The organism is Streptomyces sp. NPDC007095, from assembly GCF_040634475.1.
In the GTDB taxonomy this organism is placed as follows: domain Bacteria; phylum Actinomycetota; class Actinomycetes; order Streptomycetales; family Streptomycetaceae; genus Streptomyces.
This window is the reverse complement of sequence record NZ_JBEYFS010000012.1, coordinates 1-57,421: the sequence shown is the minus strand read 5'-3', so window position 1 is coordinate 57,421 and position 57,421 is coordinate 1. Positions and strand designations below refer to the sequence as shown.

The following is a 57,421-nucleotide window of genomic DNA, read 5'->3' as shown; positions in this document are numbered from 1 at the left end:
CTGCTGCGCCTGGACGAGATACTCACCGAGCGGGTGATCGGCCAGGACGAGGCGGTCAAGCTGGTCACCGACGCGATCATCCGGGCCCGCTCCGGGATCCGGGACCCGCGCCGGCCGATCGGCTCGTTCATCTTCCTCGGCCCCACCGGTGTCGGGAAGACCGAGCTGGCCAAGGCGCTCGCCGCGGCGCTCTTCGACTCCGAGGAGAGCATCGTCCGCCTGGACATGAGCGAGTACCAGGAACGGCACACCGTCAGCAGGCTGGTGGGAGCGCCTCCCGGATACGTCGGCTACGAGGAGGGCGGCCAGCTCACCGAGGCGGTGCGCCGCAAGCCGTACTCCGTGGTCCTGTTCGACGAGATCGAGAAGGCCCACCCCGACGTCTTCAACATCCTGCTGCAGGTGCTCGACGACGGCCGCATCACCGACTCCCAGGGCCACACCGTCGACTTCCGCAACACCGTGATCATCATGACCTCCAACATCGGCTCGGCCCACCTGCTGGACGGGGTGACCGCCAACGGCGAGATCAAGCCCGACGCACGGGTGCTGGTGATGAGCGATCTGCAGAGCCACTTCCGGCCCGAGTTCCTCAACCGCGTCGACGACATCGTGCTGTTCAAGCCGCTCGGCATGGCCCAGATCGAGCGGATCGTGGAGCTGCAGTTCGACGACCTGCGCCGCCGGCTGGCCGAACGGCAGATCACCGTCGAGCTCACCGACGCCGCCCGCGAACTCATCGCCGAACAGGGCTTCGACCCCGTGTACGGAGCCCGGCCGCTGCGCCGGTACATTTCGCACGAGGTCGAGACGATGGTCGGCCGAGCGCTGATCCGCGGTGACGTGCAGGACGGTGCGACGATCCGCGTCGACGCCCAGAACGGCGAACTCGTCGTCACCTATGGCGGGCAGGCCACACCGGACGTGCGGAAAGCCGCGTGAGTGCGGTGACCACGAGCACGAGCACGACGGTCGTCTGCGACCACTGCGGCCGCAAGAACCGGTTGCCGGCGGCGGCCCGGGGCACGCCGCGCTGCGGGAACTGCGCGTCCCCGCTCGCGTGGATCGCCGACGCCGGCGACGCGGACTTCGCGGAGGTCGCCGAACAGGCGAAGCCGTACGTCGTCGTCGACCTGTGGGCCACCTGGTGCGGGCCCTGCCGGATGGTCAGCCCGGCTCTGGAGCGGGTCGCCCACGAACTCGCCGGGCGGGTCAAGTTGGTCAAGGTCGACATCGACCAGAATCCGCGGCTCGCCCAGCGGTTCCAGGTGCAGGCCGTGCCGACGCTGCTGCTGCTCGACAAGGGGGAGGTGATCGCGCGCAAGACGGGAGCAGCGCCCGCGCCGGCGCTGAAGCAGTGGGTGGAGGACACCCTGGCCGCCCCTCGTTGAACCTGGCCGCGCGTCGTTGAACGGGGCCGTCGGCGCTCAACCCGTCAACGCCAGTCGGGAGCACCCGAGGCCGGCGACAGCAGAGATTCGATCTTCATCCGCATCTCCCGCATGACGGCGACGATACGGGCCTCATGCTGCTCGGTGAGCCGGGCCACCGGAACCGAGCAGCTGATCGCGTCGACGGCCGGCGTGTCGTAGCGCAGGGCGAAGCCGAAGCCCGCGATGCCGGGCACCGTCTCCTCGCGGTCGATGGAGTAGCCGCGTTCCCTTACCTCCGCGAGGTCCGCGAGCAGGGTGGCCGACTCGGTGTGGGTGTTCTCCGTGAGAGCGGGCAACGGCTGTGCCGGAAGCGACAGTCCGCTGTCCGGACGCTCGGCGAGCAGGGCCTTACCGAGGGCGCCGGCATGGGCAGGGACCCGGCGGCCGACCCGGCTGAGGGTGCGCGCGTACTCGTGGGACTCGCGGGTCGCGAGATAGACGACGTCGGCGCCGTCGAGGCGCGCCAGGTGAATGGTCTCCCCGAGCGCGTCCGAGGCTTCGTCGAGGTAGGGGCGGACCACCCGTACGTGCCGGTCGCTGTCCAGATAGCTGGTGCCCGTGAGCAGGGCACGGATCCCAATGCCGTACAGCGAACCGGTGGTGTCGGTACGCACCCAGCCGTGCTCGACGAGGGTCTGCAGCAACTGGTACATGCTGCTGCGCGGCACCCCCAGTTGCGCGGCGAGTTCGTCCAGCCGGGCCGGCCGGTCGCCCCGCCCGGCGAGCAGTTCCAGCAGCGCGACCGTGCGGGCCGCCGACTTCACTTCTCGGACACCACTGCTCTCCGGCATGGGGCCCATCGTAAATCCGCCTTGCCGCACCCATTGACCCCGCGCGTTCACGAACCTAGCCTCCATCTTCATACATAGATGCCATCTGCATATGAGGACAAAGTTCATGACACGGTTCAGTGCGGCGGCCGAGGACGTGGCCAAGCGACTGCGGGACGGCATGGCGGGCGGGGTGCTGTCCTTCCCGCTCACGAGCCTCCGGGAGGACGGCGGTCTGGATCTGGCGGCGTACCGGGCTTACCTGACCGCCCAGTTGGCCAGCGCGCCGGGCGCGGTGTTCCCCGCCTGCGGTACCGGAGAGTTCTTCTCGCTGGACGAGGACGAGTACCGCGCGGTCGTCGGGGCCACGGTCGAGATCGCCGACGGACGGCTGCCCGTGGTCGCGGGTATCGGCTACGGCTGGGCGCAGGCGCTGCGTTTCGCCCGGATCGCGGAGGAGGCGGGCGCGGACGCCGCGCTGGTACTCCCCCACTACCTGGTCACGGCCCCGCAGGACGGGCTGGTGGAACAACTGCGGCGGATCGCCTCCGGCACCTCTCTGCCGCTGATCGCCTACCAGCGCGGTCAGGTCGCCTTCACCGCCGACAGCCTGCGCCGGATCGCGGAGATCCCCACGGTCATCGGCCTCAAGGACGGACACAGCGACCTCGACCGCCTCCAGCGCCTCACGCTCGCGGCGCCCGACGGCTTCCTCTTCTTCAACGGCGCCTCCACCGCCGAGATCCAGGCCCGCGCCTACGCCACCGTGGGCGTCCCCGCCTACTCCTCGGCGGTCCACGCCTTCGCGCCCGAGATCGCGAACGCCTTCTTCGCCGCCCTGCGGGACGGCGACGACGCGAGCGTGACCGAACTCCTGCGCGACTTCTACGTCCCGCTCGTCGAGCTGCGCGACCGGGTCCCCGGCTATGCGGTGTCACTGGTCAAGGCCGCCGCCCGGCTGCGCGGCCTGCCGGTCGGCCCGGTCCGGGCGCCGCTCACGGACCCGGGCCCGGACGACCTCGGCGCGCTGGCGAAGGTGCTCGACGACGGTCTGAAGGTGGTCGGAGCCGTACGGCGATCCGACTGACAGATAACGACATCTGTCATCCGTCGCCTGTCATCTGTCACCTGTCACCTGTCACCTGTCATTCGCAAACCGTCATCGGCCCTCTGCCATCTGCCATCCGTCACCCGGTCCAACCAGTTCAAAGGGGAACTGAGACGTGCCGCTCCTCGTAGTCGGGATCAGCGTGCTGGTCCTGCTGCTGCTCATGACCAAACTCAAACTGAACGGCTTCGCCGCCCTGCTGCTGGTGGCGGTGGGCGTCGGCCTGGTCCGCGGGATTCCGTTGGAGAAGATCCCGGACGTCCTCTCGGAAGGCATCGGCGGCCAGGTCGGCGACACGATGCTCACCATCGGGCTGGGCGCCATGGTCGGCCGTGTCATGGGGGATTCGGGCGCCGCCCAGCGCATCGCCGGCAAGCTCCTCGACGCCTTCGGCCCGCGCGGCGTCCAGGTCGCCATGGTGGTGACGTCGATGCTCATCGGCGTGACGATGTTCTACGAGGTCGCGTTCATCATCATCGTGCCCATCGCGTTCACGCTGGTAAGGGTGACCGGCGCGAAGCTGCTGTGGGTCGGGCTGCCGATGTCGATCGCCCTGTCGACCATGCACAGCTTCCTGCCGCCCCACCCCGGTCCCACCGCGGTGGCCGCGACCTTCCACGCGTCCGTCGGTGTGACACTGTTCTACGGCCTGTTCATCGCCGTCCCGGTCGGCGCGCTCATCGCCCTGGTGTGGCCACGGCTGCCGTTCATCAGGGCGATGAATCCCTCGATCCCCCAGGGCCTGGTCAGCGAGCGGGTCTTCCAGGACGAGGAGATGCCCGGGCTCGGCTGGTCCCTGGGCGTAGCCCTGTTCCCCGTGGTGCTGATCGCCGGTGCCGCCGTGACCGACATGGCCACGTCCGGTTCGAGTCCGTTCCTGCACTTCGTCGCCTTCATCGGATCCGCGCCGATCGCACTGCTGCTGACCCTGCTGCTGGCGGTCTGGGCGTTCGGCCCGCGCATCGGCCGGAGCCTCGCGGAGGTCAGCGCCTCCTGCAACTCCGCCGCCCAGGCGATGGCCATGATCCTGCTGGTGATCGGCGCCGGCGGCGCCTTCAAGAACGTCCTCGTCGAGGGCGGGATATCCGACTACATCAAGGACCAGACGCAGGGCTGGTCCATCTCGGCGATCGTCCTCGCGTGGCTCATCGCGGTCATCCTCCGGGTGGCACTGGGCTCGGCGACGGTCGCCGTCGTCACGGCCTCCGGCGTGGTGCTGCCGCTCCTGGCGGGCAGCGGGGTACACCCCGAGATGATGGTGCTCGCCGTCTGCTGCGGTTCGATCGCCTTCTCCCACGTCAACGACCCCGGATTCTGGCTGTTCAAGGAGTACTTCGACCTCTCGGTCGTCGAGGCGATCAAGGTCCGCACCACGTACACCACCGTGTTGGCCGTCCTCGGTCTGGGCGGTGTCCTGGCGGTCGAGTGGGCTCTCGACGTCCTCAGCCTCTGACCGCAGCCCCCCATCACCCCCGTACCCAAGGACTTTGAGAAGCATGAGCAAGAGCCAGCCGACCGTCACGGCCTTCTCCGTCTATCCGGTCGCCGGCCGGGACTCCATGGAGCTGAACCTCTCCGGCGCGCACGGCCCCTACTTCACCCGCAATGTCGTCGTCCTGACGGACTCCGAGGGACGTACGGGTCTCGGTGAGGTCCCTGGCGGGGAGAAGATCACGCGGACACTGCGGGATGCCGAGTCCCTGGTCGTCGGAGCGAAGGTCGGTGACTACAAGCGTGTCCTGCGCGAGATCGGCGACCGCTTCGCCGACCGCGACGCCGGTGGGCGCGGCGCCCAGACCTTCGATCTGCGGACCACCGTCCACGCCGTGACCGCGGTCGAGTCGGCGCTGCTCGACCTGCTGGGACAGCACCTCGACGTACCCGTCGCGGCGCTCCTGGGCGACGGACAGCAGCGCGACGCCGTACGGGTCCTCGGCTATCTGTTCTACGTCGGTGACCCAGGCCGCACGGACCTGGAGTACGTCCGTGAGCCCGACGCGGCCGAGGACTGGTACCGGATCCGGCACGAGGAGGCCCTGTCGCCGGAGGCGATCGTCCGGCAGGCCGAGGCGACCCACGACCTGTACGGCTTCCGGGACTTCAAGCTCAAGGGCGGTGTCCTCGCGGGCGCGGAGGAGGTCAAGGCCGTACGCGCGCTCAAGGACCGGTTCCCCGAGGCGCGGATCACCCTCGACCCGAACGGCGCGTGGTCGCTGCGAGAGGCGGTCGAGCTGTGTACGCCGCTGGTGGGCACGCTCGCCTACGCCGAGGACCCCTGCGGAGCCGAGGGCGGCTACTCGGGGCGGGAGATCCTGGCCGAGTTCCGCCGGGCGACGGGCCTGCCGACCGCGACCAACATGATCGCCACCGACTGGCGGCAGCTGACCCACGCGCTGGCCCTGCAGTCGGTGTCCATCCCGCTGGCAGACCCACACTTCTGGACCATGCAGGGCTCGGTGCGCGTGGCGCAGTTGTGCAACGCGATGGGGCTGACCTGGGGTTGCCACTCGAACAACCACTTCGACATCTCGCTGGCGATGGTGACGCACTGCGGGGCCGCGGCTCCGGGCGCGTACAACGCCCTGGACACGCACTGGATCTGGCAGGAGGGTCTGGAGCGCCTCACCGTCGAGCCGCCGCGCATCGTCGACGGGGAGATCGCCGTGCCGGACGCGCCCGGTCTCGGTGTCCGGCTCGACAGGGAGCGGCTGCTCGCGGCCCACGAGCTCTATCAGGAGAAGGCGTTGGGGGCGCGTGACGACGCCGTCGGGATGCGCTACCTGGTCCCCGGCTGGGAGTTCGACAGCAAGCGTCCGTGTCTGGTGCGTTGAGTCACCCTCATTTCCGTCATGGGGGAACGACTGTTGTCCATTCACCCTTCCGGGTGAGGACTTCGGCCTGACAGACTCCGGAGGGTGCGCGACTTCGACATGCTTGTCATCGGATCCGGCCCGGGTGGTCAGAAGGCCGCCATCGCCGCGGCCAAGCTCGGCCGCCGGGTCGCCGTCCTCGACCGCCCCGACATGGTCGGCGGGGTCTCCATCCATACCGGGACCATCCCCTCCAAGACCTTGCGCGAGGCGGTCCTCTATCTCACCGGCCTCACCCAGCGCGATATGTACGGCCAGAGTTACCGCCTCAAGGAGGACATCACCGTCGCCGACCTCACCGCGCGCACCCAGCACGTGGTCAGCCGCGAGGTCGACGTAATCCGCAGCCAGCTGTCCCGCAACCACGTCTCCCTCTTCGCCGGCACCGGCCGCTTCGTGGACGACCACACGGTCGCCCTGGTCGAAGCGAACGGCAACGAAAAGCTGCTGACCGCAGAGCACCTCGTCATCGCCACCGGCACCCGGCCTGCACGGCCCGCGAGCGTCGCGTTCGACGGGCGCACGATCATGGACTCGGACAACGTTCTCAACCTGGAGCGGGTGCCGCGCTCCATGGTCATCGTCGGGGCCGGGGTGATCGGCATGGAGTACGCCTCCATGTTCGCGGCGCTCGGCAGCAAGATCACGGTGGTCGAGAAGCGGGCCGGGATGCTCGACTTCTGCGATGTCGAGGTGATCGAGTCCCTCAAGTACCACCTGCGGGACCTCGCCGTCACCTTCCGCTTCGGGGAGACGGTCGCCGCGGTCGAACATCATCCCCGGGGCACTCTCACCGTCCTGGAGAGCGGCAAGAAGATCCCCGCGGACACCGTGATGTACTCCGCGGGCCGGCAGGGCCTCACCGACGAACTCGACCTGGACAAGGCCGGGTTGTCGGCCGACTCGCGCGGCCGCATCAAGGTCGACGAGAACTACCGCACCGAGGTGCCGCACATCTACGCGGTGGGCGACGTCATCGGTTTCCCGGCGCTGGCGGCCACCTCGATGGAGCAGGGCCGTACGGCCGCGTACCACGCCTTCGGCGAGCCGGTGCACCCGATGCACGACCTCCAGCCGATCGGCATCTACACCATCCCGGAGATCAGCTTCATCGGGCGCACCGAGGACCAGCTCACCGAGGAGTGCGTGCCCTTCGAGGTCGGCATCTCCCGCTACCGCGAACTGGCCCGGGGCCAGATCATCGGTGACTCGCACGGCATGCTCAAGCTCCTGGTCTCCCCGGACGACCGCAAGCTGCTCGGCGTGCACTGCTTCGGCACCGGGGCCACCGAGCTGATCCACATCGGGCAGTCCGTGATGGGCTGTGGCGGCACGGTCGACTATCTCGTCGACGCGGTGTTCAACTACCCTACGCTGGCCGAGTCCTACAAGGTCGCCGCCCTGGACGCCACCAACAAGATCCGCCAGATAGACCGCCTCAGGGACTGACCACCGCCAGGGCCCGCCGGGGCCCGCCGAGGCCCGTATCGAGGTCCGGCGGGGCCCGTATCGAGGTCCGGCACGGGCGAGGCCCGGGGTGCCTTGTGAGGCACCCCGAGCCTGCTCACGCCGAGGTCATTCCTTCGCACCGATCGCCTCGACCGGCCGGATCCTCAGCAGCATCCGCGTCGGCAGCATCGTGCCCGCGGCCGCGAGGGCCGCCGTCGCGCCGGCGATCGCCAGGTAGCCGATGCCGGGTACGGCAGGGATCGGGGTGCCGCTCACCGCCATCGACACGAGGACGAGCGGGAACGCGGAGAGCAGGGTCCCGATGCCCACCCCGGCCGCGATGACGATGACGCTCTCCCGCCGCATCATGCCCACGACCTGCCCGCGGGCCGTGCCGGACAGCCGCAGCAGGGCGAACTCGCGTCGGCGCGCGGCCGTGCTCATCGCCAGCGTGTTGACGACGGTGATCGCCGTGTAGGCGATGATCACGCCGACGACGAGGTAGTTGACCCAGGCGTTCGCCCGTTGTTCCGCGAGCTGGTCGTCGACGGCGAGGCCGTCCCGGAGCACCGTGCCGGGGTAGGCCGCGGCCAGGCGCGACAGGGCCTGGGCCAGGTCCGGTGCCGAGGGGTCGGAGCGTACGAGGACGGACTCGTCGACCTTGCCGGTGGTGTGGGCGAGCAGCAGATCGTGATCCATGGTCACGTCGGTGAACCCGAAGCCGCGTTCGTAGACGGCGACGACCTTGGCGCGCAACGGAGTGCCGTCGCCCAGGTGGAGCCGGGCGGTATCCCCGACAGCGAGCCCCAGCCAGGAGGCCGTGGTGGTGCTGATCGCCACGGTGTCCCGCGACAGCGCCTTCATGTTCCCTTCCCGCGGCCGCAGATCGAGGGCGCTGCCGAGCGCCCGGGGATCCACCCCCTGCACGCTGAGCGAGACGGACTCCTGGGCGCCCAGCATCCTGCCCATGGCGACGACCTTGGACCTGACCAGTCCGGTGGCCGCCGCCACCTGCTTCATGCCCCGTACCTTCTCGGCGAGTTCGGGTGACACTCCGGACGGGGCGGTGAGGACGTGGTCGGCGACGAGCCCGGCCCGCAGCTGGTCGGCCGACTCCCTGAGCCCGGTGGTCTGCCCGAAGACGACGGTCGACGAGAAGGAGACCGCGAGCACGAGCGGGGTGATCGCGCCGGCCAGCCGGGCCACGTTGGCCCGGGTGTTGGCCGCCGCGAGGTAGCCGGTGACACCGGTCCGGTTCAGCAGCGGGGCGAGCAGCCGTACGGCGGTACGGGAGACCAGCGGACCCAGTACCGCGACGGCGACGACGAGGACGAGGACGAGGGAGTTGGCGAGCCCGACGAGGGTGAAGAAGTCGGCGTCCTGCGCCAGTCCGCTGACGAAGATCCCCGCGGACAGGACGAGCAGCACACCGCCGGTGATCCGGCGTCCACGCCCGAGCCCCGGGGTCTCCACGGCGGCCTCGCCGAGGGCCTCGGTGGGCCGGATCCGGGTCGCGCGGTGCGCGGCGGACAGCACCGCGACCAGCGCGGTCAGAACGGTGACGAGCACCGCCGCGAGGAAGGGCAGAGGGCTGAGGGCGAGCCCGAAGTCCGGCGGCACGATGCCGTGTCCGGCGAACCGGTCGCGCAGCCAGTACACGAGGAGCAGACCCGCCGGGCAGCCGACCACTCCGGCGAGCAGGCCGGTGGCAGCGGCCTCGGCGGCGACCATGCGCCGGATCTGGCCGGGGGTGGTGCCGATCGCGCGCAGCAGGGCGATCTCCCGGCGGCGGTGCCGGATCGACAGGGACGTGGTGGCGTACAGGACGAAGACGGCGACGAGCAGGACGTTGCCGCCGATCGCGGCGGCCAGGAGGACGAGGTTGGAGCCGCTGACGGTGACGTCGAGGAACTCGGCCCGTCCGCGCCCCGCTCCGGTGTGCACGGCGAGGGTGTCGTCGTGGAGCGTGGACTTGATGGCGTCGGCGAGTCGGTGTGGTGATGTGCCGGGCGCGGCGAGGACGCCGAAGGCCTGGACGGAGGCTTCGGGAACCGACCGGCGCAGAGTCGCGTCGGCCAGGAACGCCACGGACCGGCGGGGGGCGTCGCCGTCCTTCAGGACGACCAGTCCCGCGACCCGGAAGCTACGGGGCACCGAGGTGGACATCAGGCGGATCTCGTCGCCGGGGCGGACGCCCGCCTGTGCGGCGAGTTCGGTGTCCAGGACGATCTCGTCGGCGGTGCGGGGCGCGTGACCGGTGGTCAGCCGGAAGTCGCCGAGACCGAGGCTCGACCAGTTGTGCGCCGCCACCCCCGCGCCGTGGTGTCCCGGCACCGGCTGCCCGGCACCGGTCACCAGCCGCACCGGGGCGCCCACGTCCGTGATCACCGACTTCGCTCCGTCCACGCCGGTGATCCGGTCGGACAGCGAAGCCCGCAGCGCTACGCGTTCCGGCAGCGGCTGGTACTCCTTCACGGTCGATCCGTCGAGGTCCTTGAAGGTCAGTTCGACCTCCTGGCGGCCCGTGACGACGACGTCGGCCGCCGCGTACCGCTCGGGGGAGGATCCGGCCCGTATGCCCGACTCCAGCAGGATCCCGCAGGCGCTCAGGACCGCCGCGCCCAGCAGCAGGGCGACGAAGGTGCCGGCGAAACCGCCCTTGCGGGCCTTGAGCGTCAACAGGGCGAGACTCAGCATCAGGCGGCCCTCCGCAGGCCGGCCATGACGTCCGCGACGCGGTCGGCGCTCGGCTCGGCCAGGGCGTCGACGAGGTGCCCCGCGCTGAGGAACAGGGCGTGGTCGGTGTGTGCGGCGGCCACCGGATCGTGGGTGACCATGACCACCGTCTGATGCAGATCGGTGACGGCCTGCCGCAGCAGCCCCAGGATGTCCCGGGCGGTCTCCGGGTCGAGCGCCCCGGTCGGTTCGTCGGCGAAGATCACCTCGGGCCGGGTGACCAGGGCGCGCGCGATCGCCACCCGCTGCTGCTGGCCGCCGGACAGCTGGGCGGGGAAGCGCGCGAGCCGGTCGCCGAGGTCGACGGCCTTCACGATGTGGTCGAACCAGCCCTCGTCGGCCTGCCGTCCGGCCAGCCTCAGGGGCAGCGTGATGTTCTGCTCGACGGTCAGCGAGGGCAGCAGGTTGAACGCCTGGAACACGAAGCCGATGCGGGTGCGCCGCAGCTCCGTGAGCCGTCGCTCCTTCAGCGTCGACAGGTCCTGTGCGCCCAGTCGGACCACGCCCGAGGTGGGCCGGTCGAGGCCCGCCGCGCAGTGCAGGAAGGTGCTCTTGCCGGACCCCGAGGGGCCCATCACGGCCGTGAACGTGCCGGGTGCGATGCCCGCGCCGACCTTGTCGAGCGCCAGGACGGCCGAGGGGCCGTCGCCGTAGCGCTTGGTCACGTCCGTCAGCTGCACCGCGTACCGGCCGTCGGCCGGCCCGTCCGGTTGTTGGCCCCAAGACCGCACTGTGACTCCTCGACTTCTCAAGTTCCGGGTTTTCGCGTTCCGATTTCTCGCACGGCGTTCCGTGCGTGGTGCTCCCAGTCCATCGGCGGCAACGGGGCGCGGCCTCGGCCGCACCGCCGAACCGTGGTCTCCGCCGGTCGGGCGAGACCCCCGATGCCCTCCGCCGTACGGAGGAGGACGGGGCCTCCTCGCGCCGCCGCTCGCGTGGGGCGTCTCCTCCTTGCGGAGGATGCCGCCGCGGAGGAGACCGGCCGTGCGCTCTCACCCCCTGGGCAGATCAGGGCGCCGGGTGAGCCGTCTAACGTGGGGCGCATGGACCTGATGGACTCGTTCGCCGGGCGCCGTGTGCCCCCGGCCGTCACCGACGCGGGTCTGGCCCTGCTGCTCATCGCCGGATGCGCGGCCACGCCGCTGGCGATCCCGCCCGGCGGGCCCGAACTGCGGTGGCCGGACGCCTGGTTCGTGGTGCTCGTGCTGGTGTCCGCGCTGCCGCTCGCCGTCCACCGACGGTTTCCGCTGCCCGCGCTGCTGGTGATGTCGGCGGCGGCCGCCTCGCTCCAGGGCCTCCACTACATCCCGCAGCTCTCCGGGCCCCAGGGCACCTCCGTCGGACCGACCTACGTGGGCGTGGCCACGGGCGTGTTCCTCACCGCCGTACGGTCCACTCCCCGTACGGCGACCCTGGTCGTGGCGGTGCTCATCCCGGCCGCGGCCGTCACCGAGTCGCTGCTGGCGCCGGCCGGGCACCGTGTCACGACCCTCCTGACCGAGACGGTGCTGCTGGTCGCCGCGTGGGCGCTGGGCCGGCTCTCCAGGGCGCGCGCCGCCATCCAGAACCAGGCGCTGGAACGGGCCGCGGCGATCGAACGCGAACAGGTCGCCACCGCACGCGCCGCCGTGATGGAGGAACGGGCCAGGATCGCCCGCGAGTTGCACGACATCGTCGCCCACAACGTCAGTCTCATGGTCGTGCAGACCATCGCCGCCGACCGGGTCCAGGACCGCGACAGCGCCAAGGCCCACGAACTGCACGGCACCGTCGAGGAGACGGGACGGGCCACGGTCACCGAGCTGCGCAGGCTCCTTGACGTGCTGCGGACCGACGAGGAGGCGGAGAGCGACCCGAACAAGGAACCGCCCCAGCCCACCATCGACGCCCTGCCGGCGCTCGTGGAGTCGGTGCGCGCCGCCGGTCTCCAGGTCGAGTTCGATACCAGGGGAACCCCCGCCGAGCTCCCGGCCGGTTCACAACTCGCCGTCTACCGCGTCGTACAGGAAGCCCTCACCAACACCCTCAAGCACGCCGGTCACACGCACACAGCGCTGACCGTCGCCTGGGAGCCGGAGCGGCACCGGCTCACGCTGCGGCTCTGCGACGACGGGCCGCGGCAGGGCGGTGAGACATTGCGGCCGCCCACCCCGGTGAGGGGTTCCGGTCACGGTCTGGTCGGTATGCGGGAGCGCATCGGCGCCGTGGGCGGCTCCCTGCACACCGGCAACCGACCGGGCGGCGGTTACTGCGTCCACGCGGTCGTCCCGCTCCCCTCCCCCCATCCCGACCCCCAGCACGAAGGGCACTCCCCGCATGCGATCCATCCGCGTCCTGCTGGTCGATGACCAGCCCATGATCCGGACGGGATTCCGGCTCATCCTCGAGGCCGAGCCGGACATCGTCGTCGTCGGCGAGGCGTCGGACGGCGCGGCCGCCGTCGAGAGCGCCCAGGCCCTCGCCCCGGACGTCGTCCTGATGGACATCCGGATGCCGCACATGGACGGTGTGGAGGCCACCCGCCGGATCGTGCAGGCGGGTTCGCCCAGCCGGATCGTCATCCTCACCACCTTCGACCTGGACGCGCACGTCGTGGACGCCCTGCGCGCCGGGGCCAGCGGCTTCCTGGTCAAGGACGGTCCCGCCGACTCCCTGGTGGGCGCCATCCGTACGGTGGCCGACGGTGAGGCCGTGCTCTCCCCGCGCGTCACCCACCGGCTGCTGGACCGCTTCGCCCACCTCGCTTCGCCCACGACGCCGACCGTGCCGACGAAGCTCGACGCCCTGACCGGGCGCGAACTCGACGTGCTGCGCGCCCTCACCCGCGGTCTGTCCAACGCGGAGATCGCGCTCGAACTCGGCGTGGGCGAGACCACGGTCAAGACGCACGTCGCCCACATCCTGGAGAAGTACCAGCTGCGCGACCGCGTCCAGGCCGTGATCCTGGCGTACGACTGCGGCCTGGTCGTCCCGCGCGGAACGTCCTGACGGGGTCCACGTGGGGCGGGCGCCTGGCTGTCACAAGGCACGCCTGTGATCACCGATCGCGGGCACGGGGAGCGCCACGGTCAGCGTGTGCTGTCCCGGTCCGCCGTCACGCGCAGGTACTCGATACCGGTGTCGAGCGCGGCCTTCAGATGGGTCGACTCGCCCGTGGACATCATCACCGACACACCTCCCTGGACTCCGGCCAGCAGTGCGGCGGCGGTCGTGTCGACGTCGAGGGTGGGCGACACCAGGCCACGCGCCCGGAGCGCACGCATGCCCTGGGCGAGTTGCTCCTGCCACTGACGCATCAGCTCGGACACGATGGCCCGTGCGCCCGGCCGGGCCCGCCCGACCTGGAGGAACAGGGACCCCAACGGGCACTGATCACCCTGACGTTCATAGCGCTCCACGACAGCGTCCCGCCACTGGTACCAGGACTCCCAGGAGTCCAGTCTTCCCAGATGCGGCTGCTGGTCCTCCAGCACACGGTCCGCCTCGAACTGCGCCACCGCCAGCAGTAGCTCGTCCTTGCCTTCGGGGAAATAGTGAAAGAGCTGGCTCTTGCTCGTGCCGGTCCGGGCGCGGATGTCGTCGAGCGTGGTGAAGGCGACACCTCTTTCGCGGAGCACCTCGGCGGCACCCTCGATGATGCGGGCCCGCGTGGCCCGGCCTTTCGCGGTCGGCGCGTGCGACATGGCGCGCTCCCTCCATCCCTGGACCGGCGTGCTGGACCGACGCACCGGACTGACTTACTGGACCGACTTACTGGACTGAAGGGTCCATTTTACGCGTTCCAGGAGCCCGGACTGGACTTGATGGTCCATTTTTGCCGATGCACAGTGGATCGCGCGGTTCAGCCCACTGGTGGACCGCACGTACTGAGCCGGTCGGGCTTCCCGGCCGCGGAGAGCGGGACGAGGGACCACATCATGGGTGAACGACTGCACGACAAGACCGCGCTCGTCACGGGATCGACGAGCAACATCGGGCGGGCGATCGCCGAGGCGTTCGCCGCCGAGGGGGCCCATGTCATCGTGTCGGGCCGCGATCGGAAGCGGGCGGCCCGGGTCGTCGAGGGCATCCGCGCCGCCGGCGGGCGGGCCGATTTCCTCGTGGCGGATCTCGACGGCAGCGCCGCGGCCTCCCAGGACCTGGCCGAGCGGGCACGTAGGTCCCTGGACGGACGTATAGACATCCTGGTCAACAACGCCGGCATCTACCCGGGCGCCGCGACCACCGCCACGGACGAGGAGACCTTCGACCGGGTCTACGCGGTGAACGTCAAGGCACCGTTCTTCCTGACCGCCGCCGTCGTACCGGACATGGCGAAGGCCGGCGGCGGCAGCATCATCAATCTCGGGTCATGGGTCGCGCGCCTGGGTATTCCGGTCGGCGCGCTCTACAGCTCCACCAAGGGGGCCATGGAAACCCTCACCCGGGCATGGGCCGCGGAGTTCGGACCGCTGGGAGTGCGGGTGAACGCCATCTCACCGGGCGTGATCCTCCCCCGCACCACGGAAGGGAGCGAACCGCACCCCGGCGAGATCATGATGAAGGGGACCCCGGCCGGCGAGGTCGGCAGCCCGGACGCCATCGCGCGCGCCGCTGTCTGGCTGGCCGGTGACGAGGCCTCCTTCGTCCACGGATCGGTGGTGGACGTCGACGGTGGCCGCGTGGGTGCCGCCGTCATCGCCGCGTGAGTCACCGCACGCCGCTTCCCCTCACCCCACGGCAAGGAGGCGGTCCATTCGAAGAGGGTCCTCGCGAAGTCCTGGCCGAGGACGGTCCCGACGTACGTCCACGGCTGAGACGCACGAGGCTGAACACGCGCTTCAGCTCAGGGCATCGGTCAATGGCGCACTACCGCCCACGGTGGGCAGACGCGCGCTTGGTCGGGCACGTCCCAGGCCCGGTCGGGCCCGGCACGCACGGCGGACAAATGTTCGGCGTCGTGCACAGCTGGGCTCCGGAGGCGTGCTTCGACGACCCTGAAACACCGCGCGGAACAGAACGATCCCGGGACACCCGGCGGTCCCCTGCTCGGACCGGACCATCGCCATCAGCTTCAACGGCGACGGCAAGACCGCGGCCCTGGCGGCATCGCCCGCAGCCTGCTGGTCGCTCAGGACCCGAAGGACGGCGGCGGCTCCGACGAGATCGCCGTCTGGCGCCAGGACTCCGTCGTGCCCGACGACGCGGCGCTGCTCAGCGTCGCCGAGATGGTACGGCCCACGATCCCGGGCTGGATCAGCGGCTGACCCGGCACGCACCGAACGTCAACCGACCACGATGCCGAGGAGTTGGAGAAGCGGGCCGCGTGGGCGAACGACGTACACCTTCGTGTGGACGGCGGGGGCCGGCACGGGCAAGGTCACCCGTCAGACCTACCTGTCAGTGCGGACAAGATCGGCTGACGGCGATGCGGAACGAGCATCCGGCCCGGTCCCGCTCGCCGATCGTGCGCGCGGTGCGCGACCGGTGTGTCGTCGACGTACTGGTGCACGCGCATCCGCTCCGCCGCACCGCGTCACCGGCCGCGGCGACGACCTCGGTGGAGGGCCCGTCGGGGACTCGGACTCGCGACCCCGTGCCGGGTGTTCACCGGTATTCATCTCAGGGTGAGCGGGGTCTCGGCTGCGACGCGGGTCAGTTTCTCGGGATTGCGGACGTAGTAGAGGCCGGTGATGCGGGCGTCTTCGACACGGATCGCCATGATGCCGTCGACCTCGCCGTCCAGGCGTAGGACGAGTGCCGGGCTGCCATTGACCACGGCAGGGTCACTGGTGAGCGTGCCTTCGGTCTTGCCGGTCCCGCCGACGATGAAGCGGACCACCTTCTCGGCGCCGCTGATCGGCCGCAGCGCGGCCTGCTTGACGCCGCCGCCGTCGCTCACCAGGACGACCTCGGGGGCGAGCACGTCCAGGAGGCCTTGCAGGTCCCTGGATTCGAACGCACGCTGGAACGACTCCAGAGCCGCCCGGATCCTGCCCGGGGAGACCACCTCGCGGGGACGGCGGGCATCGACGTGCCGGCGTGCACGATGCGCGATCTGGCGGACGGCCGCGGGGGTCTTGTCGAGGGCGGCCGCGATCTCGTCGTAGCTGACGTCGAAGGCCTCGCGCAGCACGAAGACCGCGCGCTCGGTCGGCGACAGTGTCTCGAGGACGAGCATCATCGCCATCGACACACTCTCGGCGAGTTCGATGTCCTCGGCCACGTCCGGCGTGGTGAGCAGCGGTTCTGGCAGCCAGGGGCCGACATACACCTCCTTGCGGCGACTCATTGTGCGCAGCCGGTTGAGCGACTGCCGGGTCGTGATCCGGACCAGGTAGGCGCGCGGGTCGCGTACCGGCCCCAAGTCCACCTTGACCCAACGCAGCCAGGTTTCCTGGAGGACGTCTTCGGCGTCGGCGGCCGATCCGAGCATCTCGTACGCCACGGTGAAGAGCAGGTTGCGGTGGGCGACGAAAGTCTCGGTCGCCGTGTCGGTGACGTGGTCGCTCACATCTCGGCCCTTCTCCTTCGCGGCCGGCCCCGGTCGCCGAAGTCCTTCAAGCGCGCATCCACAGCAAGATCCTTCTCTTGATCAATTGTCCATACCCCTGGATCTGTTGAGTTGTGATCAGGCGGCTTGGGGCCGGGGGCGTTCGACGGGCGCGTCGTCGCACGACACGCGGGCCGGATCCGTCGACGCTCGACCGGGCCGGCCACGAGTGGCCCGCCGGGCTGCCCGGTCGGCGGTGGCCCGCGCCTCGCCACGCCTGGTCTGCAGCAGTTGCCGGCGCTTGGCGTCCTTGGTCCACCAGGTGCGCGAGCCGGGCTTGCGTGCCTCGTACGCCAGCTGCCAGGGGATGCCCTTGCAAATGAGCTCCTTGATCTTCGCGCCCGGACGGCCGCCGAAGTAGAACCTCTTCGCGGTGTCATCCCTGCCGGTGAGCTGAACGACGCCGGCGCGACGGCCCAGACTGATGCACTGGCTGACGAACCCCACGTCGATGGGCGCGGGCTGCTCACCCGCGAGTCGGCTGAGCACTGTCTCGGCGGCCTGCGGGCCCAGCTGAACCGCGGCCTGGCAGCTCATCCGGTACGGCAGGTCCGACGGTGCCGCCGAGTCCCCGGCCGCGACGATGCGCACGTCGTCCACGCTCGTCAAGGTCTCGTCCGTGAGCAGGCGGCCCAAGGCATCGGTGCTCAGTCCGCTGCGCGCGGCCAGGTCCGGAACACCGAATCCGGCGGCCCAGATGGTCACCTCGCTCGGCAGCTCGCGGCCGCCACCGAGCCGTACGGCATCGCGAGTCACCGCTGTCACCTTCGCGTCGGGGCCTTCGAGCACGGTCACACCGAGTCCGACCAGCCGCTTGGCGACCGAGCGTCGGCCCCGAGGGTGCAGGGAGGGGCCGAGCACCCCGCCGCAGACCAGGGTCACGGTGTGGCCCTCCTCCGCCAGCTCGGCGGCGGTCTCGATACCGGTCGCACCGGCGCCGACAACGGTCACCGCGGCCGTTGCGGGCGCGGCGTCGACGACCGTCCGCAGCCGCTGCGCCTGTTCCAGGCCGGCGATCGGGTAGGCGAACTCGGCCGCCCCGGGCACCTGCGGGTCGGCGCTGCCACTGCCCACCGCGTAGACCAGGTAGCCGTAGCCGACCGTGGCGCCGGTCGCCAACGTCACGCTGCGCTCGGCCGCGTCGATCCGGGTCACGGTGCCGACCACCAGCCGGACACGCTCGCCCAGAACCTTGCGGTAGTCGACGACCGCGTCGTCGGACCCGCCCACCAGTTGGTGCAGGCGGATCCGCTCGACGAAGGTCCGGCGCGGGTTGATCAGAGTCACTGTCACGTCGTCGCGCTGCGTCAGGCGATTGGCCGCCATGACGCCGGCGTATCCGCCGCCGATCACGACCACATCGGTGTTCTCCATCATGGTGTCTCCTTCGTTTCTGGGGGTTCGGCCTCAAGACACCGCGGGATCGATAGCTGTGACAGCGTGTGAGGCAGGTCACTCCACAGGAACGTCCGCGCTCTCCTCCACACCGTGACGCAGGCCATCGCGCCCAGCGGAACCGAAGGAGGAGTGGCAGTCGTCTCCTAAGCGATCAAGCTTGAGGAGTTTGCGCAGTGCGGATCTACATCAGCGTGGACATGGAGGGCGTCACGGGGCTCGTCGACGCCGACGATGTGCAGCCCGGCGGCCGGGACTACGAGCGCGGACGGTTGATGATGGCTGAGGACGTAAACGCCGCGATCCGGGGTGCCCTCGCGGCCGGCGCCACCGACATCACCGTCAACGATGCTCACGGACCGATGCGCAACATCCTTCCCGAGGCCCTGCACCCGGCGGCCCGCCTCATCCGCGGCAAGCCCAAGCACATGCTCATGCTCGAAGGCCTCTCGCCCGAGCACGACGCCATGGTCTGCGTCGGCTATCACTCGAAGGCCGGCACACTCGGGGTACTGAGCCACAGTTTTATGGGCCACGAGATCGAAGACATGTGGCTGGACGGCCGGCCGGTGGGCGAGATCGGCCTGGCCCACGCCACCGCCGCGGCCATCGGCGTTCCGATGGTGGTCCTCACCGGTGACGACTGTGCCTGCGCGGAGATGGCCGAATGGGACGCCTCTGTCACCACCGTGGCCGTGAAGAATGCGCGGGACAGATTCGCGGCGGATCTGCGGCCTGCCGAGGAGGCACGTTCGGCGATCGAGGAGGCGGTCGCCGCCAGTCTCTCCGCACAACGACCGGCCACAGTGGCCCCAACGGGCCCGTCCACGCTCGCCGTCCGCTGGCAGTCGGCTTCAGTGGCCTCCACCCTCCTGGGAATTCCAGGGGTCACCTCGACGGACACGCGGACCGTCCAGGCGCAGGGCGCTCTGCCCAGCCTCTACCGGCTGTTCGGAGTGTGGATGCGAGTCGCGGCTTCCCTCACCAACCAGCCGCCGTACTGCTGACCCTTGGTGGCCGCCCCGGGCTGCCCTGCACCCAGATCGCCCCTGACCCCAGAGCCGCGATCCGATCTGAAGCCTCCGGCGAGCGTGACCGTCTCGTGCCGTCGGTCCGCCGCAGAGTTGACGCCTCTTCGGCTTACTTGGATTCGACTCGTCCGAGCGGGTTGGGATCGCTCGTCAGCGCGTCACGCGCCGCCTGCCAAGCGGAATCCCCGGGGTAGAGCTCGGTGCGGAGGTAGGCCCAGGTGAGCCGCTGGACCGCGGACACTCGCTCGGGGTTCTCGTCCGTGGTCTCGGCGACGTCGTATCCGGAAACCCCGCCGAGCCCGTGCTCCGCGTCGAACAGGGTGAGCAGGGACTTGCGGCCCGGGGAGAGGAAGTACGGATCGGCGTGCCAGTCCGGGCCCCGGACCGTCAGGTGGTCGGAGGCGTCCTTGTCGCCGGCGACCACGAGCGTGGGCGTCGTCATCTCGGAGAAGTCCGTGGTCAAGAAGAATGAATAGTTCTCGGCCACGAACTCGGTGACGGCATCGCCGCCTCTGCCGGGCGCGGCAAGCAGTACACCGGCCTTGATTCGGGGCTCGGCCAGGTTCACTTCCGTTCCGTCGTCCGGATCGGTGAGCCGGGCGCCGAGCAGCAGGCTCGCGGTGTGCCCGCCCATCGAGTGCCCGGCCACGGCGACCTTGCTGTGGTCCAGGCGCCCGAGGAGCTGCGGGACGGCGGCCTCGATCACGTCGAGTCGGTCGAGGATGCGCTTCATGTCCTCGGCCCGTGATCGCCAGTGCATAGGCGCCCCGGGCGTACCGGGATCCAGGCTCAGCGTCCTCGAACTCAGATGGGTGGGCTGGATCACGACGAAGCCGTGCGCCGCCCAGAAGTTGGCGAGGGGGGCGTAGCCGTTCAGCGAGGAGAGGTGGTTCGAGAAGCCCTGACCGTGCGAGAGGAGGATGACCGGCAGGTCGCTCCCGGTCACGGGCGCGGAGACGCGCACCTCCAGGTCCACGCCTCGGCCGGGAGCCGGCAGCGCCACGGGGCTGACCGACAGGACTGGAGTGGGCGGAGTGAAGGTGTGGGTCGGGTAAGTCGATTCACTCATGATGCGTATTTCCCTTCAATGACCTGAGCTGCCGGTCTCATCGGCTGACGGCCGGTGAGGCGGTCGGGCCCGGTCAGCGGAGTCCGGCTTCAACTCCACATCAAGCGGAGCGTTGTTCCGATTAACATACGGAGCGACGTTCCGCTTTGTCAACGGCCGCCGGCCGGAGGCGACCGCGACCCCCGCCGATACCGACCGGGGACGGCGGCGCGCTCCCGACGCCGGAAGGTTCGCGAGGCGAGCGGGGACCAACCGGCCGACGCGGCGCACGAACGCCGACCTGACGGTCCAGAGCGCGAGGAGCGCATCACCCGGCGTCGATCCGGACCGGTTCAGGCAACCCTTGCAAGCACCTGAGAAGGCGCGGGTGCCCGTGTTAGCATCGCCCCACCAATTGCCAGGAATCCTGTTGATTGGCGGCACGGCTCGACGATCGGAACCGCATGTCTCTCCTTGCCCGGCCCGGAGTGGCCTCCTTCGCCGCCAAGTCGATACAGCGCCTCGCCGTGGCGGCAGACCGGCGCCCGAGCGGCCGCGGTTCGGCGGCCGCCTCACACGGCCGCTTCCCCGAGTTCCCGCGCTCCGTACGCGAGTTGACGGTCCCGACCTCGGTCGCTCCGGCCCGGGTTGTGGTGTACCTGCCGACGTCTGAGGGTCCGCCGCCGCCGGTTCACGTCAACTTCCACGGTGGCGGGTACGTGATGCCGCTGACGGAGATCGACGATCCGTTCTGCCGTTTCCTCGCCGCCGAGGCGGGGGTGGCCGTGGTCAACGTCGACTACGTCGTGGCCCCGCAACACCCTTTCCCCGCCCCGCCCCGGCAGGCCTTCGAGGTCGTCCGGTGGATAGCCGAGCACGGCAGCGAGCACGGCTGGGACGGCAGCCGCCTGTCCGTGGGCGGACAGAGCGCCGGAGGCGGTCTCGCGGCGGCCGTCGCACGCCAGGCACTCGAGGAGGGCGGGCCCGGTATCGCCCTGCAGGTCCTGCACTACCCGCCGTTGGACCTCGCGACGAGCGCCCGGGACAAGCGCGCCGCCATCGCCAAGCCGGTGCTGCGCCCGTGGATGGGAGAGATCTTCGACAGCTCGTACGTCCCGGACCCGCGCGAGCGCGCCGACCGACTGGTGTCCCCCGCGGGCGCGGCCGACACCGCCGACCTCAAGGGAATCGCCCCGGCTCTGGTCGTCACGGCGGAGTACGACCTCCTCAAGGCGGAAGGCGTGCGCTACGCCGAGCGTCTTCAGCGGGCGGGCGCCCTCGTCGAGCACCACGACGTGCTCGGGGCCGATCACGGGTACGACGGCAAGGACGACAAGAAGGCCCTGGAGACCTACGCCGTGATCGCCCGTCATGTGCGGCGGGCCCTCAACCCCGAGTCCCCCGAGGCCGGTCGAGCCGCACCGCACGCCGGGTGAGCAAGGCGGCTCGGGGGCGGTCGAGCGGGCGGAGCCCAGGGCGGACGAGGCGCCCGCCGCACGCCGGACGCCCCGACCACCCGCTCCTCCATCCCCCTCTCCATGGAGGTGACTGTCAGCCCGGCGAGCGGGCCTCGGGTGGCGTGATGCCCAACTTGTCCGCGTTCTGCGTCAGTTCACGCCACACCTTCGCCGTCACGGGTACCCCCTTCTCGGCACGCCGCACACCGGTGGTGCCGTCGTGACGACGCCGCTGATCACCACGCGCTCGGCGGCCGGAGAGAACCGCATCACCAGCGGCATGAGCGCCTATCCGGTCGGCTCCGGGGCTCCGTTGCACTCGCACAACTGCGACGAGCACGTGACGATCCTCGACGGCGAGGCGGAGGTGGTGGTCGACGGCGAGGTGACGAAGCTGGAGCGGTTCGACATCACGTACGTGCCGTCGCCCGTCCCCCATCTGTTCCGCAACATCGGCGACCGCCCGCTGCGCATCCTGTGGGTGCACACGCCGGGCACGGTCACGCGTACGTTCACCGAGACCGGGGGGACGGTGGAACACCTGTCGGCACAGGACCAGATGGGCCGAGAAGGGCCATGGATGCCGCTGTTCGTATCTGATCCGGACATGCCTGAGGCCGGGCCCCGCCAGGTCCCGGCCTCAGGCATGTCGTCGCGGTCAGCCGGTGGTGGCCAGCTGCTGGGCGGCGTCGGGCCGCGGGGTCTGCTGCGGGCCGCGCAGGCCGGTGAGGGCGACGAAGACCGTGGCGAGCACGGCGGCGATGGCGAACGCCGTGAAGCCCCAGCTCTCGGACTTGGCCGCGACGAGCCGGCCGCCGAGCCACGGTCCGAACACGGCGCCGAAGCGGCCGATGCCGGACACCCAGCCCACGGCGGTGGCGCGGCTGTCGTCGCTGGAGCGGCCCGCCACCGTCGCGTAGATCATGGCCTGCGCGCTGAAGAGGAACAGGCCGGTCAGGAAGACCACGACGTAGGTGAGCGGCAAAGCCATGTGGATGCCCAGCAGATAGACGCCGAGGGCGGTGGCCGCGAACCAGACGGTGGCGACGCGCGCACCGCCGAAGTGGTCGGAGAAGCGGCCGGCGATCAGCATGCCGGCGATGCCGCCGAGGTTGATGACGATGACGAAGGACAGCGAGGAGCCGAGCTCGTAGCCCGCGCCGCGCATCATGGTGGGCAGCCAGTTGCTGACGCCGTAGACGAGCAGGAGGCCGCAGAACGAGGCCAGCCAGAACAGTAGCGTGGTGCGCCACAGGCCACCGCGGAACAGGGCGATGACGGCGCTCCAGCGTTCCCCGGCCGCGGGGCGCTCCGCCGCGGGGGCGGGCAGTTCGACGTCGTAGCGATCGGCGAGCTCGCGGGCTTCCCGTGTACGTCCCTTGGCGATCAGGAAGTTCAGTGACTCGGGGAGGTACTTGACGATCAGCGGGACGCCGATGAGCAGCGGGACCACGCAGATCCAGTAGGCGACGCGCCACTGGCCGGCGCCGGTGGTCCACAGGCCGACGAAGCCCGCGAGGATGCCGCCGGCCTGGTGGGCGGTCATCAGCGTGCCGACGATCAGGGCGCGGCGGCCGCGCGGGGCGTACTCGGCGACCATCGTGATCGTGGTGGGGAGCAGACCGCCGAGGCCGAGACCCACGATGAACCGGCCGAGTCCGAAGACACCGAGGCTGGGGGCGACGGCGCAGAGGGCGGACGCGAGCGAGAAGACCGCCGTGCAGGTGATGATCACCTTCTTGCGGCCGATCCAGTCGGTGACCGTACCCGCGGACAGCGCGCCGATCAGCATCCCGAAGGTGGCGTAGCTGCCGAGGTCGCCGGCCTGGGACGGCTGGAGCCCCAGGGCGTGCTCGGCGAGCATGTTGGGCAGCACGGAGCCGTAGACGAACATGTCGAGGCCGTCGAAGAGCACGACCAGCCAGCACAGGCCGACGACCAGCGTGGCCAGTGCGGTCCCACGGGCGCGCAGGTCTGGGGAGGGAGACATCTTTGTTTCCTCTCGTCCGGGAGAAGTGTCCCTGGAGGGGATGAGTGAGGCGGGTCGGTGCGGCTCGAGCGGCTGACCCGATGGTGCGCACGACGCTAAGGTTCCGGTTCCCCAAGTGTCAACGCTTTTGTCAACAATCTCAGCAACAATCCAGCCAGGTGTTCGGAGAGGCTGCAGCAGAGGTAAAACAGCAGGTGAAACGGCCATGGGCGGCACACAGCCGGGTGCCCCCCTGCCTGTTTCGCTGACTTGTTCTCAGTGGTCCGCGTGCGGGTCCACCGGCGGTGTGCCATGGGTGTGGAAGGACTCGATGGTCTTCAGACCCCACGCCTGTCCCTTGGCCCGCTCGGCCTGGGTCCACGTGATCAGGGGCCAGTCGGGGGCCAGTACGAGACGGGTGAGCGGGTTGCACAGCTCGATGCGGTTGCCGCCCGGCTCGTAGACATACAGGAAGAACGTCTGCTGGATGGCGTGCTTGTGCGGGCCCGTCTCGATGAACACACCGGTGTCGAGGGCGAGATCGGCGGCGCGCAGGATGTCCTCGCGGGTGTCGGTCGCGAACGCGATGTGGTGCAGCCGCCCGCGCGAGCCCGTCCAGTCCTCGGTGTAGACGACGTCGTACGACTTGTTCGTGAACGTCAGCCACTTCGCGGAGATCCGGCCGCCGTCGAGCTGGATCTGCTCGGTCGGCCGGGCGCCCAGGAGGTGCTGGTGGAAGTCGGCGTTGGCGGCGACGTCGGCGGCCAGGTAGTTCACGTGGTCCAGGCGGCGTACGCCCACACCGTGACCGGGCTTGGCCTGGGGCTGGTTCTTCAGCCCCGGCTTCAGTTCGTCCGGGGCCCGATACCACTCGGACTCCCAGTACAGGGCCAGTTCGTGGCCGTCGGGGTCGGCGGTGACGTAAAGCGGGCCGAGGCCCGGCTCGTCCTCGGTCCAGCGGCCCTGGTGGCCGGCGGCCTCCAGTTCCTTGACCCTCCGCTGCAGGGCCTCCTCGCTGGAGGCGCGCAGGGCCGTGCGGCGCAGGCCTGAGGTCTTGTGCGCGGTGAGGACGAGGCTGTGGTGCTCGTAGTCGTCCCAGGTCCGCAGATAGACCGAGTCACCGCCGCGGCCGTTGACCGTCAGACCGAGGTAGTCGGTGAAGAACCGCAGACTTCCGTCCAGGTCCGGGGTGAGCAGTTCGACGTGCCCGAGGTGGGCGATGTCGCCGAGGGGCGGGGCCATACAGGCCTCCTTAAGGGTGGAGTGCGGCTCCGGCCGGCCGGGGGAAGACCGTACCGTCGAAGATCTTGCGTGCGGTGCGGACGACGGCGGTGCGGCGGGCCATGGGGGCGGTCCCCGAAGTGCCGTCGTCGATCTCGCTCTCGATGTCGAGGAATCCGGTGGGATGCTCGATGCGCAGCCGTCCGCCGTTCTCGGGCAGACGGGCGACGTCCTGGCCGACGCCGCCGTGGACGCGCAGCCCGGCGGCGACACTTGCGGCTCCCAGGACGCCGATGGCGGTGTGGCAGCGGACCGGGATGAAGGTGCGGGTCATGACCGCGCCGCCGTTCGTGGGCGGTGCCAGCAGGCTGAGCTTGGGCACGGTCGTCTCGCTGACGTCGCCCAGGCCCATCAGCAGGCCCGCCTCCAGGCGGATCCGCTGGAGCCGGTCGTGCAGGGTCAGGTCCTCCTCCAGGTCCCGCGGCCTTTCGTAGCCGGTGACCTGCAGGGAGGAGGCGGCGATCAGCACGGTCGGCATGCCGTTGTCCACGCAGGTCACCGGCGTGTCCGCGACGATGTCCCGGGCGTGCCCGGTGGGCAGCAGGGGGCTGCTGCCCCGCTCGAACTCGATCACCACGGGTGCGGCGGTGCCCGGCACGCCCGAGATCTCGGCCGGCCCCGCGTAGGAGACGCGCCGGTCCGGCGTGGGGAAGGTGGCGGTGGCATGGTCACCGCCGTTGACCATCCGGATCCGTACCGAGGTGTGCCCGTCCCGGGCGGCGACCAGACCGCGTTCGACGGCGAACGGGCCGACACCCGCCAGGAGGTTGCCGCAGTTCTGCCGGTCGGAGACCTCGGCCCGGTCCACCCCCACCTGGAGGAAGAGGTAGTCGACCTCCGCGTCGGGGCTCTGGGAGCGGGAGACCACCGCGACCTTGCTGGTGAGCGGGTGCGCTCCGCCGAGTCCGTCGATCTGCCGGGGGTCCGGGCTGCCCATGACCCGCAACAGCAGGTCGTCACGCGCCCCGGCGTCGGCCGGCAGGTCCTCGGCAAGGAAGTAGGCGCCCTTCGAGGTCCCACCGCGCATCAGCATGCAGCGCAGCTCCTCGCCGGTGCTCATGACACGGAACCGTTCCGCGCGTACTCGTCGTAGGCCTGGTACCGCACCCCGAGCCGTTCGAGGGTCTCGCGCAGGCCGTAGCGGTCCAGGCCCAACTGGCCCTCGGCGAAGGCGGCCCGGGAGGCGTCCTCCTTGGCCGTGCGCGCCTCGGCCGCCTTGACGGCCGTACCGGCCTGCTCGCGGGGTACGCACACCACGCCGTCGTCGTCGGCGACGATGACGTCACCGGGGCGGACGACCTGTCCGCCGAGCACGACGGGTACGTTCACCGAGCCGGCCGTGGCCTTGACCGTGCCCTGGGCGCAGACGGCACTCGACCAGACGGGGAAGCCCATGGCACGCAGGTCGGCGGTGTCGCGCACCCCGGCGTCGATGATCAGGCCGCGCACCCCGCGGTACCGGAGCGCGGTGGCGAAGAGGTCGCCGAACATGCCGTCGGTGGAGGGCGAGGTGGTGGTGACGACGAGGATGTCGCCCTCGCGGCACTGCTCGACGGCCGCGTGGATCATGAGGTTGTCGCCGGGCCAGCACAGGGCGGTGACCGCCGTGCCCGCGATGCGCACGTCCTGCTGGATGGGCCGGAACCCGGGGCCGAGACTGCCGGTGCGGCCCATGCCCTCGTGGACGGTGGCCACACCGTAGCCGCCGAGTGTCTCGACGTCCTCGGCGTGGGCGCGCGGCGGGTTGGTGACGATCAGGCCGCTCATGCCAGCTCCTCCGTGACCTGCGGGTAAGGACGCATGTACGCCTCGCCGTAGGTGGCGTGGGGCAGGCCGAGGTTGGGACCCGCGTTGCGCTTGAGCTGTACGCCGCGCCGCTTGCCCAGGTCGGTGTAGTAGTCCCACAGGTGCTGCTGGGCGGCGAGGCACTCCATGGCCTTGCGCTTGGTCTCCCAGACCGGGGTGATGTCGAGGAGGACCTCGGGCCGGAAGCCGCACATCTCCGGCTGGTGCGGCTCGAAGAAGAACACCGGCGGGGCTCCGATGATCTCGCCCTCGGAGGGGTAGCCGATGGCCTGGGCGAGGACACGGGCGTCCAGGGCCATGCGGGCGGCCGCAGGATGGTCGCCGTTGTAGGGATCGTCCAGGGGGTGGGTCAGGACCACGTCGGGCTGGGTGTCGCGGTAGATCCGCACGAGCTGGTCGGTCAGTTCCTGAGTGGCGAGCAGAGGGTAGTCGCCGGCGTCGAGGAAGCGCACCCGGGCGCCCAGGGTCGAGGCCGCCGCCTCGGCCTCGGCACGGCGGATCTCCTTGATCTCCTCCAGCGACTTGCCCTCGCGCCAGGCTTTGGCGGACTCACCGCGCTCCCCGTAGGTGAGGCACGCGATGGTCACCTTCTCTCCACGGGAGGCGGCCAGGGCGATGGCTCCCCCGGCCCGCCAGACGAAGTCCCCGGCATGCGCGGTGATGACAAGTGTCGATCGTGGGGTGGTGGGCGCCTTGCCGTGCGTCATTGCTCACATCTCCTTGGTGGACAGGCCGGATGCCCCACCCCCGCGACGTCATTGGCGCAGCGCGTCGATGACTCCCGCGAGGTGGGTGCGGACGGCCGCTTCGGCCGCCTGCGGGTCCCGGGCCCTGATCGTCTCGATCATGGCCAGGTGCTCACTCAGGGACTGCTGAGGACGCCCCGGTCTCAGCGCGAGCTGGAAACGGTGGCGCACCAGCTGCCCGTTGAGCCGCTCCAGCAGCCCCACGGCGACCTGCTGGCCGGAGAACTCTCTGATCCGGTCGTGCAGTTCGTGGTTGAGCTGGGAGTAGACCAGCGGCTCGCCGCCCGCCACCGCCCTGGACATCGCCGTGCCCAGCTGATCCAGCTGCTCCAGCTGGTCCTCGCTCGCCTCCACGGCCGCCTTGGCGGCGCAGAGGCCCTCCAGGACCATGCGGCACTCGGTGATGGCCACCGCTTCCTCGACCGTCACCACCCGCACCCGTGAGCCGCGGTTGCGGATCCGCTCGACCAGTCCCTCCGACTCCAGCTCGATCAGCGCCGCCCGGACGCTGGCCCGCGTGACACCGAACTGCTCGGCGAGTTCGTTCTCCACCAGCCGCTGGGCCGGTGCCATGTCGCCGTGCAGGATCGCCTGCCGCAGGTGCACCAGTGCGTGCTGCTTGGCCTGCTCGCCGGTGCCTGGACGGGCTTCCTTCGGCATCGCGCCCTCCCTGAGTGAGTGCCTGTCGAACCTAAAACGAACCCAACAAGATTGTCAACAATTTTGTTCTCTATATTGCCGACATGCTCCGCCGGTGGTCCGGTCACGCGCCACCACAGGGCACTGACCGGCCCCAAGCGCCCCACGGCCGCTCGACAGGGGGACGTCACCGCCCCATCTCCCAGGCCGGACAAGGGCGCAGTTCGTGTAGTGGACGCCCGGGGGGCGTCCGCCGCCCGGGGCACGACCGTCGAGGATCCGTCGCGGGGCGCGCCAACTCGACGCCGGATCCGTTTCTTTGGAGGGGCCGGACCGGGCGCGCGCCATGCGCCGCACGAGCCGAGGGCGACGGCCGGGACCGCCCCGACCAGCCCCGATCTGGGCGGGCATCAGTCACTCAACGCCAAAAGAAAGTAAAGGGAGTTACCCACGGCACCACGGCCCACTTCCCGTGCCCCCAGGGCCCACCTGCCGCGCTTGACTCGTTGTCCCTATATGCGTAGGTTGGATATGGGTTGAACAGAAAACATACGTTTTGCCTGGCGAGAGACAAACAATCTCAACATCCCGACCGACTACATCCCGACCGACGACAATCCGGTCGTCGGTCAACAGACGGACGGGCGCCCCGCCGCGAGGTTCGCTGCACTTCAGCAGCCTGGTGGGCCCGATGCCGCGCGATCAACGCGCGAGTCGGCGACGGCAATCCCGTCACTCTCAACGCCGATGTACCGGACCCTTATCGCGAACGTCTCAGTGCCTCCATGGTGCCGACGTCACCGCGGCCGTGCAGAGCCGGCACCTGTCTACGCTCCCGGGAAGGGAAAGCACCATGCGGATCATCACTTCTAGGACGTTCCGGCTGGTCGCCAGCCTGTTCGCCGCTCTGGCCCTGGCGTTCGGCACGGCTGGCATCGCCAGCGCGACCAGTTCCCACTCGGATCACTCCTCCGATTACTCCTACAGCAGCAACTGGAACCACGACGACGGAGGCCATGGAGGCCACGGAGACCACGGAGACGACGGCGGCTACGGCGGCGGTGACTACGGTGGTGGAGACCACGGCGGTGGTGGAGACCACGGCGGTGGTGGAGACCACGGCGGTGGCGGAGACCACGGCGGTGGCGGAGACCACGGCGGTGGCGGAGACCACGGCGGCGGTGGAGACCACGGCGGCGGCGGTGGCGGCCACGGCGGCGGCGGGCGCTGACCCCAGCAGTCGTAACTGACATCTGAAGATTGACAGCCTGTCATCTCGCCGAAGACGGCTGGTCTTCTCCGAACGGTCCCGCGTCGCGCCAGCGACCCGGGGCCGTTCGGCGTGCGGCCCTACGACCTGCGCTGGCGGTCGTCCATGGTCCCGGTACCGTCGCGACAGAACCGATGGGGGCGTGCTGATGGCCGGTGCGCGGCGCGTGACGCTGAGCGACGTCGCCGCGGCCGGCGGAGTCTCGCGGGCGACCGCGAGTTTCGTACTCCACCGTGATGGCATTGCCTGACCACGACTCCCCGTTGCCGGAAGTGCGGCTGCGCCTCGCCCGGCAGACCGTGACCACTCTGGGGCTCGCCCCGCAGGCCTCCTTCGTCGTGCCCCGTCCGAGGACGGCCGGCACCGGCGCCGTGAAGGCCTTCCTCGCCGCGCACGGGACCGTGACGGCGGTCGCGGCCTTCGACGACGGCATCGCCCTGCGCACCCTGACGCAGCACGGCGCGCGGCGACGTCGACTACGCGGCTCGGCGATAAAGGCCCGTCAAAAGTTCGATGGCGGCGGGGGCGGCGGGGTGCGGGTCGTCCCGCCACCAGGCGAGCCGCACCGCGATGGGCTCGGCGTCGCGCACCGGCCGGTAGACGACGCCGGGGCGCGGGTACTGGTGTGCGGTGGACTCGGCCGTCATGCCCACACAGCGGCCCGTGGAGATCGCGGTGAGCCACTCGTCGACATCGCGGGACTCCCTGGTCACCGGGCGGGAGTCGGGCGGGAACAGCTCCGTCGTAGTGGTGCCGGTCCTGCGGTCGATCAGCAGGACGCGCCCGCCGAGGTCGGCGAGTCGCACCGAGCGGCGCCCGGCCAGCGGATCGTCGGCGGCCAGGGCGCACAGCCGCCGTTCCAGCCCCACGATCGCGGAGTCGAACCGCCGGTCGTCCAGAGGTCTGCGCACCACGGCCGCGTCGCAGGCCCCCTCGGCAAGGCCGGCGGTCGCGGAGTTGACACGGACGAGCCGCAGCTCCGTCTCGGGATGCGCCCGCGCCCAGTCGCGCTGAAAGGCCAGGGTGTGACGGCCGAGTGCGGACCAGGCGTACCCGATCCGCAGCGAGACGCGCCCCGACGTGGCCTCCTGGACCAGGTCGGCCACCTCGCCGAGTACCCGCCGGGCATGGGCCAGCACACGCAGTCCCGTCACCGTCGGAGTGACCCCGCGGGAGGTGCGCCGCAGCAGCCGCACCCCGAGGGCGCGCTCGAGCGAGGCCAAGGTGCGGGACACGGCGGCCTGGGAGACCCCGAGCGCGATCGCGGCGTCGGTGAAGGTGCCCTCGTCGACGATCGCGACGAGACAGCGCAACTGCCGCAGCTCCACATTCATGACGGAGGCGCCCACGACATTCGCGTCCTCGACGGAAGCGTCCCCGACGGAAGCGCCCTTGCCGGAAGCGTCCTCGGCTGAAGGATCCATGACTCAAGCGTATAGACGGACCGGATGATGCATTTTGCGCAAGAGCCCCGGCCTCCCAGCATCGAGACATGCACGCAGCTTCCGCACGCCCGGCAGAACCCGCGCGTCGCACTCCCCCGGCGCCCACGGCCCCGAAGCCGGGCGGCACGCGCCTGTCCGGCGTGGTCATCATGGTCGGCAGCGGCCTGTCCAACCAGACCGGTGCCGCTATCGGCTCCCTGGCCTTCCCCGTCCTCGGCCCCGTCGGCGTGGTCGCGGTGCGTCAGTACGTCGCCGCGATCGTCCTGCTGGCGGTGGGCCGTCCCCGGCCGCGGACGTTCACCTGGGGGCAGTGGTGGCCGGTCGTGCTGCTGGCGCTGGTGTTCGGGGCCATGAACCTCTCCCTATATACGGCGATCGACCGCATCGGACTGGGGCTGGCGGTGACCCTCGAGTTCCTCGGCCCCCTCAGCATCGCGCTGGCCGCCTCCCGCCGCCGCGTGGACGCGTGCTGTGCGGTGATCGCCGCGGCGGGCGTCGTCACGCTGATGCGTCCGCGCCCCTCCGCCGACTTCCTCGGAATGGGCCTGGGGCTGCTGGCCGCCGGCTGCTGGGCGTCGTACATCCTGCTCAACCGCACCGTCGGCCGCCGTATCCCCGGCGCGGCGGGGTCCGCTGCCGCCGCCGGGCTCTCCGCCGTGCTGTTCCTGCCGGTCGGCGTCGCCGTCGCCGCCCGGCACCCTCCGACACCGACTGCGGTCGGCTGCGCCGTGGCCGCCGGTGTGCTGTCCTCCGCGGTGCCCTGTCTCGCGGACCTGTTCACCCTGCGCCGCGTCCCGGCCCCGGCCTTCGGCCTCTTCATGAGCGTCAATCCCGTCCTGGCCGGTCTGGTCGGGTGGATCGTCCTCGGCCAGGGCCTGGACTGGACGGAGTGGACGGGCATCGGCGCCGTCGTCGCGGCCAACGCCCTCGGCATCCTCGCTTCACGAAGTTGACGGACACCTCACGGACCTGACGGGCACCCGGGCAACGGACTGCCCCAGAAGAACGTTTCGGCGAAAACGCCAGACCGCGCCACCCCTTCCGCCACATAGAAATATCTACCAGCATGAACACTCCGGGTCGGCGCCCAGGTGCGGGTTCCGCATCCGAGTGCGCCGCTCCACACCTGGTCAGACGGCCTGCGAGTGCCCTGGAGTTGGTCATGCCGGATGTGATGTGGATGCAAGGTGTCGAGTGGCTCGCGGCGGCCGCCTCGGACCCCCGGACCTGCAAGCGGGAGTGGGATCAGGGTTCGGGGACCGTACTCATGGAGGCCGGGCGGTTCTGGGACGTGCTCAGCGTTCCCGAGCAACTCGGGCTGCTCGCCCTGGACATCCTGTGGAACGACCCGCTGCGTGCCCCCGGCCCCACCCTGGTGGACACCGCGTCGCGGAGAGTGGGCTTCTTCCTGCCGCCGGACCCCGCCAGCCGCTGGGTCGGCTCCGGCCTCCGACACGCGGGCAAGGGCTCGTGGGTCGCCGTACCAGCGCCGTACCGCGCCGCGAGATTCCTGGAATGGCTCATTCCGCCCGACGGGACCGGAGCCCTGCATGCCGCGGTCCCCCTGGAACTGGCGTTGCAGCGGGCCAACGGAACGCTCGCCGTCCTGGCACCACCGCCTGGAGGGTGACCGTCGCTCCGCGGCAGCGCGCGGAGGGGTTCACCAGCCCAGCAGGCCACGGGGTACGGGGACGGCGGGTACGGGGACGGACGCGGTCTCGGGTTCGGCCGGTACCGGTCCGGCGGTCTTCTCGTCCCGCCTCTCCACCCAGGGCTCGACCTGCCAGGCCTCGCTCTCGAAGGGGCTGGAGGCTGCGAAGGAGGCCCACAGCACCGCGACCACCTCGCGGTGCTCCGGAACCACCCGGTCCTTGGCCCGCCACTCCGCGACCAGTTGGGCGTAGATCGGCGGGTGGCCCAGACGCCCGTCCGTCAGCTCGGCGTAGCGCCGGCCCACGAAGCCCTGCTCCGGACGGCGCCGCCGGGCCGTGTGAGTGCTGTCCATGTCGGAGCAACGGCAGTGCGTGCGCCGGTGGTACGCGCCCGTGGCACCGCTCACCGAGTCGGGTGAACGCGCCGCCCGTTCGGAGCCATGCCCCTGTCCGACAAGCATCTTCACGCATCAACGCGCTCACGCCGAGCATGGTCCCGCCGAGCATGGTCCGGGTCAGCTCCCCGCGCCGGGGGCGACGGCGGCCTCCGGTTCCGTAAGCACGGAGTCGGCGTCCGCGCGGGCCGAGGCAGAAAGCCGGCCGGCCCGCTGGACCGGCACAAGGAGCGCTGCCAGCGCCGCGGCCAGACAGAGCAGGGCGAGCAGAGTGAATCCGTGGGTGTATCCGGAGCCGTAGGGAAGGCCCGAGGACTGGAGCCGGCCGGTCACCAGAACGCTGGTCACGGCCGCGCCGATGGACCCGCCGATGGTGCGGATGTTCGCGTTCATCCCGGTCGCGGCGCCGGTCTGCCCGGGCGGCACGCTGCCGACGATCAGGTTGGCCATCGAGGCGAAGGCGAGTCCGATACCGAGGCCGAAGATGCCCGCGGCGAAGGCCACTTGCCACTGCTGGTCGTGCCACAGGGCGAGGAAGCCGCAGGCGACCGCACCGAGCGCGGCACCGGTCGTGAGCAGCTTCTTGGCGCCGAGGACGGGCTCCAGCCGACCGCTGAGCACACCCGAGCAGAACATGGCGAGCAGCATCGGCAGCATGAGCAGTCCGGCCGCGGTGACACTGGCGCCGAAGCCGTATCCGGCGGAGCTCGGGGTCTGTACGAAGCCGGGGAGGAAGGACCAGATCGCGTACATGCCCGCACCGAACAGGAGCGCGGTGGTGTTGGTGGTCCACACCGCGGGCAGCCGCATGACGCGCAGGTCGATCAGCGGGGTGCGGGAGCGTGCCTCGGCCAGCAGCCACAGCGCGAAGAGCAGGACGGCGGCGGCGAACAGCCCGATCACCCGGGCCGATCCCCAGCCCCACTGGCCCGCCTGGCTGAGCGGGAGCAGCAGCGCGACCAGCCAGCCCGACAGCAGGACGGCACCGAGCCAGCTGACGCGTCCCTCGGCCCGGCTCGGGGATTCGGGGACGTAGCGCAGGGCGATCAGTGTGGTGACCGCGACGACGCCGACGGGCAGCCAGAACAGCCAGCGGTAGTCGAGCGCGGACACGATGGGACCGGCCGCCACCAGTCCGACGCCGCCGCCCGCGGCGATCACGGCGGACAGGTTGCTGATGCTGGGGCCGACCTCGGCCGGGGTGAACTCGTCCCGGATGATGCCGAAGGAGAGCGGGAACAGCGCTCCGCCTATGCCCTGGACGACCCGGGCGACGATCAGCACGCCGATGTTCGGCGCGAGCGCGGCGAGCAGACAGCCGAGCGTCACGGTCACGAGGACGGCGACGAGGGTGCGCTTCTTGCCGATCAGGTCGCCGACCCGGCCGAGGATCGGGGTGAAGACCGAGGCGGACAGCAGGTAGGCCGTCATCACCCAGGTCACGGTGGACTGCGAGGTGTTCAGGGCGTGCTGGACGGTCGGCAGGGCCGGTGCGATCAGCGACTGGAGCATGGAGAACACGCCCGCACCGGTCGCGAGGACCGCGAAGGTGAGGCGGGTGGACTTCGTGGGCATGAAAAGCCTCTCCGAACGGATCGGAACGGAACGAAACAGAGCAAGCGGAACGGCCGCTCAAGGAGCGGGGGCGGGCTGCGTACGGCCCGTTCGAGGTCACAGGGGGTACAAGCGCGTCGACGGTGCGTGCGGGCGCACGCCACCACGGGGAGCGCACCCCGACTGCTAAAGTGGAGGTATGCCTCCACTGTAACGGAGGCATACCTCCGCTTCAACCTTCTTCTCGGCCGGGAGGCACCAAGTGACGGCTCAGCCGTTCCCCGTCAGCGGGATCGTGGCGTCCCGGCGCCCGCACCGCAAAGACGCCGCACGCAACTACGACGCCCTGCTGGGCGCCGCGCGCGAGGCCTTCGCGGAGCACGGCGCGGAGGCGTCCCTGGAGGACATCGCCCGGCGCGCGGGCGTGGGCATCGGCACCCTCTACCGGAACTTCCCCACCCGCCGCCACCTCTTCGAGAGCGTGTACGCGGACGAGGTGGACGCTCTGTGTCAGGTGGCTCTGGAAGTCGCCGAGCGGGAGCCCTGGGAAGCGCTGACCTCGTGGCTGCGGCGGTTCGTGGACTACACCGTGACCAAACGGGCCATCCGCGAGGCGCTCGACAACGAGTCGGAGATCTTCCTGACCTGCCGGGACTCGATGTACCAGGCGGGCGGCCCGCTGTTCGAGCGGGCGCAGAAGGCGGGCGAGGCGCGCGCGGACATGGACTTCGACGACCTGCTGCGCATGGTCGCCGGGATCACCTCGACGAACTTCCTCGACGACACCCAGCGCGACCGGGTCCTCACGGTCGCGCTCGACGGCGTCCGCGCCACGCGCTGACATCGGCCCGGGGCAGCAGGGGACCCCTACCCCTTCGTGAGCCCTGTCGCCCGCCGCCTCGCCGTCCACCGCCCCGTCGTCCACTCCGCACTTACCCTCCAGTAATATCTCGCGGCAGTCCCCTGGAGGAGGAACCGTGCCACGGTCGGAACGCTCAGCCCTGTTGCTCGCCGGTCTGCTGGCCACCGCCGGTGTCGGTCACTTCATGTCGCCACGGCAGTTCGACGCGACCATTCCGCGGGCGCTGCCGGGGGCGCCCCGGACCTGGACGTACGCGAGCGGCGTCGCCGAACTGACGCTGGCCGCCGGGGTGGCGGTGCCCCGTACCCGGCGGGTGGCCGCACTGGCCACCGCGGCCTTCTTCGTCGGGGTGTTCCCCGCCAACGTCCAGATGGCCGTCGACTGGCGCCGGCGTCCCGCTCCGCAGAAGGCCGCGGCGATCGCGCGACTCCCCTTGCAGGTGCCCCTTGTACTGTGGGCACGCAGCGTTGCCAAGGGTGGAAAGGGTCAGTCATGACGCGTGGTGTCGATGTGGGCGACAAGGTCGAGGACTTCGTCCTGCCGGACGAGACCGGTACGGAGCGCACGCTGACCGAGCTGCTCGGCGAAGGACCGGTCGTGCTGTTCTTCTACCCCGCCGCCCTCTCCCCCGGCTGCACCACCGAGGCGTGCCACTTCCGTGATCTGGCCGCCGAGTTCACCGCCGCCGGCGGGCGGCCGGTCGGCATCAGTGGTGACGCGGTCGACAAGCAGCAGGAGTTCGCCGGGCGTCACACGCTCGGGTACCCGCTGCTGTCCGATGTCGACGGCACGGTCCGCGAGCGGTTCGGAGTGAAGCGCGGCTTCTCCCTGGCACCCACGAAGCGGGTCACCTTCGTCATCGCGCAGGACCGCACCGTCCTGGAAGTGGTGCGCAGCGAACTGCGGATGAGCGCCCACGCGGACCGGGCCCTCGCCGCGCTGCGGGCCCATCAGGGCTGACCTTCGACTCCCCCGCGGCGGCCGGGTCGTCCTGCCTCGGACCGGCGCGCCGCGTCACTCGCCGTTGCCCGGCGGCCCGACGACATGAAGGTCGTACGCGCCCACCAAGCCGACCGCGGCGTCGAGGCCGAGCGACGGGGGCAGTTCACCGGCAAAGGCCACCGGGGTGCCGTTGCGGGTGAACCATTCCGCGATCCCGGTCGGCACCGAGGTCACGAGCAGACGGGATTCCCGGCTGCGCACGACATGGCGGCGCGGGACGCCGCGGGCGCCGAAAGCGACGTCGCCCGGGCCCAGGTCGTACTGCTGCTCTCCGACGAAGAAGGTGATCTCACCTTCGAGTACGGCCCAGATCTCGTCGTCATGGGCGTCCACGTGCATGCTGAACCTTCTCTTCGAGGGGCGGTCGAGCGGGACCTCCTCCATTGTGCGAAGCGGTGGCTCGAGGAAGCTTCAGTCATCTGACTGGTCCGTCCGCCCGGCTGCCGCGCGGGTCAGCACCGCGCCGAGGCCGGAAGATCGGCCCGCTCGTCACCGCGGAGATACAGGGCACTGACCCAGCCGTTGCCGATGCCGGGGCCGCCGGAGAGGTAGATCCAGACGTGGCTGGTGGAGCCGTGGTCGACGACCGTCTCGCCGGAGAGCCAGCAGAAGGCGGGGTAGCTGTACCCGGCGCGCAGCCTGCCGATCGTGGAGTGGCCGCTGCCCGGGCCGGATCGAATGGGCGCGTCGTCGATGGGCACGACGGTGTACGTCTCGTAGGCGGCCTGTCGCGTGAGGCCGGCCGGCGCCGCGGCCGAGGCGGTGCCCGCACTCAGCAGGCCGCACGCGAGCACGGCTCCGGCGAGGACGGCGGCGGCCTTGCGTCGGATGTTCATGGATGAACTCCCTGGCACGGAGGGATGATCGCGGTGAATTCCGGTGAGTTCCGCTGCCTTCAGCACTGGGCTGAGGCCGACAGATTCGCGTACTGGTCACCCTTGAAATAGACGGCGCTGCTGAATCCGTCGGCGAATCCGATCCAGATGTCGTTCGTGTAGCCGTGGTCCGTGATGGTCTGCCCGTGGGTCCAGCAGTACGCCGTGTAGGACTGACCGGCGGTCAGGGTGGCCAGGTACGCACTGTCCTTCGTCGGCAGCTTGCGGACCTTGACGTTCTCGTAGGGCACGACGGTGTACGACTGCTCGGCGGGCGCGGCGGCTGCCAGGCCGGCCGGGACGAGGAAGGCGAGCGTCGCGGCGCACGTGGTGATGACGGCCGGAATACGGCGCATGGGAAATTCCCCCTGTGTGGTGTTTCGCTGTCGACCACCGCCACAGTGGGCGCCGAGGGAGCGCGGCGGCAATGCCATTCAACGGTGTTCGAAGTGAGCGCCCGGCCCGGGAAGATGGAGCGCGGGTGTACTGCCGTTGTCGCTGCGGTGGTCGGCCGGCGTCCATATGTCCGAGTCCATGATCTTGCTCCCTGTGGGGCCTACGCAGTGGTTACGCTCCCCAGCGGACGGATCCGATGGGGGCGGGACGGCGGTCCTCATGACGGGAATGGCTCACTGTGCGTAGGCAGCGGCAGGCATCGGGCGGGAACGGCAGGGCCGGGGACCACGGCCGGGGAGCCGTCGGCCGGGACACGGACTCGGTCACCGGGAACGGCGCGGAGGTCACGGCGCCGCACCCGGCGTCCCCGACGACCGGCCCGGGGATGACTCCGCAGGCACTGCTGGCCCTGCAACGGGACGCGGGCAACGCGGCGATGGCGCGCGCACTGCGTGGACGGCTCCCGGCCGCCGAGGGCGTGGCGGGCGCCACGCGTGCGCCGAGGCCCGCACCGGCCGTACTGCCCACCCTCGAAGAACTGCCCGAGAGCAGTGCCGCCGCCCGGCTGCCCGCCGTGCTTCCCGCGATCGAAGAGGCGTCGGAGGAGTCCGAGGAAGGCGCGGAGAACGCCCGGCCGCGCGCCGCCATCACGACACGCCCCCGTCGGGCGGGCACGCGTCGGCCGGTCCCCCGGCCGACCGGCAGCGGGACCGGCTCCTCCCATCCGCCGCTCGGACTGCCGCCGTACCTAAGGGAGTTACGGGCGGCGGGGCTCTCCACGGCGTACGGGCTCACGGGGCACGAGTTCGTGTCCACCGCCCTCGGGACAGTCGTCGGACGGTCCGACGGCACGGTGGCCGAAATACGCGAGGAGCTGGCCGGGCGGCCGGAGACGTTCTACGGCCGGGGCCGTTCCTTCGCCGTCGAGGGCCCGGAGGGCAAGGGGTGGTACGACGTCACCGTCACCATCTCCCGCGACGGCGCCGACCTGCCCGAGACCTTCGTCTCCCCGCAGGCCGCGAAGGCTCAGGCCGCGGCGGCGCAACAGGCCCGGGCCATAGCCGCGTTGCTGGCCGAGGCGGAGGCCGCCATGGGCAAAGGAAAGGGAAAGGCGAGAGCCGGCGATCACGACAGCGGGGACGGCACCGGCACCGAGGGCGACCCCCGGCAGGCCGCCCAGGACGCGCGGACGGCCGAGGGCGCCGACATCAAGGTGGACACCCAGCACAACACCTCGGGCATGGTGAGCCACTCCTCGGGCGGCTCGTCCAGCAAGGGCGTCAACTTCATGGCGTTCGGGCTGGCGCCGGTCGTCCCGGGTGTCTGGCTCGGCGGGGCGGTCATGGCCAACGCGCAGCCGTTCCAGTCCTCCACCGACTCCCGTGTGCAGAAGGCCATGTCCGAACCGCGGGTGCTGCGCAGCGACAAGGGGTCCGTCGAGATGCGGCGCCAGGTGCGCTACGGCGTACAGGTGCAGCCCCAGGACGAGGAGCGGGGCGGCCGGGCGCAGACGTTCAGCGGCGCCGGGTCCCTGATGATGCGGGTGCCCACCGAACACCTGGTGCCGGTCACCGCCGAGGCACCCGCGCGGCCACGCTCCCTCAACACACGGACCGCGCGGCGCGTACGGCTCGCGGACTCGCTGGCCCCGGTCGCCCTGGACGACGCGGCGGCCCCCCATCCGGGCGGCGGCGGCCTGTTCGACACGGTCCGCTCCGTGCTGCACCCCTCCCTGACCTCCCGCGGTGCGCCCGGGCGGGCCCGGCTCCACGACGCCACCTCCGCCACGACCGTCCTGGAGGACCTGCCCCGGCTGCTCAGCGGCTGGGTGATCGGGGAGGATCTCGTCGCCAAGGACGGCAGCGCCACGGGCACCTACCGGATGCGCGCCGACCTCACCGCCCTGTCGCCCACCTGGACGACCGGCAAGACCCAACTGCGTACGCACCAGCAGGCGCAGCACTCGGTGTCGCACACGGCGGCCAAGGGCCGAGGGGGGACCTTCGGCGCGGGCCCGGCGGCGGGTTTCGGGGTGCTGGGCAACGCCGCCGCGGTGCGCGCGACGGTCATGCCCACGGCCGGGGCGCGCAAAGCGCGGTTCACGGTGGCCGAACAGACGGTGTCGAGCCGTCAGGGCGCCGAGGTCAGGGGCGACAAGGTGCTCTACCTCGGCAAGGTCCGGTTCAGCGTCGAGGGCACCGGACCGCTCTCCCCCGCCATGAAGGTACGCTCCGGGACCCGCACGGCCCAGCACTCGATGGATGTGTGGGTCAGCCTGCGCGCCGACGAGGCCCGGTCGCTGGGCCTCGAACTGCCCGAAGGCGTCACGACGGGCCCCGTGATCAAGGGGCCGGGAACGGACGCCGACGGGAGGAAGCTCGACCGGGGGCAAGGGGAGGAGTCACCGGGCGAAGCCGGATCGTCGGCCCACCCGGGCCCCGAGCGCCACCTGCCGTTCGGGGCCATGGGGTCGAGCGTGGCGATCAGCCAGCTGGACACCGCTCCCCTGCTCTCCGGCATCGAGCGGCTCTTCGCCACCGACCAGCGCCTCGCGGGCTACCTGCCCGCGTTCGGCGCCGGGGCGGAAACCGAGGTGAGCCGCGAGGAGGGCGAGGTGCAGCGGCGCAACTACCGCGAGCTGATCACCGTACTCTCGGAGACCAACCTGCGGGTCAACAAGGACCAGTTGCTCTCCTCCGGGATCCGGGTCCGGATGCGGCGCAAGAGCCGATGGCACGCGCACGACGTCCAGATCAAGGTCGTCGGCGCCCTGCGCGAGACGGACTACCAGGGGGAGACGAAGGACTGGCTGGTGCGCAGCCACAGCGGCGTCACCAGCAACTCGCAGAGCGGACGGTCCAGTTCGCGGTCGATCGGCGGGCTGGCGCTCGGCCAGTTCCGGCTGATCCCCGGCGCCCTGTCCGCCACGGTGCGCGGTGAGCGGACCCGGCAGAGCACCCGGCGCAACCAGGCGGGTCCGACGACACGCTCCGACGTGCTCACCAACGGCGGTGAGAACACCAGCGTGTTCGGCGGCGCCCTGCGCCTCGATGTGGACGTCACCATGACGACACGGGAGCGGACCGCCAGACGTGCCCTCACCCCGGGCGTGCCGGGACGGGACACACCCGACGCCGTGCACATCGCCTCGACCGCGGACACCGAGGCGCTCGACCTGGGCGAGCAGGACGTACGGCTGCTCACCCCGGCCGCGTTCACCCTGGACACCGCCGGGAAGGACCGGCTGACGGCCAGGACCCGCAGGCGCACCGCCGGACTGGCTCCGCCGCAGCGGCAGTTCAACGCGTCGGGCATCGGCGATCTGTCGACCATGGCGCCGCGCTCGATCGCGGGCCGGGCGGTCCGGGACTGGACGCTGGTGGAGACCGTCGGAGGCGGCGGCCCGATCCGGGACCTCGCCTTCGAGCTCCTGTCGCGGGCCGCGAGCCGCAATCGGGAACTGCGGGAGGACCTCGCGCTGCAGACGGAGGGCCTCGCGCCGCGGCTGGCGATCGAGGAACGCTTCAGTCCGCAGGCCATCACGTCGGCGCTGCGCCAGGCGGTGTCCTCCGGGTGGGTGGTGAAGAACCTGCGGTACCCGCGCAGGCTCCGCGCGCTCAACGGCGCGATCGGTACCCGGTTCGCCCTCACCAATCCGGAGGTGGTGGCGGAGGGCACCGGGGCGGGTACCGAGACGTTCCTGCTCGGCGGCCACCAGATGACCGGGCAGGAGGGCAGCGGTATCTCCACGACCGTGCAGGGCGGCGCCCTCGGATCGGAGAACGGCGCCGACTGGCGGCTGGGCGAGGGTCTGTCGGCCGCCCGGAACCTCGGCCGGAGCGCGGCGACGGCGACGACGCTGAGCGGCACCGTCGAACGCAACGCCCACACTCCGCGCACCCGGCCCCTCTACCTGGTCCACTGCGACCTGGTGGTCCGGATGGTGAGCGAGGTCAAGGTCACGGGAGGCGGCCCGTACGTCGCGAAGGGCGAGCGGACGCTGCCCGCCGCGGCCGCCGTCTGGCTCACCCAGGAGCAGTTGGCGGCGGCGGGCCTGCGCGTTCCCGGGGCCGCCGGTCAGACGTCCTCGCAGGGGGAATCCGCACGCCTGGGCGCGGAGTCCAAAGGCCCGGAATCCAAGGGAAAAGAGTCCAAAGGCAAGGAGAAGGCCACCCAGGAGCAGACCGAGGCGTCCCGCAGCGGGGAGTCGTCGAGCACGACCGCCCCGGCGGCGCCCGCCCTCGCCCAGGAGCTGCCGCTCGGCTTCGGCATGATCGAGGAACTGCCCGACTTCGTTCCCCTGCTGGAACGGCTGCGCGCCGACGTCGGGCGGCGTGACCGGTCCCTCGCCGACGAACTGCTGCCGAAGCGGCAACTGGCCGATCCGCACGACAACATGCAGCGGCTGCTGCGCGTCCTGGACCGGGACGGGTCCGCCGGACTGCTCTCCGGGGCCATGGACGGCGGGGTGCCCGTCGAACTGTTCCGCGGCCGCGACACACCGTACTGGGCCGTGTTCCGCGTACGCCGCACCCGGCAGGGCACGGCCGAGGGCGAGGCGAGGGACGGCCGCGACATGGAGTACATCACCTCGGCCGCCACGCAACGGGCGGACACCCGCGAGACGAACGACACGCGTAACGTCGAGGGGGTCGTGGCCGGTGCGGGCAAGCCCGAGGGCGGCGGTGGTCCGCTCAAGAGCGTCGGCGGCTCCGGCGGGCTCGGTGTCGGCGTCAGTGATGTCACGAAGTCGGCCACCGTGGGGCGGGGTCAGCTCGGCATGAAGACCGTCGCCGAGGCCTCCGCGCGTTCCGTCAGAATGCGGGTGCCGATCGAGGCGACCCTCGAACTGCACTCGTCGCGTGGGCGGGTGGGCCTCGCCGGCCTCGGCGAGCAGTCCTTGGTCCACCGCATCCTGGTCAAGGACCTCGAGGCACTGTCCCGGCTGCGGCCGGTGCCGCGCGCGGAGGCGGGACAGGCGTTCCTGCGGCAGAACGACGCCGAAGCGAGCCGGCTGGGGCCCTGGCACGGCCGCGGGGTGAGCCTGCCGATGGAGGCGCAGGTCAACGGGTTCCGCGGCGCTCCCGAGATCCGGCGGGTGATCGACGACGCGGTACGGGCGGCGCACGGCGGGGAGCGCTACCGCAAGACGGGCGACGCGGCGGCGTACGCGCAGCGCGAGGCGGTGTCCACCGAGTGGCTGATCTCCGCCCTGCCGCTGCTCACCACGGCGGGAGCCGACCTCCCGGTCGTGCACGCCTCCGGCGCGCAGGGGCAGGATCTGCGGACCTCGCTGCACGCGCGGCTGCGCGCCGGCCGCGTGCTGGGTGTCGGTGACAAGATGACCTTCGAGACGGTGGCGCAGAGCGCCCTGGACGCGCCCCGGCCCACGGGCACGGACCATCAGCAGGCGGTGGAGCACAACAAGTCGGTTCGGGGGCTGGGCGGCGCCGGTGTGCTCAACGCGGACGAGTTCCGGATGAACCAGCTCCTCGGCAACGCCGACCGGGTCGGCGGCGCCACCGACACCTCGGCCCACGGGTCCGGCTCGATGCCTCTGCACAAGCCCAAGTCCGAGGCGACACTGGTGCAGTTCACCCTGGACGTGCGGGTGGTGGCCCGGGTGCGCGACCGGGGCCGCTCCGGCGCCCCCTCCGTCGCCGTACGGGACTTCACCGTCCCCACTCCGGTGGTCGTGCGGATCCCGGCGCCCGTGGCCCGTCGTATGCTCCAGGACCCGTCCAACCACACCAAGCTCCACGATCCGGACGGCCGCCTCTCGTCCTGATGTCGGGGGCGTGTCAGCCGCCCGGCTCCTCCACCGGCTCCGCCGGCCGCTCGCCGATCACCGCGGTGAGTTCCGTCCTGCGGCGGATGCCCAGCTTGCGGTAGGCGCTGGTCAGATGGGTCTCGACGGTGCGTCGGGCCAGGTGCAGGAGTTCGGCTATCTCGGCGTTCGTCCGCCCGTCGGCCGCGAGGGCGGCGATCCGGCGTTCACTGCCGGTCAGCGCCTCCCATCCGGTGAGGGCGGTCGCCGAGCCACGTGAGCGGCCTTCGGGGAGGACCTCCTCGGCCAGCGCCCGCATCCGTACCGCGCCCAGCCGTTCGGCGTGCTCGGCCGCCTCGCGCAGCGCGTCGCGGGCCCGGCTCCGGTCTCCCGCGGCGACGAGCTGACGCCCCTGTCCGATCAGGGCGGGGATCAGCTCGGTCTCCGCGGAGGCGTCCCGCAGAATGCGTACGGCACGGTCGGCGAGTTCCAGACCGCGACGGCCGCCGGTCGCGGTGGCGAGCCCGCGCAGCGCCCGGCCCACCAGCCGGGGGGTGTCCCACACCTGGGCGAGCCGCAGTTCTTCACGGGCCAGCCTGAGGGCCTCCTGCGGTCGGCCGAGCGCGCTGCGGCACTCGGCCGCCGCGGTCCGCCAGGGGGTGACCACGGGGCTCACCACGTCCCGTGCCGTCTGCCGGCGACCGCATTCCAGGAAGTCGTCGAGCGCTCCGGCGTGATCCCCCTGCGCGGACCGCAACACGCCCCGGGCGTAGAGGAATCGGTTGAGTTCCCAGGAGTCGTGCGCGTCGCCCAGGGCGAAGCTGTCCGCGAGGCGGGCCGCCTCTTCGGTACGGCCCGTCTCGACCAGGGCGATCACGGCGTGTCCGTGCGCGTTGGCCGGATCGGGCCGGTGCCGGGTGGCTTCGGTGACCTGCCAGTCCGCCGGTTCGGCGAGCAGATCGGCGTACTGTCCGCGCGTCGCGGCGATGTCCGCCCGTACGTTGAGCAGCGCCAGGTGCATGGGGTGCAGCAGGGAGGGGCTCTGCCGGTCCAGTCCCCGGCGTACCAGCCCCTCGGCCTCCACCAGTTCGTCGGCCCATTGCGCGACGGCGGCCGCCGTACCCAGCAGGAAGGGTTCGGCGAGCGCGTCGACCGGTTCGTCCAGCAGGGCGTGGATGCGTTTCATGGCCGTGGCGGCGGGGATCAGGCCCGCCGTCGCGTCGTAGCGGACCAGAAGGGCCTGCCCTGCCGTTCCGACCAGGTCCCCGGACCGCTCGGCGGCGCCGTGCAGCCAGCGATACGCCTCCTGACGGATGCTCTGGTCGTGGTCCGACAACAGCGCCGAGGCGGTCTGCAGCAGCCGTATCAGGTCCGGGTGGTCGGTCAGTTGCTCGTCCAGGCCCCGCAGGACGTCCATCGCGGCGCGCGTCTTGCCGCGCCGGGCCAGCACGGTGCCCAGGGCCACGGCCGCCCGTACCCGGTCCTGCGGCATGCCCGGCAGCCGGGTCGCCTCGGTCAGCCGCGGTATCCCGGCCGAGGAACGGGCGGCGGCGAACTCCAGGGAGCCCAGCTCGGTGAGGACCATGGTCCGGCGAGCGGGCGTCAGCGGCTCGTCGAGCGCACGACGCAGATACGACACGCCGTCGTCGGGCCTGTCGTCCCGCACCGCCACGGACGCGGCGTCCAGCAGCGTCACGCCGGCCCAGGCCTCGCCCACGGCCGGGGTCCGCAGGAGTTGTCCGGCCACCGCTTCGGCGCGGTCGCCGCGGCCCAGCATCGCTTCGGCCGCCGTACGGTGCGCCGCCTGCCGCCGGACGGTGGGCCAGCCGCTGAGCACCGCGTCCCGCAGCAGCGGGTGGGCGAAGCGCGGCCGCCCGTCGGGATCGGGCCGCAACAGGCCGAGGCGGGTCATGGCGGTCAGCCAGCCGGGAACCCGGGCGGGGTCCGCGCCCGCCGTCTCGGCGAGCAGTTCGGCGAACTCTTCCGTGTGTCCCTCCTCCCACACGTCCGCGTCCAGCGCCGCGAGGGCGCGGGCCACCCCCGCCGTCGCCTCTCCGGCGCTGTCCAGCCACCAGGAGACGGCGGCCGGATAGGAACCCGGGTAGAGGGCGGCACAGGTGTCCGGCACGCTCCTCGGGGGCGCGCCGTGCGGTTCCTGCGCACGGAGGTCGTCGAGCAGGGCGCGTAGCAGCAGGGGGCTGCCCGCGCCGGCCCGGACGCAGTCGTCCACCCAGGCGGGCGTGGCGGCACCGACGTCCGAACGGATCAGCTGCGCCGCCGCGTCCGCGCTCAGCGGGGCGAGGGTGTGGCTGCGCACCAGGGTGGGCGAGAGCGCGTGCGCCAGACCGGCGGACGGCGGGTCGATGTCGTACTGGCTGCGCTCGGTCGCCACCAGGAGGACGGGTAGTGCGTCGATCCGCCGGGCGGCGTCGACGAGCCAGCGGCGCGAGGGTTCGTCGGCGCAGTGGACGTCGTCCACCGCCAGCAGCAGCGGGGCGGCGGCGTAGGAGCGCAGCCGCCTCCACAGGTGTTCGGCGTATGACCAGTGGTGCGGATTGTCGTCGAAAATGTCCGGAAACAACTTGGTTCCGGCGTCGAATTCGCCGCCCGATGACAGAAGTTGGAGGACCGCCGCGAACTCCCCGGCCTCGCCGTCCGGCGAGCAGCGGGTCCGCAGCACCCGCATGCCACGGGCCGCCGCCCGCTCGGTGACGGCCTCCAGGAGGGCGGTGCGCCCCGTGCCGGTGGCCCCTTTGAGCAGCACCAGACGGCCGGACCCGGCGCAGGCGCGGTCCGCCTCGGCGGCCACCAGCTCCAGGGCCTCCCGCCGTTCACGCAGCGCCTCGGTCTCGCCCATCGATGTCTCCTGCCGTGGACGTTTCATGATCCATCTCGTGGTAAGTCTCGTGGTCCTCCACGATTGCGCGAGGCACGCCAAGCACAGAAGTCTGGGACAAGCCCTTCAGCCACTGGCGACACAGGGGCGACCAGCATGTGGATTTGGGAGAAGCGGTTGCGCAGTTCATTACGGACCACTGACGCAGGCGTGTCACAGCGGCCCGCCGACACCGGTGCGGTGGATTCCGGAAACCGCATACCGGTGGTGGTCCAGGCACCCGACCCGATCTCCCGGGCCGGGGTACGCAGCCAGTTGGGGCAGCACCCGGTGATCGACCTCCTCGACAGCGCGGAGGCCGGACCCGGCACCGTGGCCGTCCTGGTCAACGAGGGGCCGGACGAAACCACGCTGTCCCGGCTGCGCCGACTCGTACGCAGCGACGGGGCGCGCGCCGTGCTGGTGGTGAACGCGATCCGCGAGGCCGAACTGCTCGACGTCATCGAGTGCGGTGTCGGGGCCATCGTCTGGCGCCACGAGGCCAGTGCGCACCGGTTGGTGCAGGCCGTGCTCGCGGCCGCGCGGGGCGACGGGGATCTGCCCGCGGATCTGCTGGGACGCCTCATCACTCAGGTGGGATCGCTCCAACGCACCGCTTCCGGCCAGACCGGAGTTCCGCTCTCCGGCCTGGTGCCGCGCGAAATCGATGTGCTGAGGCTCGTCGCCGAGGGGCTGGACACCGGGGAGATAGCGAGCAAGCTCTCCTACTCCGAACGTACCGTCAAGAACGTGATGCACGGGCTGACCACCCGGCTCCATCTGCGCAATCGCGCCCACGCCGTGGCCTATGCGCTCAGGGAAGGCTACATCTGAGGCGGCCGGCCGTTCGCACGGGGCCTGTCGAACGGGTAACCGAGCGGATCACAGCAGACAGGACAGAGCGGGTACTCAGCCGGCCCACGGCCGGTACGCGGCAGGACGTGACGGCACGGCGGGAGCACGACGGTGATTCACGAGGTGGACGAGGTCCTCAAAGGGCTGCTCAGAAGCGGAGCGCTGGCCGGTTCCGGTATCGAGGTCGCCTTCGACGCGCCGAGCCGTGAGTGGGCCGCCCGCCGCAACGCGCCCGCCATCAACGCCTACTTGTACGACATCCGTGAGGACGTACGGCGCCGTGAGCGTGGCGCCATGGCCGTGCGGGACGAACGCGGCATCGTGCTGCGCCGCCGCCAGCCGCCCCGCTGGTTCCGGCTGTCGTATCTCGTGACGGCCTGGACCAAGCAGCCGCAGGACGAACACCGGCTGCTGTCCGCCGTGCTGGCGACACTGCTCCCCCACGAGATCCTGCCCCCGCACGCACTGCCCGGCGCGCTGGCCGCACTGGGGCTGTCCGTGCCGCTCTCGGTGGCGAACCTGCACACCGAGTCCCGGTCCCTCGCGGAGATCTGGTCCGCGCTCGGCGGCGAGCTGAAGCCGTCGCTGGACCTGGTGGTGACCGCGCCGTTCCCGTCGTTCCCGGAGTACGACGCCGGGCCGCCGGTCACGGAGGGCGCCGGCGTGCGCGTACGCGGGATGGACGGAACCCTGGAGGGCTCGCCCGAACGGCGGCACCGGGCACGGCACTTGGCGTCCACGACCGCGGCCGACACGGCCCCGGGCACGGATCTCCCGGCCGGGGACCACCCGGTCGCGGAGGATCGAAACGGAGAGAAGCGAGCGAAGTGACCCCGCACGTCCCGGCGTCGGCCGCCACCGGCACCTCGCCGTCCATTGACGGCACCTCGCCCGCCACTGCCTTCGAGGGATCTGCCGATGCGCTCCTGGTCCGGCTGTCCCGGCTCCGTGAGCGTGTCGCGTTCCTGGTCGAGCACCGCAGCGCGACCGATCCCACCGCGGCCGATCCGCTGCGCGGCCTGTATCTGTCCGAGGACGCGGTACGGCATCTCCTGGAGCCGGCCGGTCAGGACCCCGCCCCCGAGAGCTGGGTCTCCGAGCGGGGCGACCGGCTGGATCTGCTGGCCGGGCGGCTCGGGCTGACCGAGCTGGACGTCCGGATCCTGCTCATCGCGCTGGCCCCGGACCTCGACCGCACCTTCGAGCCGCTGTACGGCTACCTCAACGACGACGTCAGCCGCCGCCGGGCCACCACCGGGCTCGCGCTCGACCTGTGCGGACTTCCCGCACACCGTGCCGAGGCACGGGACCGGTTCCATCCCTCGGCTCCGCTGGCCGCGCTGGGCCTCGTCGTGGTCGAGGAAGCCGAACGCCCGTTCCTGAGCAGGTCGTTGCGCGTACCCGACCGGCTGATCGCGCACCTTCTGGGCGACGAGACCCTGGACGCCGCGCTGACCGGCCATGTCCACCGGCTCCGGGCGCCGGTGCGGGGCGAACAGTACGACGAGGTCTTCCTGCGCAGGCTCGCCGACCGGCTGGCGGCCGCCCCGCTCACCGTCTATCTGCGCGAACACCGGGCGGGAGACGGTCTCGCCTGCGCCGCGAGCGCACTGCGCGACGCATCGGGGCAGGAGGCGCTCCACTTCGCTCCGGACCAGACCGCCGGGCAGGAGCCGATCGCCGACCTGCTCCGCGAGGCCCGGCTGCGTGACTGCGCGATCGTCGTGTCGCCGCTGCCGGAGGATCCCGCCCCGTTGATGCGGGCGCTGGCGGTGGACGACGTGTCCGTGCTGTTCACCGATCCGCGTCCGTACGATCCGCACTGGTGCGACCATCGCGATCCGCTCGTCCTGGACGCGCCCCGGCTGCGCTCCGGAGCGGTGGACGCGTGGGCGGTGGCGCTCGGCACCGGGGCCGACACCGGGGTTTCCGCCCGTGTCGCACCCGTACCGGAGCCCGCCCCCGGTTTCGACCTCGCCCCGGTGGTCGCGCCGTACCGGCTCGGTGGCGACCGGATTCTGCGCGCCGCCCGTGCCGCTCAGCGCCTCGCCGCGTTCGACGGTACCGCGCTGACCCCCGCTCATCTGCGGCTGGCCGCCCGGCAGCAGTCCGCCTCCGGGCTGGAGCGGCACGCCCGCCGGATCCGTCCGGACGTCGGCTGGGAGGATCTCGTCCTGCCCGACAAACCGCTGGTGCAACTGCATGAACTGGCGTTGCGCGCCCGCCACCGTGACCAGGTGCTCGGCGACTGGCGGCTGAGCGCGGGCGGCGGGCGCGGCCGGGGCGTCCTCGGCCTCTTCGCGGGTGATTCGGGCACCGGCAAAACCCTGTCCGCGGAGGTCGTCGCCGCCGAACTCGGCCTCGATCTCTACGTCGTACAGCTCTCCTCGATCGTCGACAAGTACGTCGGCGAGACGGAGAAGAACCTGGAGCGCATCTTCACGGAGGCGGACCGCACCGACGCCGTGCTCCTCTTCGACGAGGCGGACTCCGTGTTCGGCAAGCGGTCCGAGGTCAAGGACTCGCACGACAGGTACGCAAACATGGAGAGCTCCTATCTGCTCCAGCGGCTGGAGTCCTTCGACGGCATCGCGCTGCTCACGACCAATCTGCGCGCCAACATCGACGAGGCGTTCACCCGCCGTCTCGACCTCGTGATCGACTTCCCGTTCCCGGACGCCGCCCAGCGGCTGGCCCTGTGGCAGCACGCCCTGACCCATGTGCCGTGCGCCGCGGACACCGATCCGAGGGCCGTCGCCCGTGACTTCGAGCTGGCCGGTGGTTCGATCCGCAGCGCCGTGGTCACGGCCGCCTACGGCGCCGCCGGCCGCGGTGCGCCGGTCGACACGGCCGACCTCCTGGACGGCGCGCGCCGCGAGTACCGCAAGGCGGGCCGGCTGGTGCCCGGCGAGGGCACCTGGTAACTCCTCGCCCGGCTGTTCGCGCAGACGACCCTGCCCGTCCGACGCCTGTCGGACGGGCAGGGTCGCTTCACACGGTGAACTTGACGGCCTCGAGCCAGAGCAGGTTGCTCAGGGTCCCGCCGAAGATGTAGTTGTCCCCGCCGGGCTCGTCGCAGCCCAGGCCGTGCCAGCCCTCGTTGTGGACGTGCGCGGTCTGGCAGACGACGCTCTTGCTCTGGCCGACGTTCATGGCGAAGCCCAGCATGTAGGGGTCGTCCTTCTTGGTGCTGCCGATGTAGAGGTCGGCGCCGTCGACCACGCCCTTCCACGGCCCGTTGTAGTGCCCCTTGCCGTCGGTCGACTGGGGGTAGTAGACGAAGGCGGTGGCCGCGGTGCCGTCGGTGTCGGACGTGGCGAGGTTGAGCGACTTGATCGGCAGGTTCTGTCCCACCGTGCCGGCCATGGCGCCGTCGCACACCGGTTTGGTCCAGCCCTTGTCCGTCAGATAGGCCCGGTAGCAGATGTGCCGTCCGGGGTCCTGTGCGGCCAGTCGCGCAACGGCTGTCGCCGCCGTGTCCTCCTGCGGCTTGGCCGACTCCTTCGGCTTGGCCTCCGACGAGGCTCCGCCGCCTCCGGCACCGCTCGTGTTCTGTGACTCGGTCGCCGCGGGCGCGGCCGGGGCCTCGGCACCGGGCGAGGGAGGCGTGGGCTGCGCGACGGAGGCCGAGGGGCTGGGCGGCAGCGTGCTGATGCCGGCTTCCTGGAGCTTCTCCGTGGCCGACGTGCGCACTTGGGGCTTGTACGCGATCCACAACATCACGAACGTGATCGCGAGCGCCATGAACACACCCAGGAACGTGGCAAGCCAACGCGGCAGGAACCCGCGCTGCACATACGTACCCTCCACCGGCTGCGGCCCCGTACCCGAACGCTGAATCGCCAGCGTGTACGGCCGCTGCTCCTTCGACCCGAACCAGATGATCTGCCGAGGCTTCAACGTCGCCTTCACGAACACCGCACGACCCGGCTCGATCTGAACATTGCTGGGATGGATGTCATACGACAGGTGATCGCCGTTGTCACTCCCACTGACCGACGCCGTCAGCTTCGTATTACCCAGATTGTCCACCGCAAGCTTCGGCCGCCCACGAAAACGCCCCTTCACCGTCGGCGGCACCAACTCCGCCCGCACCACAGTGAACGGCGTGATCGTCAGATTCCCCTCGGGAACCGTCGTGGCCTCCGGATGCTCCGTCGGCGTGATCCGCACCGCAAACGGATTCGGACCCGCCACCGCATCCGGACTCCGCGGCGGCGAAAACGTCAACTCCACCGTCCCCGTCGTCCCGGGATACAGCCGCAGCGTCAGCGGCTCCACGGTCGTCCACGGCGCCACATCCCCCACCGGCTCGAACCGGTACTCATCCACCACATCACCGGTATTACGCAACCGCAGCCGCACCTTGGTGCTGCCACCGGGATCCACAGTGCTGGAGGCAGGCTCCAGCGAAGTCCAAAGGCTCACCCGTCGACGCTATGGCCGGGGTGCCGCTCCCGTCAGCAAGCGACGGGGCATGACGGCTGCCCAAAGAGCTGCGTCGCACTGCCCTTTGTGGGTCAGGACGGGTGGACGATGTCCCACTCCTGGTCGTCGGTGTTGCTGCAGTAGTAGATCGTCAGCGGGGTGTCGTTGCCACCGGTGCTGAAGCCTGCGACGTCCAGGCACAGGTGATTGCTGGAGTAGTTGCGGATCCAGTAGTGGCCGTCGTCCTGCTTGTCGAGCCACCACAGCTGGTTGTCGGCAGTAGTGCCGTCACACTGGAACTCGAACACCCCGGTCTGCGCGGGCTTGGCACCGTAGTCGGGCAGGTCCATGCACAACTGGTCCTTGACGTTGCGGATCTGGAAGAGGTCCGACTTCTCCGGACCGCCGCCCTTCACGCGCACTTCGAGGTTCCAGCGCTGGTTGTCACGGGTTGTGCCGTCGCAGGTGAACTCCCTGACCGGGCCGTTCACCGAACCCTTGTCGTAGCCCGGGATGTCGGCGCACTTCTTGGTCGTGGGGTTCCTGAGCACGATGTTGGTCGCGGGCAGCGGCCCGGTCGGCGTCTTCTTCGTCGCCTTGGGACTGGCCACCGCTGCGCCGCCACCGCCCCCACCGTTCTCGGGCGACTGCTGCGCCTGGGACGGAGCCGGCACCTCCGCCGGCGCCGAGGTCGGCGCCGCCGACAACGACGGGGTCGGTGCCGGGAGCGTGCTGATGCCGGCTTCCTGGAGCTTCTCCGTGGCCGACGTGCGCACTTGGGGCTTGTACGCGACCCACAACATCACGAACGTGATCGCGAGCGCCATGAACACACCCAGGAACGTGGCAAGCCAACGCGGCAGGAACCCGCGCTGCACATACGTACCCTCCACCGGCTGCGGCCCCGTACCCGAACGCTGAATCGCCAGCGTGTACGGCCGCTGCTCCTTCGACCCGAACCAGATGATCTGCCGAGGCTTCAACGTCGCCTTCACGAACACCGCACGACCCGGCTCGATCTGAACATTGCTGGGATGGATGTCATACGACAGGTGATCGCCGTTGTCACTCCCACTGACCGACGCCGTCAGCTTCGTATTACCCAGATTGTCCACCGCAAGCTTCGGCCGCCCACGAAAACGCCGCTTGACCGTCGGGGGCACCAACTCCGCCCGCACCTCAGTGAACGGCGTGATCGTCAGATTCCCCTCGGGAACCGTCGTGGCCTCCGGATGCTCCGTCGGCGTGATCCGCACCGCAAACGGATTCGGACCCGCCACCGCATCCGGACTCCGCGGCGGCGAAAACGTCAACTCCACCGTCCCCGTCGTCCCGGGATACAGCCGCAGCGTCAGCGGCTCCACGGTCGTCCACGGCGCCACATCCCCCACCGGCTCGAACCGGTACTCATCCACCACATCACCGGTATTACGCAACCGCAGCCGCACCTTGGTGCTGCCACCGGGATCCACAGTGCTGGAGGCAGGCTCCAGCGAAGTCCAAAGGCTCACCCGTCGACGCTATGGGGACGACCGGCTCCGGTCAGGAGCCCAGAGGGCAGGAACGCTGCCCGAAGGTCTCCGGTCACGGCACCCGGGCGAAGCGCCAGATGTCATGCGGACCCACTCCCTGGCCCATTCGGGCAAGGGGTCTGCTCCCGAACAGGTCCCCGGTGACCTTGTGGGCCGGGCGGAGGACGCTCGCATCATTCTTCTGGTGAGTTGTGTGACCGTGCGCTCGGCGGACCACACGCGGACGGCCGAGGAGGCAGACGGTGCAGGAACGCCAGACAGACCAGCAGCAGGCCCGAAAAGGTGGGCCTGCCGATCGGGCGGCTGCACGACGGACGGACGGGGCCGCGGGCGTGGGCCCGGGACCCGCCCTGCTGCCCGGCGGCGGATTCTCCCCATCGGCCGTGACCGCGCTCCAGCGCACCGCGGGCAACGCGGCGGTCGCCGGACTGCTGGCCCGGGAGGCTCACGAACACGGCCCGGCGTGCGGGCACTCCGCACCGGTGCAGCGATCGGCGGTCCATGACGTCCTGCGCAGCGCGGGAAGCCCGCTCGAGACCGGGGTCCGCACAGAGATGGAAGCCCGTCTCGGCGCCGACTTCTCCGACGTACGCCTGCACACGGACGCCGTGGCGCAGCGTTCCGCGTCCGATATCGGTGCCCATGCCTACACCTCCGGCAGCCATGTGGTCATCGGCCCGGGAGGCGCCGACAAGCACACGCTCGCCCATGAACTCACGCATGTGGTCCAGCAGCGGCAGGGCCCGGTGGCGGGCACGGACACCGGCAACGGGCTGCACATGTCCGACCCCGGGGACAGCTTCGAGCAGGCGGCCGAGGCCAATGCGAAACGCGTCATGTCCGGGCCGGTCCCCCTGGAAAACCGGCCGGTGTCCGCCGGTGCGGTCGAGGCGGCTCCGGTGCAGCGCGCCGCGCTGCCGATCCAGCGGGCCCGCATGTCCAGCGGGAAGATCGCGTTCACCAATGTGGCCAACAAGTACCCGCAGTACTTCGGCAAGGCCCAGCGCGTTCTTCAGTTGCTGTCGGAGCACAAGCTCATCCAGGACTATCTCCGCGGCCGCCCGTGCGACATCGTCCTGGAGAAGCGGATCGCGGACACTCCGGCCGAGGTCAAGGACAACGGGGACGAGGGCGTAAAGGTCATTCTCGCCGCGTACTACTTCGAGAACTATGACATCGGTTACATCGTCGGAATGCTCTCCCACGAGTTCGGAATACATCCTCTCGCGGAGGCGAAGCCTCAACTCCTCGACGAAGAGCAGCATTTGAAGGGGATGCCCTTCCCCGTGCCGGGTCTCGAGGAGCACCCCAAGTTCATGAACTCGGCCGAGGCGAAGCAGGCCGACCACGTGCTCGGCGTGATCCCGCAGGGCCCCCGCTACGGGGTCTACAAGGCGGTCAGCAAGGAAATGGCGGAACGTCTCCTGCAGGACGTGAAGGACCAGGTGGAGGGCGCGAAGCAACAGGACGTGACCGACCTTCTCGACTGCTTCCTCATGGATGTCGCCTCCATCGCGGCGACGAATGACAACCGGCTCCTCGGTGCGCCCACGAAGACCGGATCGGAGACGGTCCGCAATGACATCGCGCAGGTCTACAACCGCTACCGGTCCATGCTGTCGGCCGACTTTCCCGAAGACTCGCCCATCAGGCCACTCTTCCCTCCGGAGAAAACACCGGAGGCCGTCAAGCAGGACTTCCTGACGCTCGCCGCGAGAATCGCGAAGGGCGCCGCGTGGGCGTGGAGCATCAGCAACTAGTACGGCAGAGCGCAAGCAGTACGGCAGAGCCCAAGCAGTACGACAGAGCACAAGCAGTACGACAGAGGTGTGCGGCGCCGGTCCTCGCGGTGCCAGCGCCCCTCCGCCCCCGCAATTCCCCCTCCTGGGTTGCCCCTGGGGGCAACACGACTGCCCCCGGCCCGGCACCGCAGGACGTTTCGGGGGGCGCGCTTCGCGCGTGAGGGTGAGTGACGTCCCATCTCGTACCCCGAGGAGAGCAGAGCATGCCGTCCTACCTGTCGCCGGGCGTCTACGTCGAGGAGGTGGCCAGCGGCTCGCGTCCGATCGAGGGCGTGGGCACCTCGGTGGCGGCCTTCGTCGGGCTCGCCCCGACCGGCCCCCTGAACGAGCCGACACTGGTGACCAACTGGACGCAGTACGTGGCGGCCTTCGGTGAGTTCACCGACGGGTACTACCTCGCGCACTCCGTCTACGGCTTCTTCAACAACGGTGGCAGCGCCGCCTATGTCGTCCGGGTCGGCGGAACGCCCGGCGGCGCCTCGGGCGACTCCGCGGCCCCCGCCGCGGTGACCGGCTCCGGCGCGCAGGCCGCGCTGCCGCCGGGCGAGCCCAAGCAGCTCGGCACGTTCTCGGTGAGCGCCGTCGCGGGCGGCTCGCTGAGCGTCGAGGTCGCCGACCCCGAGGGCGAGGGCCCGGCCGAGCGGTTCAAGCTGATCGTCAAGGACGGCGACAAGGTCGCCGAGACCTTCGACGTGACCGCCAAGAAGGGCGGTCGCAACTACGTGGTCACCCAGGTGAAGGAGCGTTCCAAGCTCATCGCCGTGCAGGAGGCCGCGCCCGCCGCCCAGCTGGCCCGCCCCGACAACCAGACGGTGGCGCTCGCCGCCCCGTCCGCCTCCGCCCCCGCCGTCCCGGCCACAACGGACAACGGCCACCCCGGCCCCGCCCAGTACCTCGGCGACTCCGCCGACCGCACCGGCTTCGGCGGCCTGGAGGCCGTGGACGAGGTCTCGATGGTCGCCGTCCCCGACCTGATGGCCGCCTACCAGCGCGGCGCCATCGACCTGGAGGCCGTCAAGGCCGTCCAGCTCGGCCTGATCGCGCACTGCGAGCTGATGGGCGACCGGGTCGCGGTCATCGACCCGCCGCCGGGTCTCAACGCCCGCCAGATCCGGGTGTGGCGCCAGGAGACGGCCGGCTACGACTCCAAGTACGCCGCCCTCTACTACCCCTGGGTCAAGGCCTTCGACCCGGCCAGCGGCCAGTCCCGGCTGATCCCGCCGAGCGGCCACGTCGCCGGCATCTGGGCCCGCAACGACTCCGAGCGCGGTGTGCACAAGGCGCCCGCCAACGAGGTCGTACGAGGAGCGGTGGACCTGGAGCTCCAGATCACCCGTGGCGAGCAGGACCTGCTCAATCCCATCGGCGTCAACTGCATCCGCGCCTTCCCTGGCCGCGGCATCCGCGTCTGGGGTGCCCGCACCATGTCCTCAGACCCGGCATGGCGATACCTCAACATCCGCCGGTACTTCAACTACCTGGAGGAGTCGATCCTGATCGGCACCCAGTGGGTGGTGTTCGAGCCGAACGACCACGCCCTGTGGGCCCGGATCCGGCGCAATGTCTCCGCCTTCCTGGTCAACGAGTGGCGCAACGGCGCCCTCTTCGGCTCGCGGCCGGAGGAGGCGTACTACGTGAAGTGTGACGAGGAGACCAACCCGCCGGAATCGGTCGACCTCGGCCGCGTCATCTGCGAGATCGGCATCGCGCCGGTCAAGCCCGCCGAGTTCGTGATCTTCCGGCTGGCCCAGTTCTCCAGCGGCAGCGGCGAGTTGGAGGAGTAGTACCGCCCTCTCGGCCATCGGCCACCAGCTCCGCCCCGTACGCCCAAGAAACCTAGAAGGACAGAGAACAGATGAGTCTCCAGCCGGGTGACGCCCTTACTTCACACAATTTCGGCCTCCAGATCGACGGTGTGATGGTCGAGTACCTCGCGGAGGTCAGCGGCCTCAGCATCGAGCAGGACGTCATCGAGTACCAGCAGGTCTCCTCTCAGGGCATCCCCGTCACGAAGAAGCTGCCGGGCGTGAAGAAGGCCGGCACCTGCACGGTCGTCCGCGGTATGACGCAGTCGGCGGCCTTCAACCAGTGGATCACCGAGTCCGTCGCCGGTCAGATGAGCACCGCTCGCAAGAACGCCACCATCATGGTGATGGACTACATGAACAACCCGGTCAAGCGGTACAACATGCGCAATGCCTGGTGCAGCAAGATCGACACCAGCACCGTGAAGGCCGGCGAGGCCTCCGCGCTCACCGAGACCGTGACGATCACCTTCGAAGAACTGGTCATCGAGTAATGCGCCGTACGGCTCCCAGGGCGGCGGCTGCGGCCGTCGCCGAACCGGAGCCGGAGCAGACCGCTGCTCCAGGCGCTGCTCGGCTGGCCCCAGTGGGTGGCGATCGTGATCGCGGGGTTCTTCGTACTGGCGTACATCACGC

Annotated in this window: 47 protein-coding genes and 1 pseudogene (1 of these 48 cut by a window edge); 25 read left to right on the top strand and 23 right to left on the bottom strand. The window is 70.7% G+C overall.

Features of this window, described 5'->3' with window-relative positions; all coding sequences use genetic code 11:
* Positions 1-942, top strand: the 3' end of a protein-coding gene (clpB, locus tag ABZ656_RS06640) for an ATP-dependent chaperone ClpB (RefSeq protein WP_101406835.1). 1,701 nt of this gene lie to the left of the window's left edge; only the last 942 of its 2,643 coding nucleotides appear in the window; its start codon lies beyond the left edge, outside the window; it ends in the stop codon at positions 940-942.
* Between the two features lie 5 nt (positions 943-947).
* Positions 948-1,391 (top strand): thioredoxin, encoded by a 444-nt coding sequence (gene trxA / locus ABZ656_RS06635; RefSeq protein ID WP_101408362.1) that lies wholly within the window; start codon positions 948-950, stop codon positions 1,389-1,391.
* Positions 1,392-1,435: 44 nt separating this feature from the next.
* Here the strand turns inward: trxA and ABZ656_RS06630 are convergent, their stop codons facing one another.
* Positions 1,436-2,224: an IclR family transcriptional regulator gene (locus ABZ656_RS06630; RefSeq protein WP_101406836.1), complete on the bottom strand. Its 789-nt coding sequence runs from the start codon at positions 2,222-2,224 to the stop codon at positions 1,436-1,438.
* A gap of 106 nt (positions 2,225-2,330) precedes the next feature.
* On the opposite strand from ABZ656_RS06630, the gene ABZ656_RS06625 reads away from it, so the two are divergent.
* The 4 genes from ABZ656_RS06625 to sthA all read left to right on the top strand — a co-directional run bounded on the left by ABZ656_RS06625 (position 2,331) and on the right by sthA (position 7,630).
* Entirely contained in the window at positions 2,331-3,290 is a 960-nt protein-coding gene (locus tag ABZ656_RS06625; protein WP_101406837.1) for a 5-dehydro-4-deoxyglucarate dehydratase, read from the top strand.
* Between the two features lie 136 nt (positions 3,291-3,426).
* Positions 3,427-4,764, top strand: coding sequence for a gluconate:H+ symporter (locus tag ABZ656_RS06620; RefSeq protein ID WP_360265224.1), 1,338 nt, complete (start codon positions 3,427-3,429; stop codon positions 4,762-4,764).
* Positions 4,765-4,807: 43 nt separating this feature from the next.
* Complete coding sequence (locus ABZ656_RS06615; protein ID WP_101406839.1) at positions 4,808-6,142, top strand: enolase C-terminal domain-like protein; 1,335 nt, start codon at positions 4,808-4,810, stop codon at positions 6,140-6,142.
* Positions 6,143-6,226: 84 nt separating this feature from the next.
* Positions 6,227-7,630 (top strand): Si-specific NAD(P)(+) transhydrogenase, encoded by a 1,404-nt coding sequence (sthA, locus tag ABZ656_RS06610; protein ID WP_101406840.1) that lies wholly within the window; start codon positions 6,227-6,229, stop codon positions 7,628-7,630.
* Between the two features lie 126 nt (positions 7,631-7,756).
* Here sthA and ABZ656_RS06605 read toward each other — a convergent pair whose 3' ends face one another.
* Together ABZ656_RS06605 and ABZ656_RS06600 are read right to left on the bottom strand one after the other, a co-directional pair.
* The gene (locus ABZ656_RS06605) at positions 7,757-10,327 is read right to left on the bottom strand and encodes an FtsX-like permease family protein (RefSeq protein WP_360265219.1); all 2,571 of its coding nucleotides are present in this window, start codon (positions 10,325-10,327) and stop codon (positions 7,757-7,759) included.
* Positions 10,327-11,097 (bottom strand): ABC transporter ATP-binding protein, encoded by a 771-nt coding sequence (locus ABZ656_RS06600; protein WP_180362657.1) that lies wholly within the window; start codon positions 11,095-11,097, stop codon positions 10,327-10,329. Before ABZ656_RS06600 ends, ABZ656_RS06605 begins: the two co-directional genes overlap by 1 nt.
* 312 nt (positions 11,098-11,409) lie before the next feature.
* Between ABZ656_RS06600 and ABZ656_RS06595 the strand changes: the two genes are divergently transcribed.
* Together ABZ656_RS06595 and ABZ656_RS06590 are read left to right on the top strand one after the other, a co-directional pair.
* On the top strand, positions 11,410-12,714 hold the full coding sequence (locus ABZ656_RS06595; protein WP_360265216.1) for a histidine kinase: 1,305 nt from the start codon (positions 11,410-11,412) through the stop codon (positions 12,712-12,714).
* Positions 12,683-13,354, top strand: coding sequence for a response regulator transcription factor (locus ABZ656_RS06590; protein ID WP_360265213.1), 672 nt, complete (start codon positions 12,683-12,685; stop codon positions 13,352-13,354). Before ABZ656_RS06595 ends, ABZ656_RS06590 begins: the two co-directional genes overlap by 32 nt.
* Positions 13,355-13,434: 80 nt before the next feature.
* Here ABZ656_RS06590 and ABZ656_RS06585 read toward each other — a convergent pair whose 3' ends face one another.
* Entirely contained in the window at positions 13,435-14,049 is a 615-nt protein-coding gene (locus ABZ656_RS06585; protein WP_101406844.1) for a TetR/AcrR family transcriptional regulator, read from the bottom strand.
* Between the two features lie 234 nt (positions 14,050-14,283).
* Here ABZ656_RS06585 and ABZ656_RS06580 point away from each other — a divergent pair, with 234 nt between their 5' ends.
* Positions 14,284-15,054, top strand: a complete 771-nt coding sequence (locus tag ABZ656_RS06580; protein ID WP_360265210.1) for an SDR family oxidoreductase — start codon at positions 14,284-14,286, stop codon at positions 15,052-15,054.
* Positions 15,055-15,476: 422 nt separating this feature from the next.
* Here the strand turns inward: ABZ656_RS06580 and ABZ656_RS06575 are convergent, their stop codons facing one another.
* From ABZ656_RS06575 to ABZ656_RS06565, 3 genes are all read right to left on the bottom strand, one after another.
* Positions 15,477-15,620 carry a hypothetical protein gene (locus ABZ656_RS06575; RefSeq protein ID WP_180362659.1) on the bottom strand — a complete coding sequence of 48 codons (144 nt, stop codon included), beginning with the start codon at positions 15,618-15,620 and terminating at the stop codon, positions 15,477-15,479.
* 342 nt (positions 15,621-15,962) lie between these two features.
* Entirely contained in the window at positions 15,963-16,859 is an 897-nt protein-coding gene (locus ABZ656_RS06570) for an RNA polymerase sigma-70 factor (protein WP_360265206.1), read from the bottom strand.
* A 117-nt stretch (positions 16,860-16,976) separates the two neighbouring features.
* A complete protein-coding gene (locus tag ABZ656_RS06565) occupies positions 16,977-18,275 on the bottom strand; it encodes an FAD-dependent oxidoreductase (RefSeq protein WP_360265203.1) in 1,299 nt (432 codons plus the stop codon).
* A 194-nt stretch (positions 18,276-18,469) separates the two neighbouring features.
* On the opposite strand from ABZ656_RS06565, the gene ABZ656_RS06560 reads away from it, so the two are divergent.
* Positions 18,470-19,300: a M55 family metallopeptidase gene (locus ABZ656_RS06560; protein ID WP_360265200.1), complete on the top strand. Its 831-nt coding sequence runs from the start codon at positions 18,470-18,472 to the stop codon at positions 19,298-19,300.
* A 133-nt stretch (positions 19,301-19,433) separates the two neighbouring features.
* On the opposite strand, the gene ABZ656_RS06555 is transcribed toward ABZ656_RS06560, so the two are convergent.
* Positions 19,434-20,393, bottom strand: coding sequence for a chlorophyllase (locus ABZ656_RS06555; protein WP_360265197.1), 960 nt, complete (start codon positions 20,391-20,393; stop codon positions 19,434-19,436).
* 443 nt (positions 20,394-20,836) lie between these two features.
* On the opposite strand from ABZ656_RS06555, the gene ABZ656_RS06550 reads away from it, so the two are divergent.
* Positions 20,837-21,808: an alpha/beta hydrolase fold domain-containing protein gene (locus ABZ656_RS06550; RefSeq protein ID WP_360265194.1), complete on the top strand. Its 972-nt coding sequence runs from the start codon at positions 20,837-20,839 to the stop codon at positions 21,806-21,808.
* Positions 21,809-22,109: 301 nt separating this feature from the next.
* Positions 22,110-22,304 (top strand): annotated as a pseudogene (locus tag ABZ656_RS06545) (cupin domain-containing protein); the annotation flags it as partial.
* 183 nt (positions 22,305-22,487) lie between these two features.
* Here ABZ656_RS06545 and ABZ656_RS06540 read toward each other — a convergent pair.
* The 6 genes from ABZ656_RS06540 to ABZ656_RS06515 form a co-directional block, all read right to left on the bottom strand.
* The gene (locus tag ABZ656_RS06540; RefSeq protein ID WP_360265191.1) at positions 22,488-23,819 is read right to left on the bottom strand and encodes an aromatic acid/H+ symport family MFS transporter; all 1,332 of its coding nucleotides are present in this window, start codon (positions 23,817-23,819) and stop codon (positions 22,488-22,490) included.
* 255 nt (positions 23,820-24,074) lie between these two features.
* On the bottom strand, positions 24,075-25,040 hold the full coding sequence (locus tag ABZ656_RS06535; protein WP_360265188.1) for a catechol 2,3-dioxygenase: 966 nt from the start codon (positions 25,038-25,040) through the stop codon (positions 24,075-24,077).
* A gap of 10 nt (positions 25,041-25,050) precedes the next feature.
* Positions 25,051-26,139 carry a 4-oxalomesaconate tautomerase gene (locus tag ABZ656_RS06530; protein WP_360265185.1) on the bottom strand — a complete coding sequence of 363 codons (1,089 nt, stop codon included), beginning with the start codon at positions 26,137-26,139 and terminating at the stop codon, positions 25,051-25,053.
* Positions 26,136-26,846 carry a 4-carboxy-4-hydroxy-2-oxoadipate aldolase/oxaloacetate decarboxylase gene (locus ABZ656_RS06525; protein WP_101406854.1) on the bottom strand — a complete coding sequence of 237 codons (711 nt, stop codon included), beginning with the start codon at positions 26,844-26,846 and terminating at the stop codon, positions 26,136-26,138. The genes ABZ656_RS06530 and ABZ656_RS06525 overlap by 4 nt, the downstream gene beginning before the upstream one ends.
* Positions 26,843-27,592, bottom strand: a complete 750-nt coding sequence (locus tag ABZ656_RS06520) for a PIG-L deacetylase family protein (RefSeq protein WP_101406855.1) — start codon at positions 27,590-27,592, stop codon at positions 26,843-26,845. The genes ABZ656_RS06525 and ABZ656_RS06520 overlap by 4 nt, the downstream gene beginning before the upstream one ends.
* A gap of 48 nt (positions 27,593-27,640) precedes the next feature.
* The gene (locus tag ABZ656_RS06515; RefSeq protein WP_101406856.1) at positions 27,641-28,291 is read right to left on the bottom strand and encodes a GntR family transcriptional regulator; all 651 of its coding nucleotides are present in this window, start codon (positions 28,289-28,291) and stop codon (positions 27,641-27,643) included.
* Positions 28,292-29,286: 995 nt separating this feature from the next.
* On the opposite strand from ABZ656_RS06515, the gene ABZ656_RS06510 reads away from it, so the two are divergent.
* Positions 29,287-29,520, top strand: a complete 234-nt coding sequence (locus ABZ656_RS06510; protein ID WP_360265180.1) for a hypothetical protein — start codon at positions 29,287-29,289, stop codon at positions 29,518-29,520.
* A 496-nt stretch (positions 29,521-30,016) separates the two neighbouring features.
* Here ABZ656_RS06510 and ABZ656_RS06505 read toward each other — a convergent pair whose 3' ends face one another.
* Complete coding sequence (locus ABZ656_RS06505; RefSeq protein WP_101408364.1) at positions 30,017-30,874, bottom strand: LysR family transcriptional regulator; 858 nt, start codon at positions 30,872-30,874, stop codon at positions 30,017-30,019.
* A 158-nt stretch (positions 30,875-31,032) separates the two neighbouring features.
* Between ABZ656_RS06505 and ABZ656_RS06500 the strand changes: the two genes are divergently transcribed.
* Complete coding sequence (locus tag ABZ656_RS06500; protein ID WP_360265177.1) at positions 31,033-31,938, top strand: EamA family transporter; 906 nt, start codon at positions 31,033-31,035, stop codon at positions 31,936-31,938.
* A 209-nt stretch (positions 31,939-32,147) separates the two neighbouring features.
* Positions 32,148-32,615, top strand: coding sequence for a hypothetical protein (locus ABZ656_RS06495; protein ID WP_101406858.1), 468 nt, complete (start codon positions 32,148-32,150; stop codon positions 32,613-32,615).
* Between the two features lie 30 nt (positions 32,616-32,645).
* Here the strand turns inward: ABZ656_RS06495 and ABZ656_RS06490 are convergent, their stop codons facing one another.
* Positions 32,646-32,990: a hypothetical protein gene (locus ABZ656_RS06490; protein WP_129592372.1), complete on the bottom strand. Its 345-nt coding sequence runs from the start codon at positions 32,988-32,990 to the stop codon at positions 32,646-32,648.
* A 162-nt stretch (positions 32,991-33,152) separates the two neighbouring features.
* The gene (locus ABZ656_RS06485) at positions 33,153-34,607 is read right to left on the bottom strand and encodes an MFS transporter (RefSeq protein ID WP_101406860.1); all 1,455 of its coding nucleotides are present in this window, start codon (positions 34,605-34,607) and stop codon (positions 33,153-33,155) included.
* Between the two features lie 241 nt (positions 34,608-34,848).
* Between ABZ656_RS06485 and ABZ656_RS06480 the strand changes: the two genes are divergently transcribed.
* From ABZ656_RS06480 to ABZ656_RS06470, 3 genes are all read left to right on the top strand, one after another.
* Positions 34,849-35,427: a TetR/AcrR family transcriptional regulator gene (locus ABZ656_RS06480; RefSeq protein ID WP_101406861.1), complete on the top strand. Its 579-nt coding sequence runs from the start codon at positions 34,849-34,851 to the stop codon at positions 35,425-35,427.
* Positions 35,428-35,563: 136 nt separating this feature from the next.
* Positions 35,564-35,944: a MauE/DoxX family redox-associated membrane protein gene (locus ABZ656_RS06475; RefSeq protein WP_360265172.1), complete on the top strand. Its 381-nt coding sequence runs from the start codon at positions 35,564-35,566 to the stop codon at positions 35,942-35,944.
* A complete protein-coding gene (locus ABZ656_RS06470) occupies positions 35,941-36,408 on the top strand; it encodes a peroxiredoxin (protein WP_101406863.1) in 468 nt (155 codons plus the stop codon). The genes ABZ656_RS06475 and ABZ656_RS06470 overlap by 4 nt, the downstream gene beginning before the upstream one ends.
* Before the next feature lie 54 nt (positions 36,409-36,462).
* Here ABZ656_RS06470 and ABZ656_RS06465 read toward each other — a convergent pair whose 3' ends face one another.
* The 3 genes from ABZ656_RS06465 to ABZ656_RS06455 all read right to left on the bottom strand — a co-directional run bounded on the left by ABZ656_RS06465 (position 36,463) and on the right by ABZ656_RS06455 (position 37,681).
* Entirely contained in the window at positions 36,463-36,834 is a 372-nt protein-coding gene (locus ABZ656_RS06465; RefSeq protein ID WP_101406864.1) for a cupin domain-containing protein, read from the bottom strand.
* 68 nt (positions 36,835-36,902) lie between these two features.
* On the bottom strand, positions 36,903-37,286 hold the full coding sequence (locus tag ABZ656_RS06460; protein WP_101406865.1) for a hypothetical protein: 384 nt from the start codon (positions 37,284-37,286) through the stop codon (positions 36,903-36,905).
* Positions 37,287-37,345: 59 nt separating this feature from the next.
* Positions 37,346-37,681 (bottom strand): SH3 domain-containing protein, encoded by a 336-nt coding sequence (locus ABZ656_RS06455; RefSeq protein WP_360265168.1) that lies wholly within the window; start codon positions 37,679-37,681, stop codon positions 37,346-37,348.
* Between the two features lie 278 nt (positions 37,682-37,959).
* Here ABZ656_RS06455 and ABZ656_RS06450 point away from each other — a divergent pair, with 278 nt between their 5' ends.
* On the top strand, positions 37,960-43,509 hold the full coding sequence (locus ABZ656_RS06450; protein ID WP_360265165.1) for a hypothetical protein: 5,550 nt from the start codon (positions 37,960-37,962) through the stop codon (positions 43,507-43,509).
* Between the two features lie 13 nt (positions 43,510-43,522).
* On the opposite strand, the gene ABZ656_RS06445 is transcribed toward ABZ656_RS06450, so the two are convergent.
* Positions 43,523-46,345, bottom strand: a complete 2,823-nt coding sequence (locus ABZ656_RS06445) for an AAA family ATPase (RefSeq protein ID WP_360265162.1) — start codon at positions 46,343-46,345, stop codon at positions 43,523-43,525.
* A 189-nt stretch (positions 46,346-46,534) separates the two neighbouring features.
* Here ABZ656_RS06445 and ABZ656_RS06440 point away from each other — a divergent pair, with 189 nt between their 5' ends.
* From ABZ656_RS06440 to ABZ656_RS06430, 3 genes are all read left to right on the top strand, one after another.
* Positions 46,535-47,197 (top strand): response regulator transcription factor, encoded by a 663-nt coding sequence (locus ABZ656_RS06440; RefSeq protein ID WP_248296320.1) that lies wholly within the window; start codon positions 46,535-46,537, stop codon positions 47,195-47,197.
* Between the two features lie 132 nt (positions 47,198-47,329).
* Positions 47,330-48,049 (top strand): DUF4255 domain-containing protein, encoded by a 720-nt coding sequence (locus ABZ656_RS06435; protein WP_101406870.1) that lies wholly within the window; start codon positions 47,330-47,332, stop codon positions 48,047-48,049.
* 44 nt (positions 48,050-48,093) lie between these two features.
* On the top strand, positions 48,094-50,142 hold the full coding sequence (locus ABZ656_RS06430; RefSeq protein WP_360265276.1) for an ATP-binding protein: 2,049 nt from the start codon (positions 48,094-48,096) through the stop codon (positions 50,140-50,142).
* 67 nt (positions 50,143-50,209) lie between these two features.
* Here the strand turns inward: ABZ656_RS06430 and ABZ656_RS06425 are convergent, their stop codons facing one another.
* On the bottom strand, positions 50,210-51,646 hold the full coding sequence (locus ABZ656_RS06425) for a hydrolase (protein WP_360265158.1): 1,437 nt from the start codon (positions 51,644-51,646) through the stop codon (positions 50,210-50,212).
* 92 nt (positions 51,647-51,738) lie between these two features.
* Positions 51,739-53,157, bottom strand: coding sequence for an RICIN domain-containing protein (locus tag ABZ656_RS06420; RefSeq protein ID WP_360265155.1), 1,419 nt, complete (start codon positions 53,155-53,157; stop codon positions 51,739-51,741).
* 353 nt (positions 53,158-53,510) lie between these two features.
* Here ABZ656_RS06420 and ABZ656_RS06415 point away from each other — a divergent pair, with 353 nt between their 5' ends.
* The 3 genes from ABZ656_RS06415 (at position 53,511) to ABZ656_RS06405 (ending at position 57,279) form a co-directional block, all read left to right on the top strand.
* A complete protein-coding gene (locus ABZ656_RS06415; RefSeq protein ID WP_360265152.1) occupies positions 53,511-54,938 on the top strand; it encodes a DUF4157 domain-containing protein in 1,428 nt (475 codons plus the stop codon).
* 245 nt (positions 54,939-55,183) lie between these two features.
* Positions 55,184-56,764, top strand: a complete 1,581-nt coding sequence (locus ABZ656_RS06410) for a phage tail sheath subtilisin-like domain-containing protein (protein WP_101406874.1) — start codon at positions 55,184-55,186, stop codon at positions 56,762-56,764.
* A gap of 71 nt (positions 56,765-56,835) precedes the next feature.
* Positions 56,836-57,279, top strand: coding sequence for a phage tail protein (locus tag ABZ656_RS06405; protein WP_054230236.1), 444 nt, complete (start codon positions 56,836-56,838; stop codon positions 57,277-57,279).
* The last annotated feature ends 142 nt before the right edge of the window (positions 57,280-57,421 follow it).

Bases quoted from the DNA above. Each gene is read 5' to 3' on its own strand.
- ABZ656_RS06485 (WP_101406860.1), bottom strand. From the start codon at position 34,607: ATGCCCACGAAGTCCACCCGCCTCACCTTCGCGGTCCTCGCGACCGGT.
- ABZ656_RS06445 (WP_360265162.1), bottom strand. From the start codon at position 46,345: ATGGGCGAGACCGAGGCGCTGCGTGAACGGCGGGAGGCCCTGGAGCTG.
- ABZ656_RS06410 (WP_101406874.1), top strand. From the start codon at position 55,184: ATGCCGTCCTACCTGTCGCCGGGCGTCTACGTCGAGGAGGTGGCCAGC.
- ABZ656_RS06505 (WP_101408364.1), bottom strand. From the start codon at position 30,874: ATGAATGTGGAGCTGCGGCAGTTGCGCTGTCTCGTCGCGATCGTCGAC.
- ABZ656_RS06580 (WP_360265210.1), top strand. From the start codon at position 14,284: ATGGGTGAACGACTGCACGACAAGACCGCGCTCGTCACGGGATCGACG.
- ABZ656_RS06595 (WP_360265216.1), top strand. From the start codon at position 11,410: ATGGACCTGATGGACTCGTTCGCCGGGCGCCGTGTGCCCCCGGCCGTC.
- ABZ656_RS06605 (WP_360265219.1), bottom strand. From the start codon at position 10,327: ATGCTGAGTCTCGCCCTGTTGACGCTCAAGGCCCGCAAGGGCGGTTTC.
- ABZ656_RS06550 (WP_360265194.1), top strand. From the start codon at position 20,837: ATGTCTCTCCTTGCCCGGCCCGGAGTGGCCTCCTTCGCCGCCAAGTCG.
- ABZ656_RS06585 (WP_101406844.1), bottom strand. From the start codon at position 14,049: ATGTCGCACGCGCCGACCGCGAAAGGCCGGGCCACGCGGGCCCGCATC.
- ABZ656_RS06515 (WP_101406856.1), bottom strand. From the start codon at position 28,291: ATGCCGAAGGAAGCCCGTCCAGGCACCGGCGAGCAGGCCAAGCAGCAC.
- ABZ656_RS06625 (WP_101406837.1), top strand. From the start codon at position 2,331: ATGACACGGTTCAGTGCGGCGGCCGAGGACGTGGCCAAGCGACTGCGG.
- ABZ656_RS06490 (WP_129592372.1), bottom strand. From the start codon at position 32,990: ATGGACAGCACTCACACGGCCCGGCGGCGCCGTCCGGAGCAGGGCTTC.
- ABZ656_RS06540 (WP_360265191.1), bottom strand. From the start codon at position 23,819: ATGTCTCCCTCCCCAGACCTGCGCGCCCGTGGGACCGCACTGGCCACG.
- ABZ656_RS06500 (WP_360265177.1), top strand. From the start codon at position 31,033: ATGCACGCAGCTTCCGCACGCCCGGCAGAACCCGCGCGTCGCACTCCC.
- ABZ656_RS06495 (WP_101406858.1), top strand. From the start codon at position 32,148: ATGCCGGATGTGATGTGGATGCAAGGTGTCGAGTGGCTCGCGGCGGCC.
- ABZ656_RS06565 (WP_360265203.1), bottom strand. From the start codon at position 18,275: ATGATGGAGAACACCGATGTGGTCGTGATCGGCGGCGGATACGCCGGC.
- ABZ656_RS06455 (WP_360265168.1), bottom strand. From the start codon at position 37,681: ATGCGCCGTATTCCGGCCGTCATCACCACGTGCGCCGCGACGCTCGCC.
- ABZ656_RS06510 (WP_360265180.1), top strand. From the start codon at position 29,287: ATGGAGGCCACGGAGACCACGGAGACGACGGCGGCTACGGCGGCGGTG.
- ABZ656_RS06470 (WP_101406863.1), top strand. From the start codon at position 35,941: ATGACGCGTGGTGTCGATGTGGGCGACAAGGTCGAGGACTTCGTCCTG.
- ABZ656_RS06555 (WP_360265197.1), bottom strand. From the start codon at position 20,393: ATGAGTGAATCGACTTACCCGACCCACACCTTCACTCCGCCCACTCCA.
- ABZ656_RS06530 (WP_360265185.1), bottom strand. From the start codon at position 26,139: ATGAGCACCGGCGAGGAGCTGCGCTGCATGCTGATGCGCGGTGGGACC.
- ABZ656_RS06615 (WP_101406839.1), top strand. From the start codon at position 4,808: ATGAGCAAGAGCCAGCCGACCGTCACGGCCTTCTCCGTCTATCCGGTC.
- ABZ656_RS06590 (WP_360265213.1), top strand. From the start codon at position 12,683: ATGCGATCCATCCGCGTCCTGCTGGTCGATGACCAGCCCATGATCCGG.
- ABZ656_RS06465 (WP_101406864.1), bottom strand. From the start codon at position 36,834: ATGGAGGAGGTCCCGCTCGACCGCCCCTCGAAGAGAAGGTTCAGCATG.
- ABZ656_RS06460 (WP_101406865.1), bottom strand. From the start codon at position 37,286: ATGAACATCCGACGCAAGGCCGCCGCCGTCCTCGCCGGAGCCGTGCTC.
- ABZ656_RS06520 (WP_101406855.1), bottom strand. From the start codon at position 27,592: ATGACGCACGGCAAGGCGCCCACCACCCCACGATCGACACTTGTCATC.
- ABZ656_RS06405 (WP_054230236.1), top strand. From the start codon at position 56,836: ATGAGTCTCCAGCCGGGTGACGCCCTTACTTCACACAATTTCGGCCTC.
- ABZ656_RS06535 (WP_360265188.1), bottom strand. From the start codon at position 25,040: ATGGCCCCGCCCCTCGGCGACATCGCCCACCTCGGGCACGTCGAACTG.
- ABZ656_RS06525 (WP_101406854.1), bottom strand. From the start codon at position 26,846: ATGAGCGGCCTGATCGTCACCAACCCGCCGCGCGCCCACGCCGAGGAC.
- ABZ656_RS06630 (WP_101406836.1), bottom strand. From the start codon at position 2,224: ATGCCGGAGAGCAGTGGTGTCCGAGAAGTGAAGTCGGCGGCCCGCACG.